The organism is Prauserella rugosa, from assembly GCF_000719975.1.
Lineage (GTDB): Bacteria > Actinomycetota > Actinomycetes > Mycobacteriales > Pseudonocardiaceae > Prauserella > Prauserella rugosa.
The window spans coordinates 283,908-340,629 of sequence record NZ_JOIJ01000001.1 but is presented as its reverse complement, the minus strand read 5'-3'; the positions used below and the strand labels follow the sequence as shown (position 1 = coordinate 340,629).

At 70.3% G+C, this 56,722-nt stretch carries 56 protein-coding genes and 1 tRNA gene (2 of these 57 only partly in view); 26 read left to right on the top strand and 31 right to left on the bottom strand.

The window, feature by feature from the left end; translation table 11 throughout:
- Positions 1-157, top strand: the final stretch of a protein-coding gene (locus IF64_RS0101680; protein WP_030530179.1) for a TetR/AcrR family transcriptional regulator. It extends 479 nt beyond the left edge of the window; only the last 157 of its 636 coding nucleotides appear in the window; the start codon falls outside the window, past its left edge; the stop codon is at positions 155-157.
- Positions 158-164: 7 nt separating this feature from the next.
- Here IF64_RS0101680 and IF64_RS0101675 read toward each other — a convergent pair whose 3' ends face one another.
- The 8 genes from IF64_RS0101675 to IF64_RS0101640 all read right to left on the bottom strand — a co-directional run bounded on the left by IF64_RS0101675 (position 165) and on the right by IF64_RS0101640 (position 9,473).
- Positions 165-1,040, bottom strand: a complete 876-nt coding sequence (locus tag IF64_RS0101675; RefSeq protein ID WP_030530178.1) for a hypothetical protein — start codon at positions 1,038-1,040, stop codon at positions 165-167.
- A gap of 48 nt (positions 1,041-1,088) precedes the next feature.
- Complete coding sequence (locus IF64_RS0101670; protein WP_211252500.1) at positions 1,089-1,748, bottom strand: helix-turn-helix domain-containing protein; 660 nt, start codon at positions 1,746-1,748, stop codon at positions 1,089-1,091.
- Between the two features lie 10 nt (positions 1,749-1,758).
- Positions 1,759-4,374, bottom strand: a complete 2,616-nt coding sequence (locus IF64_RS0101665) for a phosphoenolpyruvate synthase (RefSeq protein ID WP_030530176.1) — start codon at positions 4,372-4,374, stop codon at positions 1,759-1,761.
- Positions 4,375-4,582: 208 nt separating this feature from the next.
- The gene (locus IF64_RS0101660) at positions 4,583-5,119 is read right to left on the bottom strand and encodes a 2'-5' RNA ligase family protein (protein ID WP_030530175.1); all 537 of its coding nucleotides are present in this window, start codon (positions 5,117-5,119) and stop codon (positions 4,583-4,585) included.
- Complete coding sequence (locus IF64_RS0101655; RefSeq protein ID WP_030530174.1) at positions 5,116-6,084, bottom strand: DUF368 domain-containing protein; 969 nt, start codon at positions 6,082-6,084, stop codon at positions 5,116-5,118. Before IF64_RS0101655 ends, IF64_RS0101660 begins: the two co-directional genes overlap by 4 nt.
- Positions 6,085-6,199: 115 nt before the next feature.
- Entirely contained in the window at positions 6,200-6,937 is a 738-nt protein-coding gene (locus IF64_RS25095; protein ID WP_051757376.1) for a hypothetical protein, read from the bottom strand.
- 84 nt (positions 6,938-7,021) lie between these two features.
- Positions 7,022-7,507, bottom strand: coding sequence for a hypothetical protein (locus IF64_RS0101645; protein ID WP_030530172.1), 486 nt, complete (start codon positions 7,505-7,507; stop codon positions 7,022-7,024).
- A gap of 130 nt (positions 7,508-7,637) precedes the next feature.
- Positions 7,638-9,473, bottom strand: coding sequence for a flavin-containing monooxygenase (locus tag IF64_RS0101640; protein ID WP_030530171.1), 1,836 nt, complete (start codon positions 9,471-9,473; stop codon positions 7,638-7,640).
- Positions 9,474-9,626: 153 nt separating this feature from the next.
- Between IF64_RS0101640 and IF64_RS0101635 the strand changes: the two genes are divergently transcribed.
- On the top strand, positions 9,627-10,826 hold the full coding sequence (locus tag IF64_RS0101635) for a sigma-54-dependent transcriptional regulator family protein (protein ID WP_246134812.1): 1,200 nt from the start codon (positions 9,627-9,629) through the stop codon (positions 10,824-10,826).
- 26 nt (positions 10,827-10,852) lie between these two features.
- Here the strand turns inward: IF64_RS0101635 and IF64_RS0101630 are convergent, their stop codons facing one another.
- From IF64_RS0101630 to IF64_RS0101620, 3 genes are all read right to left on the bottom strand, one after another.
- A complete protein-coding gene (locus tag IF64_RS0101630) occupies positions 10,853-11,476 on the bottom strand; it encodes a TIGR03086 family metal-binding protein (RefSeq protein ID WP_036875521.1) in 624 nt (207 codons plus the stop codon).
- A 157-nt stretch (positions 11,477-11,633) separates the two neighbouring features.
- Positions 11,634-12,863: an MFS transporter gene (locus IF64_RS0101625; RefSeq protein WP_030530168.1), complete on the bottom strand. Its 1,230-nt coding sequence runs from the start codon at positions 12,861-12,863 to the stop codon at positions 11,634-11,636.
- 282 nt (positions 12,864-13,145) lie between these two features.
- Complete coding sequence (locus tag IF64_RS0101620; protein WP_051757374.1) at positions 13,146-13,967, bottom strand: aminoglycoside adenylyltransferase family protein; 822 nt, start codon at positions 13,965-13,967, stop codon at positions 13,146-13,148.
- A gap of 54 nt (positions 13,968-14,021) precedes the next feature.
- Between IF64_RS0101620 and IF64_RS0101615 the strand changes: the two genes are divergently transcribed.
- Entirely contained in the window at positions 14,022-14,609 is a 588-nt protein-coding gene (locus IF64_RS0101615) for a DUF2020 domain-containing protein (RefSeq protein WP_051757373.1), read from the top strand.
- Positions 14,610-14,880: 271 nt separating this feature from the next.
- Positions 14,881-15,327 (top strand): DUF6918 family protein, encoded by a 447-nt coding sequence (locus IF64_RS0101610; RefSeq protein ID WP_030530165.1) that lies wholly within the window; start codon positions 14,881-14,883, stop codon positions 15,325-15,327.
- Positions 15,328-15,402: 75 nt separating this feature from the next.
- Here the strand turns inward: IF64_RS0101610 and IF64_RS0101605 are convergent, their stop codons facing one another.
- On the bottom strand, positions 15,403-15,960 hold the full coding sequence (locus IF64_RS0101605) for a hypothetical protein (RefSeq protein WP_030530164.1): 558 nt from the start codon (positions 15,958-15,960) through the stop codon (positions 15,403-15,405).
- Between the two features lie 89 nt (positions 15,961-16,049).
- Between IF64_RS0101605 and IF64_RS0101600 the strand changes: the two genes are divergently transcribed.
- Both IF64_RS0101600 and IF64_RS0101595 read left to right on the top strand, forming a co-directional pair.
- Positions 16,050-16,607, top strand: coding sequence for a peptidylprolyl isomerase (locus IF64_RS0101600; RefSeq protein WP_030530163.1), 558 nt, complete (start codon positions 16,050-16,052; stop codon positions 16,605-16,607).
- Positions 16,608-16,657: 50 nt separating this feature from the next.
- Positions 16,658-17,608: a rhomboid family intramembrane serine protease gene (locus tag IF64_RS0101595; RefSeq protein WP_051757372.1), complete on the top strand. Its 951-nt coding sequence runs from the start codon at positions 16,658-16,660 to the stop codon at positions 17,606-17,608.
- Positions 17,609-17,632: 24 nt separating this feature from the next.
- On the opposite strand, the gene IF64_RS0101590 is transcribed toward IF64_RS0101595, so the two are convergent.
- Together IF64_RS0101590 and crgA are read right to left on the bottom strand one after the other, a co-directional pair.
- Positions 17,633-18,109: a PH domain-containing protein gene (locus tag IF64_RS0101590; protein ID WP_246134813.1), complete on the bottom strand. Its 477-nt coding sequence runs from the start codon at positions 18,107-18,109 to the stop codon at positions 17,633-17,635.
- A 58-nt stretch (positions 18,110-18,167) separates the two neighbouring features.
- Positions 18,168-18,434, bottom strand: a complete 267-nt coding sequence (gene crgA / locus IF64_RS0101585) for a cell division protein CrgA (protein WP_030530160.1) — start codon at positions 18,432-18,434, stop codon at positions 18,168-18,170.
- Positions 18,435-18,659: 225 nt separating this feature from the next.
- Between crgA and IF64_RS0101580 the strand changes: the two genes are divergently transcribed.
- The 5 genes from IF64_RS0101580 to IF64_RS0101555 all read left to right on the top strand — a co-directional run bounded on the left by IF64_RS0101580 (position 18,660) and on the right by IF64_RS0101555 (position 22,121).
- On the top strand, positions 18,660-19,535 hold the full coding sequence (locus tag IF64_RS0101580) for a class E sortase (RefSeq protein ID WP_051757410.1): 876 nt from the start codon (positions 18,660-18,662) through the stop codon (positions 19,533-19,535).
- Entirely contained in the window at positions 19,536-19,694 is a 159-nt protein-coding gene (locus IF64_RS27425; RefSeq protein WP_048807403.1) for a hypothetical protein, read from the top strand. It begins immediately after the preceding gene.
- 242 nt (positions 19,695-19,936) lie between these two features.
- Complete coding sequence (locus IF64_RS0101570) at positions 19,937-20,578, top strand: aminodeoxychorismate/anthranilate synthase component II (protein WP_030530158.1); 642 nt, start codon at positions 19,937-19,939, stop codon at positions 20,576-20,578.
- A gap of 7 nt (positions 20,579-20,585) precedes the next feature.
- Positions 20,586-21,305, top strand: a complete 720-nt coding sequence (locus tag IF64_RS0101565; RefSeq protein ID WP_051757371.1) for an ATP-binding cassette domain-containing protein — start codon at positions 20,586-20,588, stop codon at positions 21,303-21,305.
- Between the two features lie 135 nt (positions 21,306-21,440).
- Positions 21,441-22,121, top strand: a complete 681-nt coding sequence (locus IF64_RS0101555; RefSeq protein ID WP_051757370.1) for a hypothetical protein — start codon at positions 21,441-21,443, stop codon at positions 22,119-22,121.
- A gap of 217 nt (positions 22,122-22,338) precedes the next feature.
- Here the strand turns inward: IF64_RS0101555 and pknB are convergent, their stop codons facing one another.
- The 7 genes from pknB to IF64_RS0101520 form a co-directional block, all read right to left on the bottom strand.
- Positions 22,339-24,333 carry a Stk1 family PASTA domain-containing Ser/Thr kinase gene (gene pknB, locus IF64_RS0101550; RefSeq protein ID WP_030530154.1) on the bottom strand — a complete coding sequence of 665 codons (1,995 nt, stop codon included), beginning with the start codon at positions 24,331-24,333 and terminating at the stop codon, positions 22,339-22,341.
- Positions 24,330-25,670, bottom strand: coding sequence for a serine/threonine-protein kinase (locus IF64_RS0101545; protein ID WP_030530153.1), 1,341 nt, complete (start codon positions 25,668-25,670; stop codon positions 24,330-24,332). The genes pknB and IF64_RS0101545 overlap by 4 nt, the downstream gene beginning before the upstream one ends.
- On the bottom strand, positions 25,671-27,143 hold the full coding sequence (locus IF64_RS0101540; RefSeq protein ID WP_030530152.1) for a peptidoglycan D,D-transpeptidase FtsI family protein: 1,473 nt from the start codon (positions 27,141-27,143) through the stop codon (positions 25,671-25,673). It lies immediately after the preceding gene.
- Positions 27,140-28,951 carry an FtsW/RodA/SpoVE family cell cycle protein gene (locus IF64_RS0101535; RefSeq protein ID WP_246134815.1) on the bottom strand — a complete coding sequence of 604 codons (1,812 nt, stop codon included), beginning with the start codon at positions 28,949-28,951 and terminating at the stop codon, positions 27,140-27,142. The genes IF64_RS0101540 and IF64_RS0101535 overlap by 4 nt, the downstream gene beginning before the upstream one ends.
- Entirely contained in the window at positions 28,951-30,426 is a 1,476-nt protein-coding gene (locus tag IF64_RS0101530; protein WP_030530150.1) for a PP2C family protein-serine/threonine phosphatase, read from the bottom strand. The genes IF64_RS0101535 and IF64_RS0101530 overlap by 1 nt, the downstream gene beginning before the upstream one ends.
- Entirely contained in the window at positions 30,423-30,896 is a 474-nt protein-coding gene (locus IF64_RS0101525) for an FHA domain-containing protein FhaB/FipA (RefSeq protein WP_030530149.1), read from the bottom strand. Before IF64_RS0101525 ends, IF64_RS0101530 begins: the two co-directional genes overlap by 4 nt.
- A 163-nt stretch (positions 30,897-31,059) precedes the next feature.
- Positions 31,060-32,256, bottom strand: coding sequence for an FHA domain-containing protein (locus IF64_RS0101520; RefSeq protein WP_030530148.1), 1,197 nt, complete (start codon positions 32,254-32,256; stop codon positions 31,060-31,062).
- Between the two features lie 135 nt (positions 32,257-32,391).
- On the opposite strand from IF64_RS0101520, the gene IF64_RS0101515 reads away from it, so the two are divergent.
- From IF64_RS0101515 to IF64_RS0101475, 9 genes are all read left to right on the top strand, one after another.
- Positions 32,392-32,474, top strand: a tRNA-Leu gene (locus IF64_RS0101515).
- Between the two features lie 469 nt (positions 32,475-32,943).
- Positions 32,944-33,993, top strand: coding sequence for a trans-sulfuration enzyme family protein (locus IF64_RS0101510; protein ID WP_030530147.1), 1,050 nt, complete (start codon positions 32,944-32,946; stop codon positions 33,991-33,993).
- Positions 33,994-34,167: 174 nt separating this feature from the next.
- The gene (locus IF64_RS0101505) at positions 34,168-35,592 is read left to right on the top strand and encodes an ABC transporter substrate-binding protein (RefSeq protein WP_246134923.1); all 1,425 of its coding nucleotides are present in this window, start codon (positions 34,168-34,170) and stop codon (positions 35,590-35,592) included.
- Between the two features lie 11 nt (positions 35,593-35,603).
- Positions 35,604-36,551: an ABC transporter permease gene (locus IF64_RS0101500; protein WP_030530145.1), complete on the top strand. Its 948-nt coding sequence runs from the start codon at positions 35,604-35,606 to the stop codon at positions 36,549-36,551.
- Entirely contained in the window at positions 36,551-37,360 is an 810-nt protein-coding gene (locus IF64_RS0101495; RefSeq protein ID WP_030530144.1) for an ABC transporter permease, read from the top strand. The genes IF64_RS0101500 and IF64_RS0101495 overlap by 1 nt, the downstream gene beginning before the upstream one ends.
- Positions 37,361-37,443: 83 nt before the next feature.
- Positions 37,444-38,187: an ABC transporter ATP-binding protein gene (locus IF64_RS0101490; protein ID WP_030530143.1), complete on the top strand. Its 744-nt coding sequence runs from the start codon at positions 37,444-37,446 to the stop codon at positions 38,185-38,187.
- A gap of 53 nt (positions 38,188-38,240) precedes the next feature.
- Positions 38,241-38,999, top strand: a complete 759-nt coding sequence (locus IF64_RS0101485; protein ID WP_030530142.1) for an ABC transporter ATP-binding protein — start codon at positions 38,241-38,243, stop codon at positions 38,997-38,999.
- A gap of 2 nt (positions 39,000-39,001) precedes the next feature.
- Positions 39,002-40,348, top strand: coding sequence for an amidase (locus IF64_RS0101480; protein ID WP_030530141.1), 1,347 nt, complete (start codon positions 39,002-39,004; stop codon positions 40,346-40,348).
- Positions 40,349-40,456: 108 nt separating this feature from the next.
- The gene (locus IF64_RS0101475) at positions 40,457-41,299 is read left to right on the top strand and encodes a mycofactocin-coupled SDR family oxidoreductase (RefSeq protein ID WP_030530140.1); all 843 of its coding nucleotides are present in this window, start codon (positions 40,457-40,459) and stop codon (positions 41,297-41,299) included.
- Between the two features lie 9 nt (positions 41,300-41,308).
- Here IF64_RS0101475 and IF64_RS0101470 read toward each other — a convergent pair whose 3' ends face one another.
- Entirely contained in the window at positions 41,309-42,319 is a 1,011-nt protein-coding gene (locus IF64_RS0101470) for an MsnO8 family LLM class oxidoreductase (RefSeq protein ID WP_030530139.1), read from the bottom strand.
- Between the two features lie 96 nt (positions 42,320-42,415).
- Positions 42,416-43,273 (bottom strand): HpcH/HpaI aldolase/citrate lyase family protein, encoded by an 858-nt coding sequence (locus IF64_RS0101465; protein ID WP_030530138.1) that lies wholly within the window; start codon positions 43,271-43,273, stop codon positions 42,416-42,418.
- Positions 43,274-43,865: 592 nt separating this feature from the next.
- On the opposite strand from IF64_RS0101465, the gene IF64_RS0101460 reads away from it, so the two are divergent.
- On the top strand, positions 43,866-44,531 hold the full coding sequence (locus IF64_RS0101460; protein WP_030530137.1) for a hypothetical protein: 666 nt from the start codon (positions 43,866-43,868) through the stop codon (positions 44,529-44,531).
- A gap of 129 nt (positions 44,532-44,660) precedes the next feature.
- Positions 44,661-45,314: an NAD(P)H-binding protein gene (locus tag IF64_RS0101455; RefSeq protein ID WP_030530136.1), complete on the top strand. Its 654-nt coding sequence runs from the start codon at positions 44,661-44,663 to the stop codon at positions 45,312-45,314.
- On the opposite strand, the gene IF64_RS0101450 is transcribed toward IF64_RS0101455, so the two are convergent.
- On the bottom strand, positions 45,301-46,608 hold the full coding sequence (locus IF64_RS0101450) for a D-arabinono-1,4-lactone oxidase (protein WP_030530135.1): 1,308 nt from the start codon (positions 46,606-46,608) through the stop codon (positions 45,301-45,303). The two genes, IF64_RS0101455 and IF64_RS0101450, sit on opposite strands and share 14 nt — an antisense overlap.
- 84 nt (positions 46,609-46,692) lie before the next feature.
- On the opposite strand from IF64_RS0101450, the gene IF64_RS0101445 reads away from it, so the two are divergent.
- Positions 46,693-47,880 carry an amino acid deaminase/aldolase gene (locus IF64_RS0101445; RefSeq protein WP_036875519.1) on the top strand — a complete coding sequence of 396 codons (1,188 nt, stop codon included), beginning with the start codon at positions 46,693-46,695 and terminating at the stop codon, positions 47,878-47,880.
- Positions 47,881-47,948: 68 nt separating this feature from the next.
- On the opposite strand, the gene IF64_RS0101440 is transcribed toward IF64_RS0101445, so the two are convergent.
- The 3 genes from IF64_RS0101440 to IF64_RS25090 all read right to left on the bottom strand — a co-directional run bounded on the left by IF64_RS0101440 (position 47,949) and on the right by IF64_RS25090 (position 49,889).
- Entirely contained in the window at positions 47,949-48,575 is a 627-nt protein-coding gene (locus tag IF64_RS0101440; RefSeq protein WP_030530133.1) for a TetR/AcrR family transcriptional regulator, read from the bottom strand.
- A 428-nt stretch (positions 48,576-49,003) separates the two neighbouring features.
- On the bottom strand, positions 49,004-49,456 hold the full coding sequence (locus tag IF64_RS0101435) for a hypothetical protein (protein WP_030530132.1): 453 nt from the start codon (positions 49,454-49,456) through the stop codon (positions 49,004-49,006).
- A 13-nt stretch (positions 49,457-49,469) separates the two neighbouring features.
- Positions 49,470-49,889 carry a hypothetical protein gene (locus tag IF64_RS25090; RefSeq protein WP_036875518.1) on the bottom strand — a complete coding sequence of 140 codons (420 nt, stop codon included), beginning with the start codon at positions 49,887-49,889 and terminating at the stop codon, positions 49,470-49,472.
- Between the two features lie 430 nt (positions 49,890-50,319).
- Here IF64_RS25090 and IF64_RS0101425 point away from each other — a divergent pair, with 430 nt between their 5' ends.
- Positions 50,320-51,627, top strand: a complete 1,308-nt coding sequence (locus tag IF64_RS0101425; protein ID WP_425468484.1) for an NsdA family TPR-like regulatory protein — start codon at positions 50,320-50,322, stop codon at positions 51,625-51,627.
- On the top strand, positions 51,615-52,499 hold the full coding sequence (locus tag IF64_RS0101420; protein WP_030530130.1) for a phosphotransferase enzyme family protein: 885 nt from the start codon (positions 51,615-51,617) through the stop codon (positions 52,497-52,499). Before IF64_RS0101425 ends, IF64_RS0101420 begins: the two co-directional genes overlap by 13 nt.
- 155 nt (positions 52,500-52,654) lie before the next feature.
- On the opposite strand, the gene IF64_RS0101415 is transcribed toward IF64_RS0101420, so the two are convergent.
- The 4 genes from IF64_RS0101415 to IF64_RS0101400 form a co-directional block, all read right to left on the bottom strand.
- Positions 52,655-53,665, bottom strand: a complete 1,011-nt coding sequence (locus IF64_RS0101415) for a copper resistance D family protein (protein ID WP_030530129.1) — start codon at positions 53,663-53,665, stop codon at positions 52,655-52,657.
- The gene (locus IF64_RS0101410; RefSeq protein WP_030530128.1) at positions 53,662-54,195 is read right to left on the bottom strand and encodes a copper resistance CopC family protein; all 534 of its coding nucleotides are present in this window, start codon (positions 54,193-54,195) and stop codon (positions 53,662-53,664) included. The genes IF64_RS0101415 and IF64_RS0101410 overlap by 4 nt, the downstream gene beginning before the upstream one ends.
- A 77-nt stretch (positions 54,196-54,272) precedes the next feature.
- Positions 54,273-55,031 (bottom strand): YcnI family copper-binding membrane protein, encoded by a 759-nt coding sequence (locus tag IF64_RS0101405; RefSeq protein ID WP_030530127.1) that lies wholly within the window; start codon positions 55,029-55,031, stop codon positions 54,273-54,275.
- A 91-nt stretch (positions 55,032-55,122) separates the two neighbouring features.
- Positions 55,123-55,659: a hypothetical protein gene (locus IF64_RS0101400; RefSeq protein ID WP_030530126.1), complete on the bottom strand. Its 537-nt coding sequence runs from the start codon at positions 55,657-55,659 to the stop codon at positions 55,123-55,125.
- 489 nt (positions 55,660-56,148) lie between these two features.
- Here IF64_RS0101400 and IF64_RS0101395 point away from each other — a divergent pair, with 489 nt between their 5' ends.
- A protein-coding gene (locus IF64_RS0101395; protein ID WP_051757408.1) for a BCCT family transporter crosses the window boundary here: on the top strand, positions 56,149-56,722 show its start. The gene runs 1,073 nt beyond the window's last position; the window shows 574 of its 1,647 coding nt (coding positions 1-574); its start codon is at positions 56,149-56,151; its stop codon lies beyond the right edge, outside the window.

Sequence of the window (56,722 nt, the reverse complement as noted above, 5' to 3'; positions counted from 1 at the left end):
CGCCGACGTCGACGTGCACCGGGTCGTGCGTGCTGTGCTGTCGCTCGGTGTCGACCTGGTGCGCTGGTACCGCTCCGACGGAGCGGACTCGCCGCAACAGCTCGGCGAGTTCTACGCCGACCTCGCACTCGGCATGGTCACCGGGGCGCGCCCGTAGTGCGGTGTCACCAGCGTCCGTTCTTCCGGAGAACGTCGACGGCTGCGACCGTGCTGTAGCCCCGCCACTCCAGGGCGGCTGCAGGGGAGTAGCTGTCGAAGTCGACTGCCCAGCCGCCGTCGTCGCGTTGTCCGCGGGCCAGTCGGTCGAGGTCGGCGGCCACCGCTTCCGCCGTGACGAGCTCACGCACCGGACGGCCGGGCTCCGGTGCGAAGTCCAGCAGGTGCAGCGTTTCGCCCTCGGCCCCACCTTCCACCGGAACGGCACCGTCGGACGGGACGAACCGCGCGAGTTTGTCCAGCAGTCCTCGGGCCTCGGCCACGGTGTCGGACGCGGCGTCCAGCAGTTGCAGAGCGAACGACAGGACGTACGCGAACGGCGCCTCGTCGAGGGCCCGGATCTCCGTGAAGCAGAACTCGGTGGCCGCGGCGAGCCACGGGTGGGAGGAGATGGCGGCGTCGAACCGGGCCACCCGGTGCGCCTGCGCCGCGACCGCCGCAGTGATCTGCAACGACGGTTCGCGCGGGTCGGCCTGCGCCCAGAACGGCGCGCACCCGGTGTCGTCGGAGATCGGCAACGCGAACGGCAGTCCGCCGCCGGGGAGCGTCGCCGAGGCCAGCCAATCCAGCAGTTCGCTCGCCCGAGGCGTTGTCATCCCGGCGTCGGCCATCGCCTCCAGCGCGTGCAGCGCTCCCGCGGGCTGGCTCTCCGGCGCGCGCAGATCCGGTTCGATGCCCCAGCCGTAACCGCCGTCGGGATTGCGATACGCCTCGAGCGCCGCGAGGACGTCGTGACCGTCGCCGCCGGTCAGTACGTCGAAACGACGCCGGTCCAGCTGCCGTCCGTGGGTGGTGAGGAACGCGCGTGCCTGCTCGATACCCATGGCACGCACCGTCGCACGTCCTGCACGTCCGCCGCTTGTACGAAACGGTCAGCCCGAGAGCTCCCGCGGTGTGGTGCCCGCGAGTCTGCGCACCTCGCGCGTGAGGTGCGCCTGGTCGACGTACCCGGCGCCGGCCGCTGCCTCGGCGGCCGGCGTTCCCGTGCGCATGAGGCGCAACGCGTGCTGGAAGCGGTGGATGGACGCGAGGGTCTTCGGCCCGTAACCGAACAGTCGGTCGGACGTCCGCCGCAGGGTGCGTTCGGACATGCCGTGGGTGTCGGCGACCTCGCGCACCGGTGTTCCGGCTCGCGCGGCACGGTCGAGCGAGTGAGCCAACCGCAGCTGCCCGACGTCCGGATCGGCCCGTCGCCACAACGTCTCGGCCACCTGTCGCAGCCGTACGGCCGGAGCGGCGGTGTCGTCACACGGTGGCACCGCTGACAAGTCGGTCAGGTCGACGCGCAGGTCGGTGAGTTCCCGCGCGGGGAGACCGAACACGGCGTGCGCGACACCCGGCGGGAGGCGCAGTCCCCACGTTTCGTCCCCACTGGCGGCATCCACGGTCTGTGCCGTGCGATCCGGGCCCGCCACGACGAAACGCCCCTCGTGCCACATCAGATCGAGCACGCCGTCGGGCACGATGAGGCCGGGACCGCCCGTGGCGATCGCGCGCCACAGCATCCATGCCTGCACCGGAGTCGCCCGCACGCTGTACACGTTAGTCGAGGAACTGCACGTGGCCGCGGGTTCCGTCGACGCGGATGCGCCTGCCGTCGGTGATCAGCTGGGTGGCGTGCTCGACGCCGACCACCGCGGGCAGTCCGTACTCGCGGGCGATCACGGCACCGTGGGTCATCTGCCCGCCCACCTCCGTGACGAGCGCGGCGATCGAGACGAACACCGGAGTCCAGCTCGGGTCGGTGTAGGCCGTCACCAGGATGTCGCCCTCGCTCAGGTCGGCGTGTGCCATGTCGGTCACGACGCGCGCGCGTCCCTCGACCGCACCCGCCGACACCGGCAGTCCGGCCAGCGCCCCCGGCGGAACGTCCTCGCGCCGGTAGCTGCCCGTCACGACCTCGCCCTCCGAGGTCAGCACGCGCGGCGGGGTGAGCGTGCGAAACGTCGCGAACTCGGCGCGGCGCGTGCGCACGGCCTCGTGGTCCACGGTTCCCGAGTGAGCGGCGTCGCGGAACTCGTCGAACGTGAGGAAGAAGGCGTCCTCGGGATCGTCCAGCACGCCCGCCTCCATGAGACGCCGTGCCTCGCCCAGCAACGCCTGCTTGTAGACGAAGTAACGGCGCACCATGCCGTACTTCGGGTACTCGCGGTAGCCCAGGAAAGTACGCAGGACGTCGATCCGATGCGCGACTTCATCGGCCTTCCCCTCGCCGCCGGGCAGGGCGCGCAGCCGCCGCAGCACCTCGTCGCGTTTCTCCTCGGCCTGACGCAGACCGCGCTCGAACCTCCGCGCGTGCTCGCCCGGTTCGAAGGCTGCCACGTGGGCGAGAATCGCAGGCACCAGCGCGGTGGGCTGTTCGCTCCAGCGCGGTCTGGTGATGTCGATCTCGCCCGCGCACCGCATGCCGTAGCGGTCGAGATAGGACCGGATCGCCGTGGCCGCCTCGGAGCCGCCGGGTACCGACGGCAGCCGGTCCAGGAACGTGTCGTCCCCGCGTGCCTCGGCGGCGCGCAGCAGTTCGACGACCTCGGGATGTGGCCGCACCGTGTCGGCGACGTCCAGCAGTTCCAGTCCCATCTGCGAGGTGACGTTGCCGGGTGCCGACTGGGTGAGCGTGTCCACCACACCCTTCTCGCCCAGCCGGGACTCCAGCGTGTCGGCCAGCCACGTGGTCGTGTCGAGCACGGTGTTGATCACCTGTCGGTGCGTGGACCGGCCGACCAGGCGGTGACGCAGCTCGTGGAGATCGTCGGCGACCACGTCGAACACCGCCGGCCCCGATGTCGCAGACATCCTGCGCTTCAGCGCCGCGACGGACTTCTCGTTGTTCGCGACGAGTTCGGCCACGATGCCCGGATCTGCGTCGAGGGGTTCGCCGTCCCGCGGCGCGGCGGGATGACCGGCGGGATGTTCTGCGTCGGCGGGCGGCGGCGGGAGGAACCCGTCGCGGGCGATCACCGCGCGCAGTGCGTCGCCGATCAGCGGGTCGGAATCGCCCAGCACGCCGACGATGCCGTCGCGGGTTGCGGGCGAGGACAGCTGCGGCGTGACGTCGACGAACAGCCGGCCGCCGGCGTGCACCATCGGCGCCGGGGTCGTCATCAGCCACACCGACAGTCCGAGCGGAGTCATGGCGTCGGTCATCATCTGCTGGTGACCGACGGACACGTAGACGTGGTTCTGCCCGTCGCCGGACTCCGGAACCGGATACAGCGTCGTGATCGGCCTGCTCTGCACGACGTGGATCTCGTCGTCTGCCAGGCACCACTCGATGTCCTGCGGTGCGCCGAAATGCGCCTCGATGCGCCTGCCCACCGCCGCGAGCCGCACCGCTTGTTCGTCGGTCAGCGCAGGCCGCTGGCCCGCGACCGTCGTGTCGACGATCGTCCCTTCCCGCACCCGGTGGACGTCCGGGCTGACCCGGCCCGACACGAGCGCGTCCCCGAGACCCGCGACCGATTCCACGGTGGCGACACGCCGATTCGACGTGACGGGGTCGGCGGTGAACAACACGCCCGAGACGTCGGCGGCGACCATGCGCTGCACGACGACGGCGATGCCGACGTCCCGGCGGTCGAATCCCCGGTGATCGGATCCCCGGTCGTCGGATCCGTGGTTGGCGAATCCGTGGTTGGCGACAGTGGCGCGCAGGCGGTAGGCCACTGCCCGTTCGGACAGCAATGACGCCCAGCAGCGCCGGACGTGTTCCAGCACGGCGTCGCGCCCCACCACGTTCAGGTACGAGTCCAGTTGACCGGCGAACGACGCGGTCGGCAGATCCTCGGCCGTGGCGCTCGAACGCACGGCGTAGGCCGCGTCGTCGTCGAGGTGAGCCGCGATCTCGGTGGACAGATCCTCGGGGATCGGCGCCTGCTCGATGTTGTCGCGCAGCTCGGCGCTGAGCGTGCGGGCGGCCTCGGCGTCGTCCGGTCCCAGGTCGCCGAGTGCCTTCAGTCGCTCGGCGATCGACTGCGTCCCCTCGACGACACGGCGGAAGGCGTCGGTGGTGACGCAGAATCCCGCCGGGACGACGAATCCACCCATTGTGGACAGTTCGCCGAGATGGGCGGCCTTGCCGCCGACCCGGTCGAGGCGCGCGCGGTCGACCTCGTCGAGGCTCAGCACCCAGCGCGGTTCGGTACGGCTGTCGGACATGCGGTTCCCCCTCGATGTTCCACCGTGCGCACGGCGGCGCGAATCGGTGCGTGAATTGTGCGCGGCCGGTGAATTCTGAGGGACGCCCCGGGTCTTGCGGCAAGAGCCGGGGTGCGGTTTACTGTAGGCACGGCAGGGAAAAGCGGTCCCTGCCGATTTTTTGTGCCTTACTTCGTACCCGGGCCGATCGGCCAACCCGACGGAATTCTCAGGCCGGTTGGCCGAGTTTCCAGGAGGCGAGCACACGGCAGTCGTGGTTGGCCCACCACTGCAGGTCGATGCGGTCGACGCGCTGGCGCACGGGGAGCAGATCGCGCAGCTCGGCGGCGACGGTCTCCGGGGTGATGCCGTCGGCAACGGCGTCGAGCGTGAGATGTGGGCGCACGTCGCCGAAGCGGCCGCCGTACGGCGGATGATCCGGAAATGCCGCGGAGAGCGCGGCGGTGAGGGCACGCAGCGGCGCCTCGGGTTCGGGTCTCAGGTGGATGAGCCCGTCGGGGAACGTGTCGACGCGGGCCAATCGCATGTCGAACGGTGCGGTGGCCGCGGCGATCCGTCCGACCTCGTCGAGATCGGACGTCGTCGGGTTCGCCATCCACGGGGCCAGCAGCGTCACGTGCGCGTGGACGAAAGCCGGATCGGCGGACACGAACGACGCGTCGTAGTGCGCCGTTCGCGTCCGCACGTGGTCGTCGAGGTCGGGCACGCCGACCGCGAGCACGGTGTGCCCGGGGGAGCGGCTCACGCCGAGGTGGTGCGCTCCTGCGCCCGCGTCATCCTGGCCTCCACCACGAGCACCGCGGCCACCACGGCGAACCCGACGATGCCCAGGATGATCGCGAGTGCGAGGTCCTCGCTGGGCGCAAGCAGGTCGCGGTCGTCGTTCTGCCACGGCCACAGCGCCCGAAGGCTTCCGGCCATCAGGCCGGTCACGATGACGAGGGTGATGCGTTTGCGGTGCTCAAGCAGCCACTGCAGCACCTTCACGATGGAGCCCAGACCGATGATCGCGCCGAGGGCGAACAGGCCGAGATAGCCGAAGTCGCGATCGTTCACCGCGGCCAAGGTCGGTTGGTAGAGCCCGATCGTCAGCAGGAGGAACGAGCCGGACAGACCCGGCAGCACGAGCGCGCAGATCGCGATGGCCGCCGCGATCACGATCACCGGTGCCGAGGCTTCGACGTTGCCAGGGGGAAGGCTCACCACGACGTACATCACTACCGCCGTCACGACAGCCGGAAGGATGTCCCGCATGGTCCACGGCGACATCCGCCCGTCCGATCGGGGCGCGCCGGCCACCATCGAGTACGGCACCCACAACGAGGCCAGCACCATGCCGAAGAACAGCGCCCGAGTCTGAACCGGGTGGTCCTCGACCCATCCCTCCATGAACCGGGCCATCACGAGCAGCGCCACGACCATGCCCGCCAGCAGCGGGATGATCGTGCGCCACGCCACGGAGCGGAACTCGGTGGCCGCCCTGGCGGCGCCCTTGCCGCGGGGCACGTCGGTGACGGCGCGTACGGCACCGGTGATGAGGTGGCCCGCCGAGGTGATGGCCGTGTCGTAGACGCGCACGACGAGTGCGACCGTGCCGCCGCTGACGCCGGGAACGGTTTCCGCGGTGCCGATCAGGGCGCCGCGTACCGCGTCGACGCCGTAGCTGGTCCACGCCGGGGCCCTGCCCGTGCGCTGCGGCGATGTCGTCACAAGTCTCTCCTTCGACAGGCCAGGAAGTTCGCGGCGCCAGCGGATCGAGGCAGCCGGTGCCCCTATCGTGGCAGGCGCCACGCGAGCGGTTGCCGCGGCCCGACGTCGGATGCCGTCAGCCGGGGGTGGCTCCGGCGCCGCGGCGCCCGGCAGCGGAGGTCACCCCGGTGGGCACCGCCCTGCCTTCCCGTGCACCGCGGAGCCGCCGCGTTCGGGACACCAGGACCACGACCAACACGGCGATCTCCAGCAGCGGCATCGGGAAGCCCATGAGCACGCCGAGCGCCATGTCGATCAGCGGTGCGGCGACCGCGGCCACGCAGACGCGCGAGCCGGCCGCTGGTGGCCGCTGCTGCGGTGCCCACGGTGTTCGCCGCCACGGTTTGGCCACCGACAGCCACGCCTGGAACGCGATCGCCGAGGCCATCACGGCGGTGCCCACCAGCAGGCCGGGCGGTGGCGCCGCGAGTCCGGCCTCGGCGTCGGCTGCGGCAGCGCCCAGGTTCCGGGACAACACGAAGATGCCGAGGTTCAGCTGCACGACGGTGATGGCGAACTTGGCCAGCACCCACCAGTGGTGGAAAAAGCCCCACGCCGTGGCCGCCGAGAGCACGAATCCGGTGAACGCGCTCGCGTTGGCCATCGGCGCCAGCAGTGTGGTGTCGAGTTCGTGCGCCATCGACGTGGCGGCGATGCGCACGTCCTGGTCGGCGGAGGCGAATCCGACGGCGAGCAGAGTCAGCAGGCCCAGCGCCTGCGCCATCCAGCCGACCGACGTGAGCACGTGCAGCCACACCAGCGTCTGCCGGGGGCGCTGTGCGGTGCGGGAGCGCGAGGTCCGGGAGTTCGCCATGCGCTCAGACTGCGGCGACCGGGCCCGAATCGGTATCGGGAACCCGCCGGAGAAAAACCCCGAGGTCGGGTCGGGGTCCCGGGCTCAGCGGCCCGCGCGGATGTCGGCGAGGGTGCGGTCGTGCCGCCGGACGAACGCGCGGACCTCGGCGTCGCGCAGCGGTACGAACACCACGGCGATCAGCAGGTTGGCGGGCAGCATGAGCCACGCCGTCTGGGTCAGCGCGACGACGAACAGCACGGCGCTGACCGGGGTCGCCACGAGCAGCACGTAGTGGGCCCACCGTTTCGGCTCGGCCAGCACGAGCGAGGCGGGCAGGACGAACACGAACTGCACCGACGTGACGATCAGCATCGCCCACAGCACCCGGTCGGTGGTCGGCACGGCCTCGGCCATGGCGAGCAGCAGCGCCAGCATCGACCCGAGCAGCACCTGCCAGCGGTACCGGCCGAGCCTGCGCCGGATGCGCGCATCGGCCGATTCGGCAGCGGGCTGCTCCGGCGCTTCGTCTGTGGGTGCGTCCGTGCGGGTATCGACCGGTTCGTCGTGCTCGGCTGCCACCACGTTCACTCCCTCACCTCGGCGCTTGCCACCCATCATCGACCATTCGGACCGCAGGCCGCAGACAGGGCGGCCCCGCGGTGGCGCCGGCTACAGCGTCACCACGGGGCCACCGCGGGGTATCGGGAGAACTACCGGCTCAGTGGGTGTGGTGCACCTCGGCGGGCTCGTGCACGGGCGTCGGGATGCCGACGTGCCGCGCCTTCAACTGCAACGCGAGGTACAGCGAGTAGTGCCGCGACTGGTGCAGGTTGCCGCCGTGGAACCACAACCCCTCCTGCTTCGTGGGCTTCCACATGTTGCGCTGCTCGCCCTCCCACGGACCGGGGTCCTTGGCGGTGTCCGAGCCGAGGCCCCACACCTTGCCGACCTTGTCCGCGATCTCCTGGCCCATGAGGTCGGCGGCCCAGCCGTTCATGGACCCGTATCCCGTGGCGTAGACGACGAGGTCGGCCGGCAGCTCGGTGCCGTCGGCCAGCACGACGGAGTCCTCGGTGAGCCGCTGCACCTGCCCGTGGGCGAGCTTGACGTCGCCGTTCGCGACGAGATCGGCGGCGCCGACGTCGATGTAGTAGCCGGAGCCGCGCCGCAGGTACTTCAGGAACAGCCCCGATTCGTCCTCGCCGAAGTCGAGCCAGAAGCCCGCGCGTTCGAGCCGCTCGTAGAACTCGGCGTCGCGCTCCTTCATCTTCTCGTACAGCGGGATCTGGAACTCGTGCATGATCCGGTAGGGCAGTGACGCGAAGATCATGTCGGCCTTCTCGGTGGTCACGCCCGCGGCGAGGGCGCGTTCCGAGTACAGGTCGCCCATGCCGATCTCCATGAGGCTCTCGCTCTTGACGATGTGCGTCGACGAGCGCTGCACCATCGTCACGTCGGCACCGTGCTCCCACAGCGCGCCGCAGATGTCGAACGCCGAGTTGTTGCTGCCGATCACCACGACCCGTTTGCCCGCGTAGGCGTCCGGACCGGGGTGTTGCGAGGAGTGGTGTTGCTCGCCGCGGAAGATGTCCTGCCCCGGCAGCTCGGGCACGTTCGGTTTGCCGGACATGCCGGTGGCCAGCACGACCTGCTTCGGGTGCAGCGTCATGCGCTCGCCGTCCCGGTCGATCTCGACGGTCCACTCCTTGGCTGTGGAGTCGTAGGTCGCCGACGTCGCGCGGGTGGAGCCCCAGTAGGGCACCTCCATGATCTTGACGTACGCCTCGAGCCAGTCGGCGATCTTGTCCTTCGGGGCGAACACCGGCCAGTTGTCGGGGAACTTCAGGTAGGGCAGGTGGTCGTACCAGACCGGGTCGTGCAGGCACAGCGACTTGTACCGGCCACGCCACTGGTCGCCGGGCCGCGGGTGGTTGTCGATCACCAGCGCGGGCACGTCGAGTTGACGCAGCCGCGCCCCGAGCGCGATCCCGCCCTGGCCGCCGCCGATGACCAGCACGTACGGCTGCACGGTGGTGCCGAGTTCGGCCTCCTCCTGGGCTCGTTTCTCCGCCCACGTCTTGCGCTCGGGGTTGATGCCGTGCTCGGCGCCCATCGGACGGTGCGTGCCCCGCGGCTCCTCGTGGCCCTTGAGTTCGTAGAGGGCGGTCAGGAACGTCCACGCCTTCGTCTCGTGGTCCTCCTCCACGAGCCTGGTCAGGCCCCGTCCGCGGCCCACGGCCGTCTCGAACGTGAACCACGCGGTGATGACGCCGTCGGCCTCCTCCGGCGGTTCCTCGAGCGCGAAGTTCGTGGGGTCGACGTCGCCGAGCGTGGCCTCGAGGCGCCGCTCCACGCCGTCGGGGTTCTCGGTGGTGGTGATGTTCCAGGTGAACGCGATGAGGTCGCGCCAGTAACTCGTCGCCGCGAACATGCTCGCCGCGCGGGGGATGTCGCGGGCGGCCAGTGCGTCGGCGAAACCGGACAGCCAGTTCTCGGCCTTGCGCTGCGGGCTGGGCAGCGAGTCGGTCTGCGGCGTACCGAGGGTCTGCGTCATTGGAGGGCCCTCCCTTGCGGCCACGTGGTTCATCGTGTGATGTGGGATACACAGTCCGCGCAGAGTGGCCGGGCGGCCAGCGTTGCGCCGCGTTGCACGTGCCTGAGCCCGGCGTCCGGGTTTTCGCGGGAGGTGCTGTCAGGAGGTGCTGACGTGACCGGTGAGGCGGCATTGCCGGGGTTGTCGGGTTTCCCGGCCGATCTGTCCGAGCACGCGCGGGTGATGCAGCGGGTGCACGAGGCGGTGCTGTCCGGGGCACGTCCGCCGGTGCGGCCGCGGGACGTGGTGGAGCGTTCCTGGTCGCGGATGTTGGACATGGGGCTCGACACCTCCGGGGTGCAGCGCACGGTGGTGTCGCTGCCCGAGGTGGAGTTGCGCAGGCGCAGGTCGGGACTGGAACCGGTGATCGACGACCTGCGGCGCATGCTGCGCCATGCGGCGGAGACCTCGCCGTTCCTGGTGGTGGTGACCGACGCCGACGGCGTGATCCTGTGGCGGGACGGGTCGGCGCGGGTGCGCGCCTACGCCGACGCGCTGGGCTTCACCGAGGGGGCGCGCTGGACCGAGGCGACGGTCGGCACGAACGCCGTCGGCACGGCGCTCGTCGAAGCAGCGCCGGTGCAGCTGCTGGCTGCCGAACACTTCGAGCCGGCCCAACATCGCTGGTACTGCTGCGCCGCCCCGGTGCACTCACCCGTGACGGGCGAACTGGCGGGCGTGGTGGACATCAGCGGCCCGGCGCTGACGCTGCACCCGGCGATCGGTGCACTCGTCGAGACGTCGGTGCGGCTGGCCGAGTCCGGGCTGTGGCGGTTGCACGAACAACGGCTGGAACGGCTGCGGCGCAGCGCGGAGCCGGTGCTGGGCGGCACGGCCGAGCCGTTGCTCGTGGTGGACGACGACGGCTGGGTCGCCGTGCGGTCGGGCATCGCGGTGGGTGCGCGGGTGCCGGTGCCGCGGGAGGGACTTCCGATGGCTGTGGCAGGGCTCGGGCTGTGCACCCCGGAACGTCTGGGGGAGGGCTGGCTGCTGCGGCCGGAACGCGACCGCACGCCCATGGTTGCCGAACTCGACCTCACCGGCGATCCGGTGGTGCGCGTGCACGGCGGGGACGGTTCGTGGTCGGCGGCGTTGACGAGGCGGCAGGGGCAGGTGCTGGCGTTGATCGCGGACGCCGGCCCGGGCGGACTCGACGCGGCTGCGCTCGGCCGCGCCCTGTTCGGCGACGACGGGCACGTGGTGACCGCCCGCGCCGAGGTGTCCCGACTCCGCCGCGTGGTGGGCGACCTCGTGGCACCCGCCCCCTACCGGCTCTCCGACGGTGTGACGTTGACGGTCACCCGGCCTCGCTGAGTGCCGCGAGGTGCCGGGGGCCGTGATCAGGGCAGGCGGCGGCCGAGGAGGGCGACGAGCCGGTCGATCGGCGGGGCGTCGTCGGGGTGGGGTTGCGGTGGCGCGAACGGAGCGTTCCCGCCGTCCGGGGCGTCCGGGGTCTCGCCACTCTCGCCATTGCTGTCGTTGCCGCTGCCCATGCCTGCGAGTTGTTCGCGGGTGAAGGCGAGGGCGCGTTCGACGACATCGTCGGGATAGTGGACGCGTTGACCGGTGGCGACGGCGATGTCCCAGCCGTGCACGAGGTCCTCGACGGTGCGCAGGCGGACCGCGACCGCTCCGGGGATCGTGCCGACCGGGGCGGCGAGCGGTTGCTCGAGCGCCCCCGGTTGGCGGAAGGCGGTGACGACGGCGGTCGCGTGACCGCGGTAGCTGCCGGCCGGGTTGTCGCCGAGCGCATCGGCGTGTGCCGGATCGAGGGGATAACCGGGTCTTCCCGCCAGCAGTCCGGCGAACAGCCTGCTGCCGAGGGCGAGGTGGTTGACGACGTCGCGCACACACCACTGCGTGCACGGCGTCTCGTTCGCCCACTGGTCGTCGCGGACTCCCGCGACGACATCACCGACCGCGCGCAGGCAGATGTCCAGGTCGTCCACGGGCGTGTGCGTCATCGATACCCCCGCCTGCCCTCGTCCGCCGACGGCGGAGTGATGGACCGCGACGTGGATGGACCGTTCGCGTCAAGGACCGTGTCGTGAACGGACCGTTCGCGCCGCCTGGGATCCCCCGATTCTCACACTAGCGTTCGGGGCCGACATTGTGGAGCGGTCAGGTGGCCGGAGCGGTGGGGGTCGAACCGCGGGAAGGCCGGGGCAGGCCCAGCAGCGCAGCGGCGCCCAGCATGGGCAGCACACCGAGCAGGATCGGCGCCTGGATGCTGATCGCCGTCGCCAGTCCACCGCCCGCCAGTGCGCCCGTGGCGTCCGCACTGCGCGCGACCGTCAGGTATGCGCTGTTGACCCGACCGAGCATTCCGGAAGGGGAGCGGCGTTGCCGCATGGTCATCGCGGTGATGTTGAACGCCGCGAACGCTGCGCTGCTGCACGTCAGAGCCACGATCGTCAACACGACGTGGCTGGTCAGGCCCAACAGCAGCTGGCAGCCCGCCATGACCACGATCGAGCCGGTGAGCATGCCGCGCGTGCCCGCCCTGGCCGTCATCCGCGCACACAACACCCCGGCGAGCACACCGCCGATCGCTCCCGCCCCGAGCAGGAAGCCGTACGTCGCCTCGGGCAGTTCGAGCACCTGCGTCACGTAGAGCACCAGAATCGCCAGGTACGCGCCATCGGCGACGGCCACCAGTCCGACGGCGATCGTCAGGTTGCGGACGTCGCGATCACCCCGCAACCAACGCAGTCCCTCCCGCAGATCGCGGCCCGTCGACCGCGCGAGTCCGCCGATCGTCCTTGCCCCCGACGCCTGCGTATGGGGAGCGAACACGCTCGGCAACGTCAGCAACAACAGGATCGAGATGCCGAAACCGCTGGCGTTGAACGCGAACGGCAACACCGCGGCCACGCCGAACAACCACCCACCCAGCGCCGGCCCGGCAAGCTCGTCCCCGACGATGCGGGTGGCCACGATCCGCCCGTTGGCCCTGTCCAGCTCGGCCGACCCCACCAGCCGCGGAACGGCCGTCGCCGCCGCGGTGTCGCGGATCATCGCGCCCAGACCGGTCACGAACGCCGCGCCGAAGATCAACGGCAGACTCACCGTGTCGGTCAGCACCGACAGCGCCAACCCGGCGACCACGAGTGCCCGCACCACGTCGACGGCGACCATCGTGCGGCGCAGATCCCACCGGTCCACCAGCGCCCCGACACCCAGCCCCAGCACGATCCACGGAAGTCCCTGCACGGCCGGAACCGCCGCCACCGCCGCGGGCGAATCGGTGACCGTCAGCGCGAGCAGCGGAAACGCGGCGAACCGCACGCCGTCACCGAGATCGGCCAGGAACGACGACAACCAGTACCGCGAGAACGGAGTGAACGACATCCTGGCCACAAGCGCGGATTATGTCGCCGGTACCCGCGCGGGGCGACCGCTTTTCGGTCCTCTGTTTTTGCCTGCTTTGCCGTCCGCTGCTTTTGCCGCCCCGCTGCATTTGCGCCCACTGCATTCGCGCCCACTGCATTCCCGCCCACTGCATTCCCGCCCACTGCATTCCCGCTCGCTGCGCTGGGCGGACCGCGCGAGGTGACCGTTCGGTGCGGCGCACGTGCGAGGAGCGTTGCGAACGGACCGTTCGCGCCGGAGGGGGTCCCCCGAGTTCTCACACTAACGTTCGGGGCCGACGTTTTCGGTGGTCGGCGGGTGGGTGCGGCGTGCTTCGTCCGCCATCCATTCGACGCATGCGCGCACGCGCGCCAGTACGGGCTCGGGCCACACCTCCTCGGCGTACGTGCTGCCCAGGTACAGCTCGCGGGCGTGTTCGACCACCGGCACGTACTCGTCCGGCAGCCGGCGCGCCGCCCAACTCGCCGCCTCGTCCTTCGCGACGATCCGGCCCGTGGCCGTCGTCGACCACACCCGAGCCACCGTCAGCACCACATTCCGCGTGTCCGTGTCAACCTCGGCCAGCAGCTCGTCCAAGCCCTCCACGCTCGCCCGCACCACATCGCCCACCGGGACCGCGTCGAACACCTCACCCGGCTCAGCACCGGCCAACGGCGAGGCACCCTCGAGCGCCGTCGTGATCACCAACGCCAGATCGGGCATCGGGGCGCGCTCCGGCACCGCGCCCGCCTCGAACTCCGCCCGCCGCCACTCACCGAACAGGTAGTCGCCGACCGGCGGATACCGCCACGGCACCACGTCCTCGCTAACCACCACGGTGAGCTCCACCGGCCGCAGCTCGCCGCCCATCCCCGACAGAGCCAGACAGCCGTCGGTCAACGACCTGCGTTGCCGCTCGTCCAACGGTGCCTCCGACACCGCCAGCACGTCCAGATCGCTCGCCGGACGCAGACCACCGCCCACCGCCGAGCCGTGCGCATAGCACCCGACCAGCGAACCGCCCAGCACCGCACGCACCAGCTCGACCACCCTGTCCCGCTGCGCCGGTTGCACCGCACCGCTCCGTTCCGACTCGGCGACCATGCCGCCAGCGTGCCAGCCGCAACCCCGTCAGCCCATCTGGTTCACTCGCTGACCATGGGACGACTGTTCGGATCCGGCGGCACCCGCGTCGCGCTGATCGGCATGACCGCCGCGGCGCTCACCCTCGCCGGCTGCACCATCCCCGAACCCGACAGCGGTGGCGAGAACACCGGCACCGGAGACGGCGGCGAACCGACCACCCGCACCGTCACCCGCACCAAACCCGCACCCGAGCTGCCGCCCGAACCGAAACCCGCCACCACCGGCGACTGCCCCTACCTGCCCACCGCCGAGGCCGAGAGCGCCAACGGCCAAGGAGTGGGCCAGGTGCGGCTCTCGGCCGACAAACCCCATCCCACGTGCTTCTTCTACCGGCCCGACGGCGAAGTGCAGCTCACCGTGCAGGTCTACGTCGGCGAGGCCGACGTCGCCACCGGACTCGTCGACCGGGCCGCCCCCATCGACACCTCCAACCCCACCGAACAGCCGGCCGGCTGGTCCGGCGGCTACGAGGCCGACGACGAGGGAGCCGTGTACGCCGTGTCGAAACAGGGCAACGCCGTCATCGTCACGACCAACCAGCAGCAGAGCGTCAAAGCCCGCACCGTCGCCACCGACGTCATCGCCACCCTCGGCCTCTGAGAACCCGGCCTCTGAGAATCTCCGCCCGAAGTGCACCGTTGCTCCTGGTTCCGACGCGCTCGGCACACGCCGACCTAGCTCTGTGTGATCAGGCAGCGACGCACATGAGGCCACGACGTGAGTACCAAATGACCGGTGTACTAGGGTTGCGCCACACGCGCAGGCCACTCAGTGTTGATCGTTCAACGCCGGCTCCCCTGAACAGGTGACGATCGACCGGTCGGCTCTGCGTGGTCCCCCTCCGAATTTCGAAGTGACGAAGGAAGATCTCGTGGCTGACACCCTGAAGGAAGCTCTGCTCGACTCCACCCGGCGTCCGGACGTCGTCAACGACCTGACCGAGCTCATCGACGCAGAGGTCGGCGACAAGAGCGGCGTGTCCGGCACGGTCATCAAGACCGGCTACGGCGCCGTCAAGAAGATCAAGCCGGGCATCATCGGCTCCGCCGTGGACAGCCTGCTCGACGACTTCGTCGCCGCGCTCGAGCCGATCTTCGCCGACTTCAAGGCCAACGGTGGCGGCGACTTCGGCAGCTACCTGCCGAGCCGCGGCGACGAGGCCGCCGACGCACTGCTGTCGGTGACCGACGCCCGCGCCGAGAAGTCCTCGCGCGACTCCATCAAGAAGGTCTACGAGAAGCTGCGCCCGAAGGGCAAGGAGAACGTCATCGAGGCGCTGCCGCGCCTGGGCGCCCTCATCCAGAAGTACGCGGGCTGATCTTCCCGCTCTCACACGAAAGGGCTACCTTCCCAGCGGGAAGGTAGCCCTTTTCGCGCGGTTACTCAGCCGTGCTCAGGCCTGCTTGGGTGACTGGTTCGGCTGCGGCTTCGCGGCCGTCTGGCCGTTCGAGCTCGCCGAACCCGCCGAACCGGACGTCTCCGGCGTGTCGGTGCTCTTCGGCGGAGCCGGCGCCACCGGGGCCTCCGGCTTCGGCCGCAGCGCATACGCCACGCCCGCGATCACGCCGAGCGCCAGCAGAATCGGAAGCTTCCTGCGCTTCTTCTTCTCGCCCTTCTCACCGGTCGCAGCGCCCTTGGCGTCCTTCATCGCGGCCTTGAAATCCTTCTTGGCCAGCTTGAAGTCCTTCTTCGCGCGGCGCTTCGACTCACCGGCGGCCTTGGCCGCCTTGATCGCGGCCTTCTTGGCCTTGCGAGTGGGCTCGGCCAGCTCGCCGCGACGTTCGTCGGCGACCTTCCTGGCCTTCTTGGCGCTCTTGGAGACCTCTTTGCCGGCCTTCTTGGCCTGGGCGGCCAGCTTCTTCTGGGCCCGCTTCGAGCTCTTCACGAGCTCGTCGGACCCGTCGGTCAGCCGGTCCTTCACGGACTCACCCGCCTCCGCGGTTCGAGTCATCGCCTCCACCTCGTCATTCGTCGGTTCTCTGGCTGTCACCGTACCGCCCATCCTGCCCCTTACCGCTGGATTATGCCCGGGATGGCACGATGATTCGTGTGACTGAGAGCAACGAGAGCGTGGTCGGTACCAAGATCAAGGCCACTCTGCACACGAACCGTGGCGACATCGCCATCAACCTCTTCCCTGATCACGCCCCGAAGACGGTCGCGAACTTCGTCGGTCTCGCCGAGGGCACGAAGGAGTACACGCAGCCGAACGCCAAGGGCGAGAAGACCGGCCCGTTCTACGACGGCGCCATCTTCCACCGCGTGATCGACGGGTTCATGCTCCAGGGCGGCGACCCGACGGGCACCGGCCGCGGCGGCCCGGGGTACAAGTTCGACGACGAGTTCCACCCGGAGCTCCAGTTCAACCGGCCCTACCTGCTGGCCATGGCGAACGCCGGACCCGGCACCAACGGTTCGCAGTTCTTCATCACGGTCGCGCCGACCCCGCACCTGAACTTCAAGCACACGATCTTCGGTGAGGTCGCCGACGACTCGTCGCGTGCCGTCGTCGACGAGATCGGCCGCGTCGCGACCGGTCCGGCCGACAAGCCGCTCGAGGACGTCGTCATCGAGTCGGTCGAGATCGAGCGTTCCTGATCTCTGCCACTCCGCCTGGGTAGGTTGACGGTCGTGACGTGGAGCGTGCAGTGACCCAACCTCCGTATCCGCCCGACGGCCCGGCCCGGTCGGACGAACAAGCGCGGCCGGGGTGCTGGTGGCACCCGAACACGCCGACCGGCCTGAGCTGCGTGCGCTGCGGCAGGCCCGCCTGTCCCGACTGTCTCCGTGAGGCGTCGGTCGGATACCAGTGCATCGACTGTGTGCAGGCTTCGCGCGCACAGCAGCGCCGCGCACAGCCGCTCCGCCCCGGCGACCGCACGGTCGCCGGGGCGCGCGTGTCCACGAGGGCCGTCGTCACCCCGCTGCTCATCGCGCTCAACGTCCTGTTCTACGTCGCCACCGCCGCGCAGGTCGGCGACCCTATGCAGAACAGCGAGTCCACGCTGTTCCAGGACGGCCAGCTGTGGCCGCTGGCGGTGTACGCCGGCGGCGAATGGACGCGCCTCGTGCTGTCCGGCTTCCTGCACTACGGGCTGCTGCACCTGGCCATGAACATGCTGGCGCTGTGGATCCTCGGCAGGGACCTCGAAATCCTGCTCGGCAAGGTGCGGTTCCTCGCGCTGTACCTGGTCTCGCTGCTCGGCGGATCGACCGCCGTCTACCTGCTCGGCGACGTCAACACCGGCACCGCAGGCGCCTCCGGCGCCGTCTACGGGCTCATGGGCGCGCTCCTGGTGGCCGTGCTGAAACTCAAGCTCAACCCCAGTGGCGCGATCGGCATCATCGCCATCAACCTGGTCCTGACCGTGACCATCCCCGGCATCTCCCTGCTCGGCCACCTCGGCGGGCTCGTCGCCGGAGCTCTCGTCATGGTCGCGATGCTCTACGCGCCGCAGAAGCAGCGCACCCAGTACCAGATCACGGCCGTCGGCATCGTCGTCGCCGCGCTCATCGGCCTGATCCTCTACCGCGACGCCACCATCGCCTCCGACATCTGCACCGCGGTGCCCTACGCCTGCCCCGGCACGTCCGTGTAGCGGCGGAGGATTAACAGACACGGCCTAACCGCGCAGGGCCAGCAGCGCGTCGTGGACGTCGCGCGGGTCGGCACCCAGCTCGACCCAGCCGAGCACCGTGAGGCCCTCACCGCCGCTGCTCGTCGTGTTGTCGCCCGAACTGCCCTGCGCCTCGGCGGCCAGCGCCTCGAACTCCAGGACCGGGGCCTCGCGGCCCCACCGCCGCACGGTCGTCAGCTCCATCCGCACGGCGTCCCACGCCAGCTCCTGCGTGCCGCCCAGCGAACGGATCCGCACCCCGGCGGCATCGGCGGCGAGACGGGGCCGGACGAACGTGCCGTACGCCGCAGCCAGCGTCAACGCCACGGCGCCCAAGCCGAACAGCAGCGTTCCCGGCCGGTCGGCCGACCCCGACGCCGCCACCGCGGCGACCGCCGCTCCCACGGCGAGGACCCAGCCGATCACCACGAGGCCGGGATGGGTCGACCAACGGAGAGTGGAGTTGTCCACAGAATCATCCACAGTGGGGATTAGTGACACCCATGTAAGTCGGTCGCAGCAGGCTGATCCGCCGCCTGGATCAACGCCATTTCATCGTCATGAGCAGGCCACTGATCATCAACGCGAAACCGATCGCGAAGTTCCAGTTGCCCAGCTCCAGCATGAAGCCGATCTTCTCGCCCGCGAGGTAGTTGACGACCAGCCAGGCCAGGCCCAGCAGCATCAACCCGAACATGACGATCTTGTAAGGAAGCGGCGACGGACCGGCCGCCGACACCTTCACCGGGGTTTTCCGGTCGGCGGGCGGGGTGTACGCCGTCTTCTTGCGGACCTTCGACTTGGGCATTGATGTCCCTCGTGCTCTGGGGGTCGAAACGCATGGCGGACTTGGGCCACCGCCACCTCAACACGTTAACGTAAGCGCCCAGACGTCCGAAGCAGTACCGAGAAGCCCGGCAATCGCCGACGGCCTCCATCCTGGGCCCTTCACGCCCAGGACGAAGCAGGGTCCAGGGTGAAAGGAGCCGCCTTGTCGACATCCGACGACGGACCGGGTGGCGGTGCGGGCCGGATGGCCTCGCCCGACGAGATCGGCACCCCGCGTGCCTCCGAGGAACGTCCCCCACCACCGCCGAGGCGCGGAGGCGGCAAGGTGCGCACCGCGGTCCGTGGTTTCGGCGAAGTCCTCATCACGCTCGGCCTCGTCCTGCTGCTGTTCGTCGTCTACGAGCTCTACGTGACCAACTGGAAGTCGGGCTACCTCCAGCGCGAGGCCAGTGCCGAGCTCGAAGAGGAATGGCGCAGCGCACCGCGCGGGGAACGCGAACTGCACACCGATCCCGCCGACGGGCAGGCGTTCGCGCGCATGTACATCCCCTCCTTCGGCGCCGACTGGAGCTTCACCGTGCAGCAGGGCGTCGGCCCAGCAGCACTCGAGGTCGGGCCCGGCCACTACAAGAACACGGCCATGCCCGGCGAACCCGGCAACGTCGGCGTCGCCGGACACCGCGTCGGCAAGGGCGCACCGTTCAACGACCTCGACCTGCTCAACTCGTGCGACGCCATCGTCATGGAGACCGCCGACAGCTTCTACGTCTACCGCGTACTGCCCATGGCCGACGAGGTCGACGGCTGGGCACAGAACCAGGGCACGCAGCAGCGGTGCGACAACGTCGCGCCCCTGCAGGACAAGCAGGGCGCCTACGACGAGACGTTCGGCAGGCGGATCGTGCTGCCCGACCGCGGCGACGCCGTCGCGCCCGTGCCGTACAAGCCGAACGACCCGCTGCCGCCCGCGTCCCAGGCGTCACTGCTCACGCTCACCACGTGCCACCCGCAGTTCTCCGACGCCGAACGCATGATCATCCACTCGGTGCTGACCAACCAGTACCGCAAGAGCGAGGGCACCGGGTACGAGGACCTGCTCGCCGCGATCGGGGAGGCGTAGATGTACGGCTGGATCTGGCGGCACCTGCCCGGCCCCGTGCCGGTACGCGTGCTCGAGGCGCTCATCCTGATCGTGGGCGTGGTCGCCCTGCTGATGCTGGTGATCTTCCCCTGGCTGGAGCCGATGCTCCCGTTCAACGACGTGTCGGTCGAGGGCTGAACGGGCAGGACTGAGCCGAGTGCAGGACTGAGCCGAGTGCAGGACTGAGCCGAGTGCAGGAGTAACGCACCACGCGGAAGAAGGACGGCATCGGCGTGCAGGTCTACTGGGAGACCGACCACGGACGAGAAGGGATCTGCCGGGACTCGAATTCCAGCGGCGGCATGGGCTACTGCAACTACAACATGAAGGAAGGTCAGGAGGTCCGTCCGTTCTCCGCCTCGGAGCGGTACCCTGCGGATATGCGTGTACTGGTCGTCGACAACTACGACAGCTTCGTCTACAACCTCGTGCAGTACCTGGCCCAGCTGGGTGCCGAGCCCGAGGTGTGGCGCAACGACGTCGTCGACCTCGACCGCATCGGCGACTTCGACGGGGTGCTCGTCTCGCCGGGACCGGGCACACCCGAACGCGCGGGGCAGAGCATCGACGTGATCAACAGGTGCGCCGCCGACCGCGTCCCCATGCTGGGCGTGTGCCTCGGGCACCAGGCCCTCGGCGTCGCCTGGGGCGCCACCGTCGACCGCGCACCCGAGCTGCTGCACGGCAAGACCAGCCAGGTGCACCACGACGGCTCCGGCGTGCTCGCCGGGCTGCCCGAGCCGTTCACCGCCACCCGCTACCACTCGCTGACGGTACTGCCCGAGACGATCCCCGGCGATGCCTTCGAGGTCACCGGCCGCACCGAGACCGGCATCGTCATGGGCATGCGGCACCGCGAGCTGCCCCTCGAGGGCGTGCAGTTCCACCCCGAATCGGTGCTCACCCAGGGCGGGCACCGCATGCTCGCCAACTGGATGGCAGCCGCGGGCCACGCCGTCGACCCGGGCACGGTCGACCGCCTCGAACAAGCCACCCGAGCGTTGCAGCGCGCCGCCGCCTGAGGCCGGCATGCGACGGCTCACCGGCGTCGCGAAACGCTACCGGCGCGGCGGCGGCCCCGTGCTCAGCGGCGTCGACCTCGACATCGCACCCGGCGACGTCGTCGCGCTCGTCGGCGGCAACGGCTCCGGCAAGTCCACGCTCGCGCGCATCGTCGCCGGGCTGAGCAGGCCGTCCGAGGGCACCGTCACGGGCACACCCACCATCGGCTACCTGCCCGACCGGTTCCCGGGCGGGCAACGGTTCAGCGCCCTCGACTACCTCACGGCGATGGGCCGCATCGGCGGGCTGCCCACCGCGACCGGCCGGGCGCGCGCACGCACCTGGCTCGACCGCCTCGCCCTCGCGGGCGGACCCGACGTCCCGCTGGCCACGCTGTCGAAGGGCAACGCACAGAAGGTCGGCCTCGCGCAGGCACTGCTCACCGAACCCGACCTGGTCGTGCTCGACGAACCGTTCTCCGGACTCGACCCGGACGCCCACGCGGCGCTCGGCGACATCCTCGACGAGCTCCGGCGCTCCGGCTCGGCTGTCGTGTACACCGAGCATCGCGCCGACCGCGCCCGCGGGTGGCCGCCTCGGCGCACTCGGCGGGGACACGGTCCGCATCGTGCTGCGCCGCACCGCGGCAGCGGCGGCGCTCCGGCCGTCCCACGCCGGGATCGTCCGCGTGGCCGAGCTGTCCGGTGCCGCAGACGGCGGGCCCGAGGACGACGGCCACGGGGGTAACGACGGCGGCCACACCTGCGGTCACGGCGGGGGTCACGGCGGGGGTCACGTCGAACTCACCGTGGACGCCGGCGCCTGCGACGCCGTGCTCCGCGACGCGCTGTCCACCGGCTGGTCCGTCGTCGAGGTGACCCGGTGAGCCCGCCGAACTGCGCAGGTCCCGCCGTCCGGGTCGCCGCGGTCGCGCGCTACTACGCCGGCCTGCTCGCCCGATCGCACCGGTACCTGCCGCCGGTCATCGGCTACCTCGCCGTGCTGGCCATCGCCTTCACCGACCGCGCCGCCCCCGCCGCGCCGGAGTTCGCCGTGAGCGCGGGCGCCCTCCTGGTCGTCACGTGCTGGCTGACGGTCGCCACGGCCGACGCCGAGGACCCCGCCCAGCGGCTCGTGACCACCACGCACGCCCGCGGGCCCGCGACCGTGATCGCCGGCCTCACCACCGCCGTCGCGGCGTACGCGGCGGTGACCGTGGTGGTCACGCCCGGCTGGTCGCTGGTGCTGCACGGTCCCGCCGCCCTGGCCGGCGTGCTGCCGACAGCCGTGCTCGTCCACCTGGCCGCTGTGTGCTCGGGAGTCGCGATCGGCCTGCCGTGCTCACGTCTCCTACTGCCACACGTCGGCTACACGGTCGTCGCCGCGATTTCCGCTCTCGCCGTGGTGCTGCTGGTGACGTGGGTGCCGCTGGTCAACCCGGCGCTGCGCAGCCTCGCCGGAGGAGCCGCCGACCTCGGCGTCCCACTGCTGTGCCTCGGCGCATCGGCGGCCGCGCTGGCCGTCTCGGCCACCACGACCAGCCACCTGATCGCACGCCGCTGACCACACGCCGCCGACCACACGCCGCCGCCCACACGCCGCCGCCCACACGCCGCTGACCACACACGCCGTCTGGTCGGCCGCATGCCGAGTCCGCAGGCATACCTGGCCGGCGGACCCGCACACCCGCACGCCCGCGCACCCGCAGTGAAACGGCCGCGCAGCCCGGGCGGATGGCTCCGGGCGGCGCGGCCGTCATCGACTCACCTGTGCGGCGGGATCAGGGGAAGCCGGGGATGCCCCCGTCGTCCTCGTCCCCTCCGGTCGAGGAGGACGGCGGCGAGCCGCTCTCCTTCGACCCGACGTACAGCGTCACCGGGCGGTCCTTCGTGATGGTCTCGCCCGCCGAGGGGTTGGTGTTGGTCACCTTGCCCTCGTACTCCTCGTCGGCCTCCTCGTACTGGATGTTCGGCTCGCCGCCTTCCCATCCGGCCTGCCGGAGCGCCTGCTTGGCCTGGTTCTCGTTCATGCCGGTCAGGTCCGGCATCTGGAACTCCTGGTTGGCGCCGTTGGAGACCTGCAGCTGAATCGTGTGGCCGCGTTCGAACTCGCCCGCGTTCGGCGTCTGGTTGACGACGACGCCCCGCTGCTGGTCGCTGTCGACGTTCTCGCGGGCCACGGAGAAGCCGAGCGACTCGAGGCGCTGCTTGGCCTCGGCGAACTGCTTGCCCTGCATGTTCTCCACGGTGATCTTCGCGGGCTCCACACCCACGGTGATCGTGACCGAGGTGCCCCGTTCGACCTTCTCGTCCGCGCCCGGGTCCTGCTCGACGACCGTGCCGACCGCCGACTCGTCGTCGACCTCGACCTCCTGGACGTTCTGGTCGAGCTGCAGGTCGGCCCGCTTGAGCTCCTCCTCGGCGTCGGACTGCGTCATACCGCGCAGATCCGGCACCTGCACCTGCTGCGGAGCCGCACCGACGCGCAACGTCACCTGCTCGTTCGGGTTCACCTGCTCGGCGCCCTGCGGGTCGGTCCACGTGACCTTGCCGATCTGATCGGGCGTGCAGGTGCTGTCGTCGCTCGGGTCGGCGCCCGCGCGGCAGGTGATGCGCTCCTCGTTGATGTTGTTGAAGCCGGCCTCGTTGAGGGTCCGCTTCGCCTCCTGCACCTGCATGCCGACGAGGTTCGACGGCATCGGCGTCAGGTTGGACTCCTCGCTGTCGAACGCGCCGGCCAGCCACGCCACGAACGCCACCAGGCCGAGCCCGAGCAGCACCAGCAACGCGATCAGCCACGGCCTTCTGCGCTTGGGCTCTTCCTCGTCGTAGTCGGCGTAGGCGAGGTCGTCGCCCTGGTCGGCCCCGTCGCCTGCCGGAGCGCCCATCACCTGCGTGCGCTCCTCGTCCGACATCACCATCGGGGCCGACGGGCGCTGGCCCGTCAGCGTGCGCACCAGGTCCGACCGCATCTCCGCCGCCGACTGGTATCGGTTGTCAGCCCCCTTGGCCAGTGCCTTCAGCACGACCGCGTCGAGCTCGGGGGAGACGTCGGGATTCGACGCCGACGGCGGCTTCGGATCCTCCCGCACGTGCTGGTAGGCCACCGCGACCGGCGAGTCACCCGTGAACGGCGGGTCACCGGTGACGAGTTCGTAGAGCACACACCCGGCGGCGTACACGTCGCTGCGCGCGTCGACCCGCTCACCGCGCGCCTGCTCCGGCGAGAGGTACTGGGCCGTTCCGATCACCGCGGCGGTCTGCGTCATCGCGGCCTGGCCGTCGTGCACCGCACGCGCGATGCCGAAGTCCATGACCTTCACCGCGCCGCCCCGCGTGATCATCACGTTCGCCGGCTTGACGTCGCGGTGCACGATGCCGTGCCGGTGCGAGAAGTCCAGGGCGGCCGACACGTCCGCCATGACCTCCATGGCCCGGCGCTCCGGCATCGGGCCCTCGGTCTTGACGATGTCGCGCAGCGTCCTGCCCTCGACGTACTCCATGACGATGTAGGGCAGCGGGCCGTACTCGGTGTCGGCCTCACCGGTGTCGTAGACGGCCACGATGGCCGGATGGTTCAGCGCGGCGGCGTTCTGGGCCTCGCGGCGGAACCGCTCCTGGAACTGCGGGTCGCGCGCCAGGTCGGCACGCAGGATCTTGACGGCCACCTCGCGGCCCAGTCGCACGTCGTGGGCGTGGTGGACCTCGGACATGCCGCCGTAGCCGAGCGTGTCGCCAAGCTCGTAGCGGTTGGAGAGCATTCTCGGTGCGCTCATTGCTCGGTGCCGTCCCACTTCGTCCACGGTGTGCCCGTCATGCCTTCTGCGTGTTCCTCGTGCCCGTGCTTGTCGCCGTGCCCGTACCCGTACCTGTTGTCCCCGTTGTCGTAGTCCGCCTGGGACCAGTTACCGTTCGTCGACGGCGGCTGGTCCCCGACCCGGCTCGGAGGTGGCTCCGAGTCCCGGCCGAGCAGCACGATGAGCAGGACGGCTACCGCGGCGACGACCACCACCGCCGCCAGCGTGAGCAGTATCCACATCCCGGCGGGCCGTTGCCGAGGATGCGCGCCCGGATTCGTCATGCCAGGTGGTGTCATGCCGTGAGACGTGGCCCCGCCACCGGTCATGACGCCGGGTTGCTGCGCTGAGACGGGTGACACCGGCTGCATCGACGGATGCGATCCCGGACCCACCGTAGCGGCCTGACCGGGAGGAACGGCCGTCGTCGTGTGCTGAGTCGCACCACCGGCCGCGTAACCGGTCATACCCGACGGAACGGGCAGTGCGTGGCCGGAACGGACCGCCGCGATCGCCGCGGCGAACTCCCCGCCGCTCGCGTAGCGCTGCCGCGGATCCTTCACCAGCGTCGCCTCGATGACCGCCCGTGCATACGGCGGCACGTCCTGCGGCAGGGGCGGCGGAACGTCGCGGATGTGCATCATCGCGACCGTCACCGCGTTCTCCGACAGGAAAGGGCGACGGCCCGCGAGGCACTCGTAGCCGCACACCGCCAGCGAGTAGACGTCGCTGCCCGGCGCGGCGTCCTGGCCGAGAGCCTGCTCGGGCGCGATGTAGTGGGCGGTGCCCATGACCATGCCGTTGCGGGTCACGGGCGCCGAATCGGCCGCCTTGGCGATGCCGAAGTCGGTCAGCTTCACCCCGCCGGCCGGGGTGACCATGATGTTGCCGGGCTTGACGTCGCGGTGCACCAGCCCGCGCTCGTGGGCGGCCTGCAGTGCGCTCGCCGCCTGCTCGAGGATGTCCAGCGTACGGTCGGCCGCGATCCGGCCCTCCCGCTGCAGGATCCCCGCGAGCGGCTCGCCCTCCACGAGCTCCATCACGAGGAACGCGATGGCCGATTCGCCGGCCTCGGTCTCGCCGTAGTCGTGGACGGCGGCGATGTTCTGGTGGTTGAGCGACGCCGTGGTCTTGGCCTCCGCCCGGAAGCGGTGCAGGAACTCGGCGTTGCCGGACAACTCGGCCTTGAGGATCTTCACCGCGACGGTGCGGTCGAGACGCGTGTCGCTGGCCTCCCACACCTCGCCCATCCCGCCGACGGCGATCTGGGAGGTGAGGCGGTAGCGCTCCGCGATGAGTTGTCCGGACGACAGCATCTATCCACCCCCGAGCGCGGCGGCGATGGTCGTCCTGGCGATCTCGGCTGCCACGGTGCCGCCGGTCGCGGCCAGGCCGTGGTTACCGCCCGACTCGACGATCACCGCGACGGCGATCTTCGGGTCGTCGTGCGGCGCGAACGCCGTATACCACGCGTGCGGCGGGGTGTTCTTCGGGTCCGAGCCGTGCTCGGCCGTACCGGTCTTCGACGCGATCTTCAGGTCCGGGTCCTTGCCACCACCGCTGGTGTTCTCCTCGGACTGGATCATCATCTGCGTGAGCGCCTCTGCGCTCTCCGACGACATGGCCTCGTCGCCGGTCAGTTCCTCGGGAGTGGTCTCCTCGATGGTCGACAGGTCGGGTGCGAGGCGCGCCTTGACCAGGTTCGGCTTCATCGCCATGCCGTCGTTGGCCACCGTCGCGGCCAGCAGCGCGTCCTGCAGCGGCGTGAGCCGCACGTCCCGCTGGCCGATGCCGCTCTGGTACAGCGCGGCCTCGCTCTCCAGCTCGCCCAGACTCGAGGGCACGACACCGAGCGGGATCTCGAGGTCCTCGTCGGCGCCGATGCCGAAGTTCTCGGCGGTCGCCCGCAGCTTGTCGGCGCCGAGCTTGCCCGCGATCTCGGCGAACGCCGTGTTGCAGGAGTACTTGAGCGCGTCCTTCAACGTGGTGCCGGGGCAGGTCGCGCCGCCGTAGTTCTCGAGCGTGGTGCTGGTGCCGGGCAGCGTGACGTTCGAGTCCGGGGTCACCGACGCGTCGGGTTCCATGCCGTCCTCGAGCGCCGCGGCGGTGGTGACGATCTTGAACGTCGAACCGGGCGGGTAGGTCTCCCGCACGGCCCTGTTCAGCATCGGGTTGCCGTCGGCCTCGGAGAACTCCTGCCACGCCTTCTGCTGTTCGTCGCCGTCGTGGGAGGCGAGCCTGCTCGGGTCGTAGGACGGCGTGGAGACCATGCCGAGAACGTCGCCGGTCTTCGGGTCGAGCGCGACCACCGAACCGGTGTAACCACGCTCGGCCATCGCCTGGTACGCGGCCTCCTGCACCGACGGCTTGATGGTCAGCCGGACGTTGCCGCCCCGCGGATCCCTGCCGGTGACCATGTCCGACAGCCTGCGCACGAACAGCCGCGGGTCGGATCCGTTGAGGAACGAGTCCTCGGCGTTCTCCATGCCACCTGCGCCGTACATGATCGAGTAGTAGCCGGTGACCGGCGCGTACATCGGGCCGTTGCGGTAGGTGCGCATGAAGTTGAAGTTGTCGTCCGAGGGCTTGACCCCGGCCAGCACCTGGCCCGCCTCGTCGGAGACGATCTTGCCGCGCTCCCGGGAGTACTCCTCGTAGAGCACGCGGGAGTTGCGCGAGTCGGACGCGTAGTCGTCACCGCGCACGACCTGGACGTACGTCGTGTTGGCCAGCAGCAGCACGATCATCACGAGCATCGCCATGCCGACCTTGCGCAGGGGCGTGTTCACGGCGTGTCATCCCCTTCCGATCGCTGAGCCGAGTCCTCGGCCGCCTCGTCCGTCGGCCAGGCGGGTTCGTCGCCGGCCGGTTGCTGCCGGCTTCCTTCCGGCTGTGCCGGTCGCGCCGCCGGCCCCTGCTGGTTCCCTGCCTGCGGCCGGCCCGCGTGCTGTTGCGGGGACTGCGCCTGGGCAGGTGGGGACTGGGGGGACTGCGGCTGGGGAGGCTGCACCGGTTGTTGCTGTGCTTGCGGTGGAGCCGCCTGTGCCGGACCCGCTTGCGGAGGGCTTGCCTGCGGAGGGCTTGCCTGCGGAGCGGGCTGAGCTCCGCCCTCCAGTGCAGCACCGGCGGGTCGCTGCACCATCACGGTGTGCGCCTCGGCGAGTGGGGCGAGCGGCTTCTGCTGCGCGGCCTGCCCACGCGGCTTCGGCTGCTGGGGACGCCGCGCGGTGTCGGAGATCCGCAACAGCAACGCGATCAGGATGTAGTTCGCCAACAGCGACGAACCACCCGCCGACAGGAACGGCGTCGTGATACCCGTCATCGGGATGAGCTTGGTGATCCCGCCGACGATCACGAACACCTGCATGACGATCGCGAACGCCATGCCACCGCCCAGCAGCTTGCCGAACGTGTCGCGCACCGCGAGGGCACTGCGCATGCCGCGCATCGACAGGATCAGATACACCAGCAGCACCGCGGCCAGGCCGACGAAGCCGACCTCCTCGCCGAGCGCGGCGGTGATGAAGTCGGTGTGCGCCTCGGGCACCATCTCCGGCCTGCCCGAGCCGAGTCCGGTGCCGAACATGCCGCCCGTGCCGAGTCCGAACAGCCCCTGTGCGATCTGGTAACCGCCGCCCGGGTCGTCGTAGGTGGCCAGTGGGTCGAACCAGTTCGTCACACGCTGCTGGACGTGCGTGAACATCTGGTAGGCGAGCAGCGCGCCGACCAGGAACATGCTCAGGCCGACGACGACCCAGATCACGCGTTCGGTCGCGACGTACAACATCATCAGCGTGATGCCGAAGAACAGCAGCGCCGTGCCGAGGTCGCGTTCGAAAACCAGGACGCCGAGGCACGCGACCGCGGCGATGATGATCGGGCCCAGGTCCCGCGCCCGCGGCAGTTCGACGCCGAGCACGCGTTTGCCCGCGGTCATGAACAGGTCCCGCTTCGCGACCAGGAACGACGCGAAGAAGATCATCAGGAGGATCTTGGCGAACTCACCGGGCTGGATCGAGAAGCCCGGCAGCTTCAGCCACACCTTCGCGCCGTTGACCTCCGACAGCGAACTCGGCAACACCGCGGGCAGCGCCAACAGCACCAGACCGACGAGACCGGCCGTGTAGGCGTAGCTGGTGAGGGTGCGGTGGTCTTTGATCACCCGCAGCACGGCGAGGAACAGCACCAGGGCCAGCACCGTGTACATGACCTGCCGCGGCGCGTTGCCGCTGAAGGTCTGCCCCAGTGACTCCGCCCGTTCGGTCTGGGCCAGGTCGATCCGGTAGATGATCACCAGGCCCAGACCGTTCAACAACGCCACACACGGCAGGATCAGCGGATCCGCGTACGGCGCCCAGTAGCGCACCGCGACGTGCGCGACCGAGAAGATCGCCAGATAGGCGCCGCCGTACCACAGGATCGACCACGACAGCGCCTGTTCCTGATTGATCTGGACCAGGACGAACGCCGTCGTGACGATCGCCGCTGCGAACGCGAGCAGCGCGAGTTCGGTGCCCCGGCGCTTGGGCAGCTCACGTGGGGGGTTCGTGGTGTACTGCTGCCCGACCGCGCCCTGGTTGCCTGCGGCCGTGGCCATCAGTTACCGCCCGAGCCGGGCGCCGGACGGCAGTCCACCCCCGGCTGCTGGTCCTGTCCCGCCTGTGTCGTGGGCTGTGCCGCGCCGGACTCGTCGGAGCCCTGCCGCCGGTCACGCTCGCCGCCTTCGGAACCGCCGTTGGCGTCGCCGCCGGAGTCGTCGTTCGCACCGCCCTGCTGGGTGTTCTCGCCGATCCCACCGATGACGCCGCCGCCCTGCGGCTGCTGTTCGTCGTCGCAGATCTCCAGCATGTTGTTGCGGCGCAGCGTGTCGATGTAGTCGCGCGCGGCCGACAGGTCGTCCCGCTTGACCGAGTTGGACACGGCCGAACGCGCGTCCTGCTGCAGATCCTGCAGACGCAGCGGCTCGCACAGCGTCGACGCGGGCGGGCACGAGCCCTCCGCCTCCTCGTGCAGCTCCAGGCCCAGCACGCTGCCCGGAATGCCCTGGTAGATCACGACCTCGTCGTTCGCGCCCACGCCGACGTAGTACTGGCGCATCACGAAGTATCGGGTCGCGATGGCCGCGGCAGCCAACAGCACGATCGCCAGGCCGATCCCCACCAGCAGGCGAATCCGCCTGCGGCGCTTGGCCTTCGGGTCCTCGGGCGGCTCGGCCGGTTCGGCCTGTGCCTGCGTGGCCTGCTGCGGGGGAGGCGCGGTCAACGCCCGCGCACGCGCGGCGGGGGAGTCGCCCTGCGGTCCCTCGTCGGTGCCGTCGCCGGCGGCGCCGCCCACGATGGGTGCGTCCTCGCCGTAGTCGACGTCGACCACGTCGGCGATGATCACGGTGACGTTGTCCGTACCACCGCCCTTGAGCGCGAGCTCGATCATCCGGTCCGCGCACTCCTGCGGATCCGGGATCTGCATCGCCTCGGCCAGCGTCTCGTTGCTGACCATGCCCGAGAGGCCGTCGGAACAGAACAGGTACCGGTCGCCGGCCCGCGCCTCGCGGACCGTCAGGCTCGGCTCCACGTCGTTGCCCGTCAGAGCCTTGAGCAGCAGCGAACGCTGGGGATGCGTCGCCGCCTCCTCCTCGGTGATGCGGCCCTGCTCGATCAGCTCGTTGACGAAGCTGTCGTCCCGCGTGATCTGCGAGAACTGGCCACCGCGCAGCAGGTACGCACGCGAATCGCCGACATGCACCATGCCGAGCTTCGAACCCGCGAACAGTGCCGCGGTGAGCGTCGTCCCCATGCCGTCCAGCTCGGGGTCGTTCGCCACCAGTTCGGCGATGGCCTGATTGCCTTGGATGGTGGCGTCACGCAGCTGGCTGACCAGGTCGTCGCCCGGTTCGTCGTCGTCGAGCGGAGCCAACGACGCGATGACCACCTTGCTGGCCACCTCACCGGCGGCGTGGCCGCCCATACCGTCGGCCAGCGCCAACAGGCGGGGGCCGGCGTACACCGAGTCCTGGTTGTTGGATCGCACCAGGCCGCGGTCACTGCGTGCCGCGTAGCGAAGGACGAGAGTCATGGGCGAAGCTCGATCACCGTCTTGCCGATCCGGATGGGGACGCCGAGCGGGACTCGGAGGGGTGCAGTGACCTTAGCCCGGTCGAGGTAGGTGCCGTTCGTCGAGCCCAGGTCTTCCACGTACCACTCGTCTCCGCGCAAGGAGATGCGGGCGTGGCGCGTCGACGCGTAGTCGTCGTCCAACACCAGCGTGGAGTCGTCGGCACGGCCGATGAGGATCGGCTTGCCGTCGAGCGCGATCCTCGTGCCCGACAAGGCTCCCTGAGTGACGACGAGCTGCCGCGGCATCTTCGCGCCGCGACCCGCACGAGGCCGCTTCTTCTCCTTGCCGCGGCGCAGGCCCGGCAGGTTGACCCGCAGACCGGACGCCGCATAGAGGTCCGAGCGCACCACGCGCAGCGCGGTGAACACGAACAGCCAGAGGAGCAAGAGAAAGCCCGCTCTGGTGAGTTGTACGACTAGCTCCGGCACCTGCCCTGTCAGCTCCCGCCTTTTCGCGCTCGCCCCGCGGCGAACGCGCCGCGGGCCCCCACATGGCCGCTATTATGCGGGACCCGCATACGCGGCCCATGCGGGATTGGGAGAAAACCCGGGTTCTTCTCCGCTCGAAGCGGGCAGGCGAACCCGGATCCGTTCAGCCCTGGGTACGGAACACCAGCGACGAGTGGCCGACGCGGATCACGTCCCCGTCCGCCAACTGCCAGGTCTGGACCGGAGTTCCGTTGACCGTCGAGCCGTTGGTCGAGCCGATGTCGGCGAGCGTCGCGCTCTGGCCGTCCCAGGTGATCTCCAGGTGCCGACGCGAGACGCCCGTGTCCGGCAGGCGGAAGTCGGCGTCCTGGCCGCGGCCCACGACGTTGCTGCCCTGCTTGAGCGAGTAGTTGCGGCCCGAGCCGTCGTCGAGCTGCAGCATCGCCGTCAGCGCACGCGGGGGAGCACCCGCGGGCGCGCCGGGGGCACCGGGCGGAGGCGGGTAGGCGCCGCCCTGGCCGTACGGGTCCTGGGCCGGCTGGCCGTAGGGGTCGGACTGCGGAGCCGGCGCCTGTGCCGGGTAGCCCCCGGGCGGGCTCGGCGGAGCCGCGTATCCCTGGTCGTACCCGGGCTGTCCGTAACCGGCGTACGGGTCCTGGCCGGGCTGCGGCTGACCGTAACCGGGGTCGAAGCCGCCGGGCTGCGGCTGGCCGTAACCCTGGTCGTAGCCGCCCTGGCCGTACTGGTCGTACCCGGGCTGGCCGTAACCCTGGTCATAACCACCCTGGCCGTACTGGTCGTACCCGCCGGGCTGGCCATAGCCCTGGTCGTAACCGGGCTGTCCCTGTCCGTATCCGTACTGGCCCTGCTGGCCGTACGGGTCACCCTGGTCGTACTGGCCGTAGCCGCCGGGCTGGCTCATTGCTCGGTCTCCTGCGTCGCTGGTTCGTGCCGGCCGTGCGTGACCTCCGCCGCCAGATGCTGTGACGTCGGGATCAACGGTCGAGCGGGTCTTGAACTGTCCAGTATGCAGCGCGTCGTTGCGCTCTAGCGAAACTACGACGTCACCATAGGTGTCCCAACCGTGTTCGGACAGATGCTGTGAGACGGCATCCGCCAGCAAACTGGTGACCCGCTGTTCGTCCCCCGCCATCCGGTCGTGATCTGCAGCACCCAAGGACACGATGTAGTGGTTCGGAGCGAGCTTGCGCCCACCCGCGAGCTCACGAACGTTGTCCTCACTCTCACGCTCCAGACTGTGCGCCACTTCCTGAGTGACCACGTTGCCACCGAACATCCGTGCGAAGGTGTTGCCTACAAGGTTCTCCAGGCGCCGGTCAAAACGCTGAACGCGACCCATTCCGGACAACCTCCTCCCCTTGTAGGTTCCTCCCCGCGATCGATCGTATCTGGGTTTCGCGGTCGTGACACCGGGGCCGGTGAAACGGCCCGAAACGGCCTGCTACGCTATTGGAGCTGCCGCAGAGAGGCACTCGCGCGAGTGGCGGAATGGCAGACGCGCACGGTTCAGGTCCGTGTGTCCGAAAGGACGTGTGGGTTCAACTCCCACCTCGCGCACGTAAGCTGAAACGCCCCTTGCTCACGCAAGGGGCGTTTCGCTTTGTCAGCTTCCGTGGATGACTGTGGGGCCAAGCCCCACGCCCCAGCCGGGGGCACGCCCCCGGACCCCCATCGTTGCTGGGCACGTCCCGGATCTCCCGTTCCGCTGGGTACGTCCCGGGTCCACATCGCGCTGGGCGCGGCAGATCTCTCCCGTTGGGCACGTCCTGGTCCTTCGGCCCCGCTGGGCGCTCGCCCGGGGCTTTTTCTGCTGGGTGTCGGTGTCGGGGTGGACGGTGGGCGACTCAGGTCACACCATCGGGTCAAAAGTGGGGCCGCGTTCGTTGTCCGCCCCTGTGCGCCCTGTCCGCCCCTGTGCGCCGTTGTTCGCGGTGTTCGCCGTTGGCGAACCCGGTCACCGCGAGGCCCGCGTTAGCTCGCTCTCGTCGGCGCGCCTGCCACCGGAGCCGTCGTTACCGTTAGCAACGTGAACGATTCGTGGTCTCCCCGTACCCGCGCCATCCTCGCCGGACGTCCCGACGCCGCCGACGGACAGCCGGCCAACGTCCCGCTCGTCCCCGCCAGCGCGCTGGGACTCGACTACTCCCGCGAGGTCGGCACGCCCACGTGGGCGGCGTTCGAAGAGGCGGTCGGCGCCCTCGAAGGCGGCACCGCCACGGCGTTCGCCTCCGGCATGGCCACCGTCACCGCCGTCCTCGACCTGTTGCCCGCGGGCGCCACCATCGCCGTGCCCGTCTACAGCTACACCGGCACGCGGGGTGCACTCGACCACGCCCAGAAGCAGGGCAAGCTCACCGTCCGGCGCATCGAACCCACCGACACGGCGGCCTGGATCACGGCCGCGGGCGAGGTGGATCTGCTGTGGCTCGAGACGCCCACCAATCCCACGCTCGACGTGATGGACCTCGACGCGATCCTGTCCGCGGTCGCCCAGTCCGAACGCCGGCCGCTCACCGTCGTCGACAACACCTTCGCCACGCCGCTCGGCCAGCAGCCACTCGCCCTCGGTGCCGACCTCTCCGTGCACAGCGCCACCAAGTTCATCGGGGGACACAGCGACCTGCTCCTCGGCGTCGTCGTGGCCGGGCGCGACGACCTCGCCACCGCCGTCCGCGAAGCCCGCACCCGCACCGGCGCGACGCCGGGGACCCTCGAGTCGTGGCTCGCCCTGCGCGGACTGCGGACCCTCGGGGTGCGGCTGGCGGAGGCGTCCAGGACGGCGGAGTTCCTCGTCGACCGGCTCGCCTCGCACCCGGCCGTGACGCGCGTGCGCTACCCGGGCTCCGGCGCGATGGTGGCTTTCGAACTCGCCGACGGCGATGCGGCCGAGCGTGCCTGCGCGAAACTCGAACTCATCCACAACGCCACCAGCCTCGGCGGGGTGGAGACGACCGTCGAGCGGCGCGCGCACCTTCCCGGCGACTCCCACGTGCCCGCCGGACTGCTGCGGCTGAGCGTCGGCCTCGAGGACTCGGAGGATCTGTGGCGTGATCTCGAGCGTGCGCTCGGCGCATGAGGTCTTGACCACCGGTCGGCGCGGTGCGAACCTCAGCCATTCCTGATCACCTCGGGAGGCGTCGGAATGGCACGGTGTCGTCGGAGACCTCCACGCCGGTCGGCGCGGAAGGGCGTGGCGCTCACGTGTGCCGCCGCGTTCGCCGTGTCCGCGTGCACCGCGGGGTCGACGGCGATGGTGAGCGACGACCCGTCGACGCTGGCCGTCGGATTCACCGCCGAGCCGCAGAACTTCGACTTCACCACCACCGACGGTGCCGCCATCCCGCAGGCGTTGCTCTACAACGTCTACGAGACGCTGGTGAAGGTCGACGAGCACGGTGACATCAAGGGGTTGCTGGCCGAGTCGTGGACGGTCGGCGACGGCGGCCGGGTGTACGACTTCCACCTGCGCGACGACGCGCAGTTCAGCAACGGCGAACCGTTCACCGCCTCCGACGTCAAGTTCTCGATCGAACGCGTCCAACAGGACTGGACCATCTCGCTGAAGTCGGCGATGGACGTCGTCGACCGCGTCGAGGTGGTCGACGATCATCACGCGCGGGTGGTGCTGAACGAGCCGAGCAACTCGTGGCTGCGGACCATGACCACCCGCATCGGTGCGATGTTCGATCCGTCCGGCGTGGCCGACCTGGCAGGCGATCCGGTGGGAACCGGCCCCTACGACGTCGAGAGCCGCAGGCGTGGCGATTCGGTCGTGTTGACCCGCAACCCCGAGTACACCCGTCTCGAACCCGCCTACTCGACGGTGGTGCTGAAGTACTACGCCGACGCCACGGCGCTGAACAACGCGCTGCTGTCCGGCGGTATCGACGTGATCTCCGGGGTGACGGCGCCGGACTCACTGCCGCAGTTCGAGGCCGACAACCGGTTCCGCGTACTGCAGGGCACGACGAACGGCGAGGTGGTGCTGGCCTACAACAACCGGCGGGCGCCCCTCGACGACGTCCGCGTGCGCAAGGCCCTGACCTACGCCATCGACCGGAAGGCGTTGCTGAACGCCGCGTGGGCTGGCCGCGGCGAGCTGATCGGCAGCATGGTCGCCCCGACCGACCCGTGGTTCGAGGACCTGTCCGGGCGGTACCCGCACGACCCCGAACGGGCGCGGAGGCTGTTGCGGGAGGCAGGCCACGAGTCGTTGCGGCTGAACCTGCGCATCGCGAACCTGCCGTACGCGGTGTCGTCGGCGCAGGTGGTCGCCTCGGACCTGGCGAAGGTGGGCGTGCACGTCGACATCGAACCGCTCGACTTCCCCGCCGTGTGGTTGCAGCAGGTGTTCACCGACGCCGACTACGACCTGTCGATCGTGCAGCACGTGGAACCGCAGGACATCACGACGTTCGGCGATCCGGACTTCTACTGGGGGTACGACAGTCCGCGGGTGCAGCGGCTTCTCGACGAGGCCGACAGCGGGCCTGCGCAGCGGTACGTCGGGGCCATGCGGGAGGTCGCCAGGACGTTGTCCGACGACGCCGCGGCGAACTGGCTGTTCCTGTTCCCCAACATCGTGGTCGCCAAGACGGAGGTGCAGGGGCTGCAACGCAACCAGGTGAGCGAGTCGTTCGACCTCACCCAACTGCGACGGCAGGGACAGCGATGACAGGGGCGACGATGACCGCATGGCCGTTGCTGCGCCGGACGGCGATCTTCGTCGCCAGCGTGCTCGTCGCGTCGATCGTGGTGTTCGCGTTCATGGCGGTGCTGCCAGGTGACCCGGCGCAGGTGGCGCTCGGGGTGAACGCCACACCCGAACTCGTCGAGCAGACCCGGCAGGAGTTCGGGCTGGACCGCCCACTGGTGGTGCAGTACCTCGACTGGGTGGGCGGCCTGCTGACCGGCGACTTCGGCACGTCGTACGTGACGAAGGAGCCGATCGGGCCGCAGCTGGTCGACCGGCTCGGGGTCACGCTCTGGCTGGTGGGTGCGGGCATGCTGATCGCGTTGGCGATCGCGGTGCCGATGGGTGTGCTCGCCGCGGTGCGGCACCGCAGGCCGAGCGGCGTCGCGGTGTCGGCGGCCGCGCAGCTGGGTGTCGCCGTGCCCGCGTTCCTGGCCGGCATCATCCTGGTGCAGATCTTCGCCGTGCGGCTCGGCTGGCTGCCCTCCGGAGGGTGGACGCCGCCCGCCTACGACGTCGGCGAATGGCTGCGGGGACTGATCCTTCCCGCGGTGTCGCTCGGCCTGGTGCAGGGCGCGGTGTTGACGCGGTACGTGCGCTCGGCCGTGCTCGACGTGCAGCGGGAGGACTTCCTGCGCACGGCCCGCGCGAAGGGACTGCGCCCCCAGGCCGCGCTGGTGCGGCACGGTCTGCGCAACGCCGCGGTGCCCGTCGTCACGGTCCTCGGTCTGCAGCTCGCGACGTTGCTGGTCGGTGCCGTCGTCATCGAGCGGGTGTTCGTGCTTCCGGGACTGGGCAGCATGTTGCTCGACGCCGTCGCCGCGCGCGACCTGCTGACCGTGCAGGCGATCGTGCTCGTGCTCGTGGTGGGTGTGCTGCTGGTGAACTTCCTGGTGGACGTCGCCTACACGCTCCTCGATCCTCGGCTGCGGAGGTCGTGATGCGCGGAAACCTCGTCGCGGGTGCGGTCCTGGTCGGAGTGGTCGTGGCGGTCGCTCTCGTGTCGTTCGTGTGGACCCCGCACGATCCGCTGGCCGTCGACGCGAGTGTGCGGCTGCTCGGCCCGACGGCCGACCACCTACTGGGGACCGACAAGTTCGGCAGGGACGTCGCCAGCCAGCTGATGGTGGGCGCGCGCACCACGTTGTACGTGGGCATCGTCGCCGTGGGCCTGGCCGCGGTGGTGGGCGTGCCGCTCGGCGTGCTCTCGGCGATGGGGCCGCGGTGGCTGGGGGAGCTGGTGATGCGCACCAGCGACCTCGTACTGGCGTTCCCCGCGTTGTTGCTGGCGATCATGCTCGGCGCGGTCTACGGGGCGAGCACGTTGACGGCGATGATCGCGATCGGGGTGTCGACGGTGCCGTCGTTCGCGCGCGTCGCGAGGGCGGGCACGTTGCAGGTGCTGTCCCGCGAGTACACGTTGGCCGCGCGGGCGGGTGGGCGTTCGCGGTCGTGGATCGCGTGGCGGCACGTGTTGCCGAACATCTCGAGCATGGTGGTGGTGCAGGCTTCGGTGTCGTTCGCGATCGCCGTGCTGGCCGAGGCGGCGTTGTCGTTCCTCGGCTTCGGCACGGCCCCGCCGACGCCGTCGTGGGGCCGCATGCTGCAGGAGTCGCAGGAACTGCTCGCCGTCGACGCGCGGTTGGCGCTCGTGCCCGGCGCGGCGATCGCCGTCGCGGTGCTCGGATTCAACCTCCTCGGCGACGGCCTCCGTGACCGCTTCGATCCGCGGGTGGAGGTACGCCGATGACACAAGGTGACTACTCCCAAGGGCCCTATGGTCGCGTTGAACGCAACTATGGGGCCCTTGGGAGCACCTTCGGGGAGGCGCTGGTGAGCGTCGAGGGACTCACGGTGGCGCAGGGGGAACGGCGGTTCGTCGACGACGTGTCGTTCACGCTCGCCCCCGGCGAACGGGTCGGTCTCATCGGCGCGTCCGGTTCGGGAAAGTCGCTCACCGCGTCGGCGATCATGGGCCTGCTGCCGGAGGGGCTGACCGCGTCGGGCTCGGTGCGGTTCGGCGACCGCGAACTCGTCGGTGCCTCGGAACGCACCCTGTCGCGGCTGCGGGGCAAGGAACTGGGCATGGTGTTCCAGGAGCCGATGACGGCGCTCAACCCGGCGATGCGCGTCGGCAGGCAGGTCGCCGAGGCGCTGACCGTGCACGGCACCTCCCGGCGCGAGGCGACCGATCGCGCCCGCGAACTGCTCGACCGCGTCGGCCTGCCCGAGCGCACCGCCCGCGCCTACCCGCACGAATTGTCCGGTGGGCAACGGCAGCGGGTGCTGCTCGCGGCCGCGCTGGCCAACGACCCGGCACTGCTGCTCTGCGACGAACCCACGACGGCGCTCGACGTCACCGTGCAGGCCCAGGTGCTGGAGCTCATCGCCGAGGCCGTCCGGGAACGCGGCACGACGTTGCTGTTCATCACCCACGACCTCGCCGTCGTGGCCTCGGTGTGCGAACGCGTGCTGGTGTGCCGCGACGGCCGCATCATCGAGGAGGGGCCCGTGCGCGCGGTGTTGTCCGAACCGGAGCACGAGTACACGCGCCGACTCGTGGAGGCGGCACTGTGACCGGCGGACCGAACGACGGCGAGGCCCGAACCGGCACCGCGACCGACGGCGACGTGCTCGTGTCGGTCCGCGATCTCGAACGGACCTACCGAGGTGGCGTGGAGGCGCTGCGTGGCGTGTCCTTCGACGTGCGGCGCGGCAGCCGGTTCGGCATCGTGGGCGAGTCCGGATCCGGGAAGTCCACCGTGGTCCGGCTGCTCGCCGCGCTGGACCGGCCCACCGGCGGCAGTGTCACCTTCGACGGCACGCGCATCGATCACCTGCGCGACCGCGACCTCGGCTTCCTGCGCAAGCGGCTGCAGATCGTCTTCCAGGACCCGATGGGGTCGCTCGACCCGCGGATGCGCGTGCGCGACATCATCAGCGAACCCCTGGGCCGGGCCCGCGGCCGGGACGAGCGCGTCGCCGAACTCCTCGACGCCGTCGGCCTGCCCGGCGATGCGGGCCGCAAGTACCCGCACCAGTTCTCGGGCGGGCAACGGCAGCGGATCTCCATCGCACGTGCGCTCGCGCCCCGGCCGGAGGTGCTGATCGCCGACGAGGCCGTCAGCGCGCTCGACGTGCTGGTCCGCAAACAGATCCTGGACCTGCTCGACCGCTTGGCGGGCGAGTTCTCGCTCACCATGGTGTTCGTATCGCACGACCTGGGCGTCGTGCGCAGGGTGTGCGACGAGGTGGCCGTCATGCGACGCGGCGAGATCGTCGAGCAGGGCCCGGTCGCCGACGTCTACGACGCGCCGCGCAGCGAGTACACGCGCAGTCTCGTCGCCGCGGCGCCCACGCTCGAGACGGTGCTGTCCGAAAAGGAGTGACGATGTCCGATCCCGTGATGATGTCGGCGACCGAACTGGTGGCGGCCTACCGTGCAGGCAGCCTGTCCCCGGTCGAGGCGACCGATGCCGTGCTCGACCACATCGACGCGCGGGAACCGGAGTTGCACGCGCTCTACGCCTACGACCCCGATGCGGCCCGTGCGGCGGCGAAGGCGTCCGAACGGCGCTGGGCCGACGGCGCACCGGCCGGGCCGATCGACGGTGTTCCCCTGACGTTGAAGGAGAACATCGCCACCCGTGGGACGCCCAAGCCGATGGGCACCGCGGCGAGTGATCACACACCTGCCGCCGAGGACGCACCTGCCGCGTCGCGCGTCCGGGAATCGGGCGGGGTGCTGCTGGCCAAGACGACGATGCCGGACTTCGGCATGCTCACCTCCGGACTGTCCAGTTTCCACATCGCCACCCGCAATCCCTGGGATCACAGCCGCACACCTGGCGGATCAAGCGCAGGAGCGGGGGCGGCGGCCGCAGCCGGGTACGGGCCGTTGCACGTCGGCACGGACATCGGCGGTTCGATCCGGCTGCCCGCAGGATGGTGCGGAATCGTCGGTCTCAAGCCGAGTTTCGGCCGGGTACCGGTGGATCCGCCGTTTCCAGGGCGTGCGGTCGGGCCGATGACGCGCACGGTGGCCGACGCCGCACTGCTGATGCGGGTGCTGTCACTGCCGGACGAACGCGATCACCTGTCGCTGCCGCCCGCGACGCTCGACTGGACGTGCCCACCCGCCGACCCGGCGTCGCTGCGTGTCGGGGTGCAGCTCGACCCCGGTGTCGGGCTGCCGGTCGAACCCGCGGTCGCCGACGCGGTGCAGGCTGCGGCGAGGCGGTTCGCCGACGCCGGCGCCACGGTCGAACCCGTGCGGCCGTGGCTCACCCGCGGGATGATCGACGGACTCGACCGCTTCTGGCGGACCCGCATGCTGTCGGAACTGGCCACGCTCGACGAGTCGAAGGTGCTGCCGTACATCGTCGAGTGGGGGCGGTCGGCGGAGGGACTGTCGGGGGTCGAGGTCTACGACGGTTTCGCGCAGATGGACCGGATCGCTGTCGCGACGCTGCACGCCACGCAGCACTTCGACGTGGTGCTCTCCCCGACGTGCCCGGTGTCGCCGCCGGCGTTCGACGCACCGTCGGCCACCGGTGATCCGTCCCGTCCGTTCGAGCACATCGCGTTCACGGTGCCGTACAACATGTCCGGCCAACCCGCCGTGTCCGTCGACTGTGGACGCACGCCCGACGGCCTTCCCATCGGGCTGCAGATCGCGGGCAGGCGATTCGCCGACGTCGACGTGTTGCGCGCGGCCGCACTCTTCGAACAGCTCTGACCTGCATCTTCCGTTCTTCGAGTGGTCGTAATTCTGCTAATCCTTGACATGGATTAGGCCACGGAGAACACTTCCTCGCGTGTGACGGCGGTCTCAGGGAGGCAAGTGATGGCGGGTCGGATGGCAGGCAAGGTCGCCTTCATCACCGGAGCTGCGCGCGGGCAGGGCAGAAGCCACGCGGTGCGGCTCGCGGAGGAAGGCGCGGACATCATCGCGGTCGACATCTGCGAGGACATCGAAACGGTGACGTCGTGTTACTCGCTGGCCACGCGGGAGGATCTGGCGGGCACGGCGAAGCTCGTCGGTGATCTCGGCCGGAAAGCGGTGACCCAGAAGGTCGACGTGCGCGACCTCGGTTCACTCCAGAAGGCGTTCGACCACGGGCTCGCCGAACTCGGGCGCATCGACACGGTCGTGGCCAACGCGGGGATCGCGACGGCCTTCACCAAGGCGTGGGAGCTCACTCCGCAGCAGTGGAAGGAAATGATCGACGTCAACCTGACCGGCGTCTGGCACACCGCGAAGGTCGCCGTGCCCGCGATGATCGAGGCAGGCAGGGGCGGGTCGATCGTGTTCACCAGCTCCATCGGCGGGTTCAAGGGAATCCAGCACGTCGGGCACTACGTGTCGGCCAAGCACGGCATCGTGGGCCTCATGCGGACCATGGCCAACGAACTCGCTCCGCACGCGATCCGGGTCAACACCGTCCACCCGACCAATGTGGACACCACGATGATCCAGAACCCGGGCGTCTACTCGATGTTCGCACCGGGAGATCCGGAACCGACACAGGACAAGGCGATCCCCGGGTTCACCTCGCTCAACGCACTCGACGTGCCGTGGGTGGAGAGCATCGACATCAGCAACGCGGTGTTGTTCCTCGCCAGCGACGAGGCGCGCTACATCACCGGTGCCACGCTGCCGGTGGACGCGGGCGCCAACATCGTCTGATCCGTCCGGTCAGGCCAGCCTGGCCAGGCGGGTGTAGGAGTCGAGCATGTCGGCGCGGTCGTGGGTGCTCATCGTGATGAGCAGTTCGTCCGCGCCTGCCCGCTCGCTCAGCGTGGACAGCTCCGCGGCGACGTCGTCGGCGGTGCCGTGGATCTGCCCGCGGAGCGCGTCGTCGAGGTAGCGCCGTTCCCGGTCGTCGGGCTCGGGGATGTCCTCGGGTGCGACCAGCGGCGGGAACGCTCCGTCGATGCGGGAACGGACCAACGACCACGCCTCCGGAAGCAGCAGCCTGCGCGCCCGTTCGCGCGTGTCGGCGACCGCGACGGCGGTCGACACGACGACATACGGTTCGGACCACCGCCCGGGTGGATCGGCGCGGTGCTCGCGGCGAGGGCGGAAGCGTTCCCGGTACCGACGGACCCGTTCGGCGAGCCGGTCGTGTCCGCCCGATTCGTCGGTGTGCCCCAGCGGTGCGATGACCAGCGACAGGCCGAGTTCCGCCGCGATGTCCGCGCCCGCACCGGTGGCCAGCACGAAGGTCGGAAGGTGCAGACCTTCGGCGGGAACGGCGTGCACGCGATGCGCACCGTCGAGGTAGCCGAGCAGCTCGCGGACATCGTCGCCGAACCGCGCGGCGTCGGACTTGTCCGCACCCAGTGCGGCGCGCACGGCGCCGGTGAACCCGACCGAACGGCCGAGTCCCATGTCGACCCTGCCTGGATGGAGCGAGGCCAGCGTGCCAAACTGCTCGGCCACGACGAGCGGCCGGTGGTTGGGCAGCATCACCCCACCGGTACCGATGCGGATGGTGGACGTCGCCGCACCGAGCGCCGCGGCCAGCACCGTCGGAGCCGCACCCGCGACCCCCGGCACGCCGTGGTGTTCGGCGACCCAGAACCGGCGATACCCCAGCCGTTCGATCTCGCGGGCGAACTCCACCGTCTCCCGCAGTGCCTCCGCAGGCTCCCGGCCCCTGCGAACGGAGGCCCGGTCGAGCACGGACAACGGCGGAAGACCCACGCCCGGTTCAACAACACCGCCTGCGGCGGGATTCCCACCGCAGGCGGCGCCATCGACCGGGCCGGTCGGGCTGGTCGGACGGCGCGGACGGGGCGGTCAGCGGGCCTTGATGGCCTCGGCGAGGGCCAGCACCCGCTCGGCCTCGGCGACGTGCAGGTTCTCGACCATGCGCCCGTCCACCGTCACCACCGCGTCGCCGTCGCGCTTGGCCTTCTCGAACGCCTCGATCACCTTGCGCGCGCGGGTGATCGCCTCGTCCGACGGAGCGAACACCCGGTTGCACGGTTCGATCTGCCCGGGATGGATCAACGTCTTGCCGTCGAACCCGAACTGTCGCGCCTGGGTCGCCTCGGCCTCGAAACCCTCCAGGTTCTGCACGTCGTTGTAGACACCGTCCAGGATCTGCTTGCCGGCCGCGCGGGCGGCAAGCAGGCTCAGCGACAGTCCAGCGACGAGCGGTGCGCGCCCGGCCGCCGGTTCCGCGTGCAGTTCCTTCGCGAGGTCGTTGGTGCCCATCACCAGGACGGTCAGCCGCTCGCTCGCCGAGGCGATCTCCTCGGCGTGCAGCATCGCCACCGGCGTCTCGAGCATCGCCCAGATCATCGTGTGCTCGGGGGCACCGTTGAGTTCCAGTGCGCGCTCGATCGTCATGACGTCGCGTGCCGAGTTCACCTTCGGCACCACGACGGCGGCGGGCCCGGCCTGCGCCGCGGCCCGCAGATCCGCGTCGTGCCAGTCGGTGTCCAGACCGTTCACGCGGATGGCGACCTCGCGCTTGCCGTAGTCGCCGGACGCGGCCGCCGCGCAGACCCGCTCGCGTGCGGATTCCTTCGCGTCGGGCGAGACCGCGTCCTCGAGGTCGAAGATCAACGCGTCGGCGGGCAGCGTCTTGGCCTTCTCGAGCGCGCGTTCGTTCGCGCCGGGCATGTACAGAACGGAACGGCGCGGTGTCACGCGCGGACCTCCTTGTCGCTGTGGCTGTCGGGGGTTGGGCTGTCGGGTTGGGGTCGGGGTCGTGGGAGTCGGGGTGGTGGGAGCCCATGAGATCGGGGCCGGCTGGCGGTTCGGTGGCGGCGGCAGACGGGGCAGAGAAGGTTCAACCTCCGGTTGAACCTTGTCCGAACCTGTTGCCACCGCGCCCGGGATGTGCTGCCCTGGACCGGTCCGGCATCGCGGTATCGCACTGCCGGCACGGACCAGCGGTAGCCCGGCCACGGCCGACGGAAACCCTAACCGCCCGTCGCAGGCTCATGCAGCGGTGAACGTCACCGTGCAGGCCCGATTTCCCCACGTTTCCCCCGTTCAGTCGCATGTCACCCATACGGCAGCACTGCCGGGCCGAATTTCCGGAACCGCCCACCGACCGATCACCGACCGCTGGGCGCCGTCGATCGCAGCTACCCCGCCAGGCCGCAGACGTCGGCCGTTTTCGGTTGCAATCTGGTTCGGCAGCGCCCGAGAAGGCGCAGCCCGGAGCAGGGGCCGGTATCGCGAAGTGACAGGGCCGACGAAGACGGCCGGCAGACGAGAACGGGGAGGCAGATCCGTGGCGGCGACACCCGGACAGACCACGATCACCAACGGCGCGAACGGAACGCGTTCGGTGCCGAGTCGGGTGGTCCCGCCCGTCGAACTGCCCGAGAACGTCGACGAGCTCGCGGCCGACGCCGCAGCGACCCTCGGCTGGCGCGGCCTCGTGCTGCCGCCGCTGACGATGTTCGGCAGGCGCGTCTACGTCGTGGCGAAGCTGCGCCCCGCCGCGCACGCCGAGCGGATCGCACTCGGCCAGGAGCCGGTCACCGACCGCGCGCAGGTCTCGACCTGGACGTGGCCCGAGCTGGCCGACACGGCACCGCCGCCCGCCGCCGACGTCGTCGGCGTGCTCGCGGTGGCTCGCCACTGGCGGACCGGTCTCGCCGCGACGGTGCCGTTCTCCCGCTACGGCGAGGCCGCCATGGTGCTGCCGCAGTCGATGACGCTCACCCACGACTACGTCGACAACTGCCTGCCCCGCGCCCGTACCTACGGCGTCGCCGTGGTGGCCGCCGACGACGAGGCACACGTGACCCTCGACGTCGAGAGCCACCAGGACCGCATCCTGCTCGGCAGGGACGCCGTGTGGCGCTGGGTCAACGAGGTCGTCTACGAGCGGCTCATCGCCGCCGAGGACGCGGGCGCCGACCCCGCCGAGGAGACCGCCCAGCACGCGTAAGCCCACCGCCGGGCGCCGCCCGACCTGGCGGCGCGCAACATGTGGCGCTCCGCGCCGCTGCATAGGCCCACCCGTCTCCCACCACCGCCCAACCTGTGGCGCTCCGCGCCGCTGCGTAGTCTCGTCAACATGCGTGTTGTCATCGCCGGTGGACATGGAAAGATCGCCCTCCTGCTCGAGAAGCGGCTTGCCGCGAACGGTGATCAGGCCGTCGGCATCGTCCGGAACTCCGACCACATCGACGACCTGCGCGCGGTGAGCGCCGAACCCGCCGTGCTCGATCTGGAGGACGCGACCGTCGACGAGGTCGCATCCGTTCTCGAGGGAGCCGACGCGGCCGTGTTCGCCGCGGGCGCGGGGCCGGGCAGTGGCGCCCCGCGCAAGGAGACCGTCGACCGCGACGCGGCAGTGCTGTTCGCCGACGCGGCCGAACGCGCGGGCGTGCGCAGGTTCGTGCAGATCAGCGCCATGGGCACCGACGGGCCCATCGACGCCGACGCCGTCGGCGAGGTCTTCGCCGCCTACCTGCGGGCCAAGGCCGCCGCCGAGGACGACCTGCGCGCACGCGACCTGGACTGGACCATCCTCCGGCCCGGCGGGCTTACCGACGACCCCGCGACCGGCATGGTGCAGCTCGCCGAGGACGTCCCGCGGGGCAGCGTGCCGCGCGACGACGTGGCCGCCGTGGTCGTGGCCCTGCTCAGCGACGACGTCGCCTTCCGCTCGACGGTCGAACTCACCTCCGGCAACACGCCGATCGCCGAGGCCGTCAGCCGCCTTTGACCGGCCCCAGCACGCGGTCCAGGTAGCCGTTGCGGAACACCCCGCGCGGATCGGTGTCCGCGGCGACGCGCAGAAAGTCGTCGAACCGCGGATACCGCTCCCGCAACGTCGAGGCGTCCAGGTCGTGCAGCTTGCCCCAGTGCGGACGTCCGCCCACCGCGCCCGCGATCGACGCGAACGCCAGGAAGTACTCCCGATAGGGCATGCCGACGTACTGGTGAATCGCCACGTAGGCGGTGTCGCGGCCGTAGGCCGTCGACAACCACACGTCGTCGGCCGCGGCGACCCGCACCTCCGCGGGGAAGGTGACCGGCGTCTGCAGGGTCGGCACCAGCGCGCGGGCTTCCCGGAGGACGTCCCGCACCGATTCGCGCGGCACCGCCCACTCCGACTCGACGAAGCGCACCGACCGTCGGGTCGCGAAGACCCGGTACGACGTGTCGCTGTACGACCGCGTCGACAGGGCCGCCGACGACACCCGGCCCAGCGTGGGCACCAGCGGCGGCACCGCGCGGCCGAGCCTGCACAGCGTGCCGAAGGCCGCGTTCTCGGTGAGCGTGTAGTCGACGAACTCACGCACCCTCGACAGCGGTGCGGCGGGACCCGGCACCCGGTTGTTGCGCTTGACCAGGGCGTTGCGTCCGTAGGGGAACCAGTAGAACTCGAAGTGGTCGTTGCTGTCGGCGTGCTCGTCGAACGACTCGAGCACGCCGTCGAGCGGTTCGGGCCCCTCGTGGGCGGCGAGCACGAACGACGGTTCGCACTGCAGCGTCACCGTGGTGATCACGCCGAGTGCGCCGAGCCCCACGCGTGCCGCGGCGAACAGTTCCGGCTGCTCGTCGGCCGAACACGTCACCACCGACCCGTCGGCCAGCACCAGTTCCAGGCCCCTGACCTGCGTTGCCAGGCCACCGAAGGCCGCACCCGTGCCGTGCGTACCGGTCGAGATGGCGCCGGCGACGGTCTGTTCGTCGATGTCGCCGAGGTTGGTCATCGCCAGCCCGACCCGGGCCAGCTCGGTGTTGAGCCGGTGCAGCGTGGTGCCCGACCGCACGGTGACCAGGCCCGTCTCACGGTCGGCGTCGACGACGCCCGCCCACTCGGTGAGGTCGAGCGCCACCGAGTCGGTGGCCGCGATGCCCGTGAACGAATGGCCGCTGCCCAGCGGGCGCACGCGCATGCCGGCGTCGGCCGCCTGGCGCACGGCGTCGCTGATCTCGGCGAGACTGCGCGGTCTCGGCGTCCGTTGCGGGCTCGCCGTGGCAGTGCCGGACCAGTTCGTCCACGTCGTCACGTGATCACCTGCCTGCGTGAGGGTCGTTCAGTAGTACGTGAATACATTTCGCGTTTCAAGGCATTCTGACGTACGGTAATCGGCGTGACCACCGTGAACGCCGCAGCGTACGACGCAGCGACCAAGGATCTCGACCCTCCATTGGCGGTTGTTGATCTCGACGCGTTCGACGCCAACGCCGACGACCTCGTGCGGCGCGGTGCCGGCACGCCGATCAGGGTGGCCAGCAAGTCGGTGCGCTGCAGGCAGCTGCTCGAACGGGTGCTCGCGAAGCCGGGGTTCCGGGGAGTGCTGTGTTACTCGCTGCCCGAGGCGCTCTGGCTGCACCGCGGCGGTCTCTGCGACGACCTCGTCGTCGCGTACCCGACCGTCGACCACGCCGCGTTACGCGCACTCGCCGCCGACGACGCCGCGCGTGCGGCCATCACGATCATGGTCGACTCGGCCGACCACCTCGACGTCGTGGACGCCGCGCTCGGTCCCGCGCACCCGGAGATCCGCGTCGCCCTCGAGCTCGACGCGTCGTGGCGGCCCGCGCCCGGTCTGCACGTCGGCACGCGCAGGTCACCGGTGTTCCGGCCCCGGTCGGCGCACGCGCTGGCCTCGCAGATCGTGCGCAGGCGCGGCTTCCGGCTCGTCGGCATGATGGCCTACGAGGGGCAGATCGCCGGCGTGCCCGACGGCGGGCGTGGTCCGCAGTCGCGACTGGTCCGCTGGATGCAGCGCCGGTCGGCGGAGGAACTGGCTAGGCGGCGCGGTGCGGCCGTCGCGGCGGTCCGCAGCGTCGCCGACCTGGAGTTCGTCAACGGCGGAGGTACCGGCAGCATCGAGTCGACGGGCCGCGACCGGTCCGTCACCGAGATCGCCGCCGGATCGGGCCTGCTCGGTCCCGGCCTGTTCGACGACTACACCACCTTCACGCCCGCACCCGCGGCGCTGTTCGCCCTGCCCGTGGTGCGCAGGCCGACGGGGAACATCGCGACCGTGTTCGCGGGCGGCTACATCGGCTCGGGACCCGCGCATCCCTCACGGTTGCCGACACCCGTCGCCCCGGCCGGCCTGAGCCTGCTGGGCGTCGAGGGAGCGGGTGAGGTGCAGACACCGGTCAAGGGCAAGGCCGCCGCCGGCCTGCGGCCGGGCGATCGCGTGTGGTTCCGGCACGCCAAGGCGGGCGAGCTTGCCGAACGGTTCACCACCTACCACCTGGTGCGCGGAGCCCAGGTGGTCTCGTCGGTGCCGACCTACCGCGGCGAGGACCAGTCCTTCGGCTGACGGCCAATGCTCCCAAGGGCCCCATAGTCGCGTTCAACGCGACTATGGGGCCCTCGGGGGCTTCCGGGTCAGTCGCCGAAGCGGCTCGCCAGGTAGGTCTTGATGAGCGCCTTGGTCTCGGCGACGACCTTCTCGTCACCTGCCGGATCGGCGCGGAAGGCGAACTTCAGCAGCGAGTCGGCCGCCTCGACGGCGATCGAGATCGGCAGGTCGAGTTCCTCACGCGGCAGGTCGACGTGGCCTGCGACCAGATCGGCCAGCGCGTCGGTGATCACGCCGTTGTTGGTGCGCCGCTCGTCGAGCAGCTGCACGTCGACGACGTCGCCGAAATGCACCTGGGAGAACCCTGGCACGTCGCGGTGCATGTGCAGGTAGATGTCGAGGAGCGCGTCCACGACCTCCCACCAGCTCTGGTGGTCGACGCCGCGCAACCGCTCGCCCACGGCGGTGACGAACCGGTCGAGGTTGCGATGGGTCAGCGCCTGGACGATCGCGCGCTTGTCGGGGAAGAACTGGTACAGCGAGCCCACGGCCACGCCCGCGCGCTTGGCAACGAGTGTCGTGGTCAAGCCGTCGTAACCGACCTCGGCCAGCAACTCGGCGCCGGCGTCGAGCATCCGTTCGACGCGTTTGGCGCTGCGCTCCTGGACCGGTTTGCGGCGGAGTGGCGGCAGATCGGAATGGTTCTCGGACACGTGTGGCTCCCTCACTGTGCGTGGGGAACTCTAACGCCGCCGGTATGCGGTTCACCGTCGAGTGATCATGGATTCGCCGGTCTGTGGGACCGCGGGCCGGTGTCGGTCGGGGGAGGGGGAATCTTCGACACCGGCCCGCGGGGATCGGGGCCCTTGCGTAGGCGGGGAACTACTGCGGGCTACATCCGCGGTCGGGGGATCCGGCCGTCCGAGTTAATCGGGGGTCGGTCCGCGGGATTACCTTGTGAAGTTGTTGACGCGCTGTCGCCGCCCAACCTAACTGGCGATTACTGCGTCCGCCAGCGAACGAAAGACGGGATTTCCGATTAATCCCCGTTGGGAGACCGGCAGCCGACTCGTCTCGCTCGGGGGTACGGACGAGCCGGCCGCCGGCCGGGGACGGGTGACAACCCGTCGTCGTGTGCCGCTTACCGGGTCGGGGAACCGGTCACGGCATGCCGGGCGGACGGCGGCGAAACCAGCGCATGCCTGCCCGTTCGCTCGGAGGGCCCGGGCTGTTCGGGGACCCGGGTGGTCGACTCCGCCGCCGCGTGCGCGGGGGACGCCGCGCGCCTGCGGAGCTTCCGCTTCGTCGGCTGACCGGTGGCCAGCCCGCCTGCCACGAGGTGCTCGTGTGCGACCTGCCACACCGTGCACGGGGCTTTCACCCGGTGCCAGCGGGTCGAACACGTCGGGCAGTCACCGCGGTCGTCGGGCTCGTGTGACCGCAGCATCTCCTTCCATCCGTCGGTCAGTCGGGGCAGCTCCGAACGTGCCACCGAGACGAGCGAGGGCTCGTCGGCACGGTCCGCGAGGTCGGACAGCATGTCCAGCCGTTCCCACACCGCGTTGCGGAGCACTTGGCCGAGGATCTGATCCACTGGGAAGTCACCGTCACCTTTCCGCCAGCTTGGCGGCTTCGCCGAGCGCGGCCCTGAGTTGGCCGAGCTGGGTGCCGGTCAGTCGCGCCGTTTCACCGGGCGGGCCGACCAGCACAACGTCGTCGTTGTCCACGTACACCGTCACGCAGCGTTCGCGGCCGATGAGGTCACCGCACTGCACGCGCCACACGGCCGAACCGTCCTCGGGACGGCGGCCGTCCGGCGTGTGCCGTTCGGCTGTGGGGACCGGGGAGAAGTGCTTCCTGGAGGCGGGAACCGGGGCGTCGACGCCGTCGATGCTGCCGACGCCGTCGAAGTCGGGGGTCGCTCCGACGGTCACGACATCGCCACCGGCCGACGACCGTGCGGCGGACAGGGACGACACGGGCGTGAGTGGCGACGCACCGTGCGGTGCCTGGGATGCCATCTCCACGTCGTCTCCGTCCTGGCGGGTCGTCGGCGTTCGGTTCTCGGTCTCCCGGGGAATCCGGCTGGAACGAATCCGGCTGGAACCCCGTGCGATCGCGGACCGTGTTCGGGCGGTCACGTCGCTTCGGGAACTAGATTGCGATGAATCAAACGACGAAAGAAGGCTCGGTGGGCCGGGCAGCGGCGACCGGCAATGGCTGGCCGTTAAGCGGTCGATCGAGTTCGGCAGAACCGATCAGGGGTCACAAATCGACTTTCGCGCGGTTCAATGTGAAGTGCCTACGCTGCTGACGACGCCCGGAAGGACGGTGGAGGGGCGCATGGACATCTCTGACGAAACGGCGATCACCCGCATCTCCGGTGCCGGTGTGGACCCGGAGAAATCCGAGGCCACCCCGGGCCGCCTGGACCCACAGGTCTGGGAGGGCAAGGAGATGCGTGACGCGCTCGCCGTGCGCAACGTCAGCGAGGTCTATCGCCAACTGCGCAAGCACGGTGTGTCGCAACGCCAGATCGCTGCGATGACCGGCCAGTCGCAGTCCGAGGTCTCGGAGATCCTCAAAGGCCGCCAGGTCATGGCCTACGACGTGCTGGCGAGGATCTCCACCGGTCTGGGCATCCCCCGTGGATACATGGGCCTCGCCTACGACGAGGCCACCGAGATTCAGGTCGCCGGAACATCCGGCGAGCAGCAGGCTGAGGAGGACGAGTCCGTGAAACGGCGGAAGTTCCTCGCGCACGCCGCCCAGGTCACGATGGGTGCCGCGGTCTTCGGATCGTCGGCGGAGGCCTGGGCCGCGAGCCCCGCAAGGACCCCCGCGCCTGGACGGATCGGTGTCACCGACGTCCGGCAGGTCGAGGCCGCGACCAGAGCGTTGCGCGCCCTCGATTACCAGTACGGCGGCGGTTTCTGCCGCGACGCCGTGGTGGCACAGCTGTCCTGGGGGCAGCAGATGTTGCAGTCCAGCAGCACCGAGGTCGTCCGGTCGCGGCTGTTCGTCGCACTGGCCGACCTGCACAGCCTCGCAGGCTGGACGTCGTTCGACACCGGGTTGATCGACTCCGCCCGTGGGCACTTCGCCAACGCGCTCAACCTGGCCAAACAGGGTGACAACCACCCGCTCGTCGCCAACATCCTCTACCGCATGGGCCGCGTCTACCTGGCGCAGGAAGCGCCGAACGACGCGTTGAAGCTCTTCCAGCTCGGCCAGATCGCGGCGCAGGAGTCCGGCTCCGAACTCGCGGTCGCCGTGCTGTGTGCCAACGAGGCGTGGGCCTACGCGATGATGGGCAACGCCGAGCAGGCCGTGAAGCTGCTGGGCAGGACGAGGGACGAGTTCGCGCGCGCCGATCTGGCCAACGCCGAGTCGTGGGTCAAGTTCTTCACCGAGACCGACGTCCACGCCATGGTCGGCACGGTGCACACCGAGCTCGCGCAGGCCGCGGACCCGAGCCACACCAAGTACGCGATTCCGGCGCTGACCAGGGCCATCGACGCCTACAACGACGAGATGGCCCGCAGCAAGGTGTTCAACCTCGGCATGCTGGCCACCAACCACATGATCGACGGCGACATCGACCACGGCGTCCGGATCGGCGGCAAGGCGCTCGACTCGGCCGAGGGGCTCAAGTCGGCCCGCATCGAGCAGCGCATGCAGCCGCTCAAGCAGGAGGCCACGCGCAGGTCGAACAACCCGGACGCCCGGGACTTCGTCGAACGGATGAACGCATTCTTCGCCTAGCCGGCGACCCCTTCGACGACCTGCTCGAAGCCGTCTGCGCACGGCTCGATTCCGACCCTCGCGGTGCCACGCTGCTGCGATTCACCAACAACGCGGTGTACGCCCTGGGCGACCGGCCGGTGGTGGTGCGCATCGTGGGCACGCCAGCGTTGAGTCATCGGGTGGGCAAGGTCGTCGAGGTCGCGAAGCATCTCGAACGGCATGCGGTGCCCGCGGTGCGCCTGGTCGGCGAGGTCGACCAGCCGGTGCGTGTGGGCGACTACCTGGCGACCGTGTGGCACCGCGTGCCCGACGTGGGCAGGCGCGCCGAGCCGGCCGAGCTGGCCGAACTCCTGCGCGCCCTGCACGCCGCGGGCGCTCCGGAGGGCGTGGCCGAGTGGGCGCCGCTGGAGGACGTGCGGGTCCGGATCGCGGCGGCACCCGAACTGTCGGAGTCCGACCGCGCCTTCCTGTCCGACCGGTGCGACGAGCTCGACGCGCTACTGGCGAAGCTCGAGTTTCCGCTGGCAGGCACGCTGGTGCACGGCGACGCGCACGCGGGCAACGTCATCGTCGGCCCCGACGGTCCCGTGCTGTGCGACTTCGACTCGGCGTGCGCGGGACCCCCGGTGTGGGACCTCACGCCCGTCGCCGTGGGCTGCCTGCGGTTCGGTGACCCGCCGTCGTGGCAGCGCGCGCTGGCCGACGGCTACGGCTTCGACGTCACCACGTGGGAGGGCTTCGAGGTGCTGCGCGCGGTGCGGGAGCTCAAGCTCGCCACGAGCGTGCTGCCCATCGCAGGGCGCGACGACCGGGTGCGCGCGGAACTGCACCGGCGCATCGCGGATCTGCGTTCCGGAGACGTGCACCGCCAGTGGGCGCGTTACCGCTGAGGGTGACGACGAGCCTTCATTCGGCGACAGAAACTGACCGTTCGGCGTTTGGGTCCCGAAGCGGTGTTTCACAGTGATGTTCGGTCGGACTGATCGCCGGCGGCGGGCGGATCGTTACTCCGCGCCGGTCGGGCGCGTCCGGGTGTGGTCGTGGATCACGGGGTGACGGGGGTGCGGCTCAGCACCACCGCGAAGCCGAACGCGAGGCCGAGCACGGTCAGTTCGAGGGTCGCCCAGGTCGCGAGCGCCGTTCTGCGGTGCCGCAGCACCTGGGGCAGCAGGCGCATCCGCAGGTAGCCCCCGAGGCAGGCGGCCCCGGCCAGGCAGCACACCTTGACGAGGATCAGCACGCCGTACGAGGTGCCGAACAACAGCCCGAGGAGCGAGTCGCCCTGGTTGCCGCCCAGTTCGACGACCGCGTTGAACGCCCCGGTGACGGTCACCGCGACGAGGCACACCGTGGCCAGTGTCGAGAACCGGGGCAGTGCCGTGGCCAGCAGTGTCCGGTTGCCTGCCAGCACGGCCGCGACAGCACCCAGGCCTCCTGTCCAGGTGACCGCCGCGAGCACGTGCAGCTCGATGGAGATCGTCGCGTAGTCGTGCAACGACCACCCCGACGCATGGCCGGTCACCGGCAGCGGCAACAGCGCGAACAGTCCGAGTCCGACGCACACCTCGGGAGGAACGGCGGAGGCGCGCCACAGCGCCACCGCGTTCAATCCGGCCAGCACGAGTGCCAGCGCGGCGACCAGGAGCAGCGCCTTGCCTGCCGCGACGTCGGCGACGTAACCGGCGACGTCCGGGTCGGTCGGGCGGTACTCGGCCGACTGCAACAGCAGCGTCCCGGCGGCGGCCGCCGCCCACACCGCCGCCGAGCCGATCGCCACCGGCCGCGCTGCCGCGAGCACCGGAGCGGCCAACTTCGGCCGCTCACCGCCGAGCAGCACCGGCAGCAGTGCGAGCCCGACGGTCGTCACGGCGGCGACGTTCATCACCGCCCGCACCACCGGGATGCCGACCGAGACCGCCTCGCCCGCCGCGGCCACCCCACGAACCGGGGCGGCCGCGGTCAGCGCGAACCCGACCAGCGACCCCGCCAGCGCGGCGGTCAGCAGGCCGGTCAGGACCGTGGCCCTCGGGCGCGAGGCGGTCTCGGTGGGGCTCACGAGCGGCCGGACCCGGCGCGCAGGGCCACCGTCACGCCGACACCCAGCAACGCGACCGCGGCGACGATCCACACCCACACCGGCACTCCGCCACCGTCGGTGTCGGAGTCGGCCTGGTTCTCGGCGTCGGCGGGCTGACCGGGTGCTTCGTCGCCCCCGGGACCGTGCTGGGTGAGCGTGAACCGGATCTCGTCGGTGACCGCATGGCCGTCGGCGGACAGGATCCGGTACCCGATCACGTACTCGCCCTTCGGGCCGAGCGGGTGCAGCGCCGTGGTGACGCTGGTGCCGTCGACCTGCGCCTGGCCGCGCTGCCACTGGCCGCCGTCGGGACCGGTGACGGCGATCTGGTTGACTCCGTCACCCGCGCCGCGCTGCACCGGCTGGTCGAACGTCAACGTGACCTCGTCCGGTGCCCGGTCGAGCGATGCGCCCTCGGCGGGATCGGACTCGATCAGCGTGTTGTGCGCCGACGCAGGCCCCGCCGCGGCCAACAGTGTGGCCAGCACGACGCCGGCCACGGCCAGCAGCCGACGTGCGGCGCTGAAGTTGCCGCCTGAGACGGTGCCGCTGGGGGTGCCGGTGGGGATGGTGCCCTGTCGTGCCGTCACGAGTCCGCCTTTCCCGCCTTGCGGGCGCGCAGGGTCGCACCCGCGCCGACCCCGACGCCCAGTGCGCCGACCAGCAGGCCTGCTCCGCCGAGCCACCGAGCCGTGTCGTCGGTCGCGTTCGCGGCGGCCTCGGCGTTGTCACCGGAGCCCCCGTGACCGCCCTCTGCCGACTCGCCCGAACCGTGCGCACCGTGGGAACCGCCTGCGCCGTGGGAGTGCCCGCCCGACGCGGCGGCCAGCTCGACCACGGGCGCCGGGTGTTCGGGCTCGGCGTCGCCGGACTGGGGCTGGTTCCAGTTCGACACCGTGCCGTCGGAGTAGGTCTGTTTCGTGGGCAGCATGATCGTGTCGGCGTCGGCGGGCAGCGCGCCGAGCTGCAGGTCGAATTCCTGGTAGGAGTCCAGGCCCGCGGGGATCTCGTTGCCGTCGGACGCGGTCCAGGTGACTTTCGTGACCACGTCCGAGCCGTTCTTCTCGACCGTCGCGTCCCAGCCGGGCACCGGCTTCGTGCGCGCGCTGCTGATCTTGTACTCGGCGGGGACGGTCACCTCGATCTTCGTGGTGCCCGCCTGCTCCTCCTCATTGGGGACGCGCAGGGTGATCGCGCCGTACCCGCCCTTCTCGGGGGCGTCGCCGTAGACGTTGGCGGTGACGTGCGCGGAGGCCACGCCCGCGCCTGCGGCGAGCGTCAGCCCGAGCGCGGCCGCGACGGCGCCACCGCGCGCGGCGAGGGTGGGGAATCGATGGGTCGACATGCTGGATGACTCCTGATGTGCGTGCGATCGCCCACTGAGCGGGCGATGTGGTCCGGACCGCTCGCGGGCGCGAGCGGGTGGGCATGCGGGGTCAGGAGCGAACGGGCGGACCGCGTCTGCCGTGCACCCGCCGCAGAAGCACGTCGGTGACGACCGTCGCGGCCGTGGGCAAGGCCAGTGGAGCGGGCGCGGGGGAGCTCGGAAGGGCCGGCAGGGTGACGAGGATCGTCACCGGACGCCACAGCCACCTCGTGGCGGCCGCCGCAGCGGCGAGCATCTCCTCGGCGCGGGCCAGTACGACCGCGGTCGCGGCCGTGGCGAGTGCGTGTCCCGCCACCATGGCGGGCCCTTCGCCGCCGTGGCCCGACAGCAGGGTCAGCAGCGCGTGGGTGGCCAGCTGGCCGGTGCCCAGGACGAGCAGGATGCCGCGGGTGCCCTGCGCCCGGTGGGCGGTCGCCGTCGCGATCCACCCGATCAGCGAGGCCAGCACGACGGTGACGCCCGGATGCGGCAGTCCGCCGCCCGCGGTGCCGTGAGCCGTCACGGAGAGTGCCGCCGACAGGCCAGCCAGCAGCACCCCGCGGCAGAGGGGCATCACCCGGCCGGGCATGCCCCGGGACCGAGGCATGCCCCGACCTGAGGACCGCGGCGCGCGCACGCCCACAGCTTATGAGACGCGGAAGTTCCGTCCAGTTTGGTCCCGGATGCCGGAACCGGAGCGGGAAAGATTCAGGGAGAAAGCCCGAAACAGTTGATGTTCGAGTCGACATGGGGAACGGTTGCCGAGTGGTCCCGCGGCTGTGACGCACGCCCGGGATCCATCCGCGATTTTTCGCGAACCCTCTAAGGTGTTAACCCGAACGGGCGTAGACGGTCGAAATGGTGACAGCGAAAGGAGAACGCGCCGTGAGCGCGGCGCGTGGTTATGTCCACAGAACCCGATTCCGACAAGGCGACCGGTGCAGTGAGTGACGACGGTGCAGGTGGCGGCGAAGTCCGCCATGACGAGGCGAATCCGCCCGAGGCGACCGGTGCAGTGAGTGACGACGGTGCAGGTGGCGGCGAAGTCCGCCATGACGAGGCGAATCCGCCCGAGGCGACCGGGGCCGCAGGGCCCATGGTGGACACCCCCGAGGTGTCGGCCGCGGACAGAGAGGCCGTGACCGACCGGCCGGTGTTCATCGTGGCAGCGCTGCTGGCGCTGGCGATCATCGTCTGGGGCGTCGCGCTGCCCGAGAACCTGCTCACGGTGTCGGAGACCCTCCTCTACGACGCGGTGATCCCGTTCGGCGGCTGGATCTTCGTGCTCACCGCCAGTGGCTTCGTCGTGTTCGCGATCGGTCTGGCGATCAGTCGATACGGCCGTATCAAACTCGGACAGGACAACGAAAAACCGGAATTCCGCACATCGTCGTGGGTCGCCATGATGTTCAGTGCGGGAATGGGCATCGGATTGATGTTCTTCGGCGTGTTCGAACCGGTGTCCTTCCTCGCCGAACCGCCACCCGGAACGGGCATTCCGCCCAATTCGGATCAGGCGATTCACACCGCGATGGCGACCACGTTGTTCCACTGGACCGTGCACCCGTGGGCGATCTACGCCGTCGTCGGTCTCGCCATCGCCTACAGCGCGTTCCGGCGCGGCCGCAGCCAGCTCATCAGCTCGGTCTTCTGGCCGCTGCTCGGCCAGC

What these genes read in the sequence shown, in the direction of transcription:
- IF64_RS0101675 (WP_030530178.1), bottom strand. Translation starts at nt 1,040, where the DNA reads ATGGGTATCGAGCAGGCACGCGCGTTCCTCACCACCCACGGACGGCAG.
- IF64_RS0101665 (WP_030530176.1), bottom strand. Translation starts at nt 4,374, where the DNA reads ATGTCCGACAGCCGTACCGAACCGCGCTGGGTGCTGAGCCTCGACGAG.
- IF64_RS25095 (WP_051757376.1), bottom strand. Translation starts at nt 6,937, where the DNA reads ATGGCGAACTCCCGGACCTCGCGCTCCCGCACCGCACAGCGCCCCCGG.
- IF64_RS0101640 (WP_030530171.1), bottom strand. Translation starts at nt 9,473, where the DNA reads ATGACGCAGACCCTCGGTACGCCGCAGACCGACTCGCTGCCCAGCCCG.
- IF64_RS0101630 (WP_036875521.1), bottom strand. Translation starts at nt 11,476, where the DNA reads ATGACGCACACGCCCGTGGACGACCTGGACATCTGCCTGCGCGCGGTC.
- IF64_RS0101625 (WP_030530168.1), bottom strand. Translation starts at nt 12,863, where the DNA reads ATGTCGTTCACTCCGTTCTCGCGGTACTGGTTGTCGTCGTTCCTGGCC.
- IF64_RS0101620 (WP_051757374.1), bottom strand. Translation starts at nt 13,967, where the DNA reads ATGGTCGCCGAGTCGGAACGGAGCGGTGCGGTGCAACCGGCGCAGCGG.
- IF64_RS0101615 (WP_051757373.1), top strand. Translation starts at nt 14,022, where the DNA reads ATGGGACGACTGTTCGGATCCGGCGGCACCCGCGTCGCGCTGATCGGC.
- IF64_RS0101605 (WP_030530164.1), bottom strand. Translation starts at nt 15,960, where the DNA reads ATGACTCGAACCGCGGAGGCGGGTGAGTCCGTGAAGGACCGGCTGACC.
- IF64_RS0101600 (WP_030530163.1), top strand. Translation starts at nt 16,050, where the DNA reads ATGATTCGTGTGACTGAGAGCAACGAGAGCGTGGTCGGTACCAAGATC.
- crgA (WP_030530160.1), bottom strand. Translation starts at nt 18,434, where the DNA reads ATGCCCAAGTCGAAGGTCCGCAAGAAGACGGCGTACACCCCGCCCGCC.
- IF64_RS0101580 (WP_051757410.1), top strand. Translation starts at nt 18,660, where the DNA reads ATGGCCTCGCCCGACGAGATCGGCACCCCGCGTGCCTCCGAGGAACGT.
- IF64_RS27425 (WP_048807403.1), top strand. Translation starts at nt 19,536, where the DNA reads ATGTACGGCTGGATCTGGCGGCACCTGCCCGGCCCCGTGCCGGTACGC.
- IF64_RS0101570 (WP_030530158.1), top strand. Translation starts at nt 19,937, where the DNA reads ATGCGTGTACTGGTCGTCGACAACTACGACAGCTTCGTCTACAACCTC.
- IF64_RS0101565 (WP_051757371.1), top strand. Translation starts at nt 20,586, where the DNA reads ATGCGACGGCTCACCGGCGTCGCGAAACGCTACCGGCGCGGCGGCGGC.
- pknB (WP_030530154.1), bottom strand. Translation starts at nt 24,333, where the DNA reads ATGAGCGCACCGAGAATGCTCTCCAACCGCTACGAGCTTGGCGACACG.
- IF64_RS0101545 (WP_030530153.1), bottom strand. Translation starts at nt 25,670, where the DNA reads ATGCTGTCGTCCGGACAACTCATCGCGGAGCGCTACCGCCTCACCTCC.
- IF64_RS0101535 (WP_246134815.1), bottom strand. Translation starts at nt 28,951, where the DNA reads ATGGCCACGGCCGCAGGCAACCAGGGCGCGGTCGGGCAGCAGTACACC.
- IF64_RS0101530 (WP_030530150.1), bottom strand. Translation starts at nt 30,426, where the DNA reads ATGACTCTCGTCCTTCGCTACGCGGCACGCAGTGACCGCGGCCTGGTG.
- IF64_RS0101520 (WP_030530148.1), bottom strand. Translation starts at nt 32,256, where the DNA reads ATGGGTCGCGTTCAGCGTTTTGACCGGCGCCTGGAGAACCTTGTAGGC.
- IF64_RS0101505 (WP_246134923.1), top strand. Translation starts at nt 34,168, where the DNA reads ATGGTGAGCGACGACCCGTCGACGCTGGCCGTCGGATTCACCGCCGAG.
- IF64_RS0101500 (WP_030530145.1), top strand. Translation starts at nt 35,604, where the DNA reads ATGACCGCATGGCCGTTGCTGCGCCGGACGGCGATCTTCGTCGCCAGC.
- IF64_RS0101495 (WP_030530144.1), top strand. Translation starts at nt 36,551, where the DNA reads ATGCGCGGAAACCTCGTCGCGGGTGCGGTCCTGGTCGGAGTGGTCGTG.
- IF64_RS0101480 (WP_030530141.1), top strand. Translation starts at nt 39,002, where the DNA reads ATGTCCGATCCCGTGATGATGTCGGCGACCGAACTGGTGGCGGCCTAC.
- IF64_RS0101475 (WP_030530140.1), top strand. Translation starts at nt 40,457, where the DNA reads ATGGCGGGTCGGATGGCAGGCAAGGTCGCCTTCATCACCGGAGCTGCG.
- IF64_RS0101455 (WP_030530136.1), top strand. Translation starts at nt 44,661, where the DNA reads ATGCGTGTTGTCATCGCCGGTGGACATGGAAAGATCGCCCTCCTGCTC.
- IF64_RS0101425 (WP_425468484.1), top strand. Translation starts at nt 50,320, where the DNA reads ATGCGTGACGCGCTCGCCGTGCGCAACGTCAGCGAGGTCTATCGCCAA.
- IF64_RS0101405 (WP_030530127.1), bottom strand. Translation starts at nt 55,031, where the DNA reads ATGTCGACCCATCGATTCCCCACCCTCGCCGCGCGCGGTGGCGCCGTC.
- IF64_RS0101400 (WP_030530126.1), bottom strand. Translation starts at nt 55,659, where the DNA reads ATGCCTCGGTCCCGGGGCATGCCCGGCCGGGTGATGCCCCTCTGCCGC.